Consider the following 57,671-nt stretch of genomic DNA (forward strand, 5'->3'; position numbering starts at 1 on the left):
CTCAAATTCTTCTACTTTGAGTCCAGTCAAGCTTTGAAACACATGAGGTTTATTGTGGATAGCGCCGTAGCTCAACATCGTAAACACCTCGGTCTTCGAGCAACAACCCTTCACTTCTAAACTACTCTATTTCCGATTAAGTCTAATATCACCATTGTTCCTGCGGGGGGAGCACCTCACATACCTTATTTGGTGTATCTGGCTCGTGGACGGGATGTTGTCCAGCCAGCGGTAATTGTTCTGCTGGACAGCGATCAAGGTGGCAATGACGCGAAGAAAAATTTGAATAGAGGTGGTCCAAAGAGGAAGCAGTTACTAAAGGAAAATTTTATCCTTCAGATTGGTGATTTGGCTGGTGAAGCTGAGCTGACTCTTCCTAAAGGCATTGAACCGATAGAAATAGAAGACCTTATCCCATTACCAATTTGTGTGAGGGCGGCTGGCATCTATGCACGAGAAGTGTGCGGAGCCACTGATAGCGACGTTGCTGCAATTACAGAGGATGCCATATTAAAAAAATTGACAGATGGTAAGACTGTTTTTGAAGCGATAGAAGCTTGCTTTGAAGAGCTTTCTAAGGATGGACTTCATATTGAAAAAGTTGGATTTGCCAGAAGCGTAATCGGGACAATTACTAAACTGTCTAAAGAGGAAACTTCTCGTAAAACAAATTTTACTAACGGTCTTAATAAATTTGAGGAGAACTTCAAAATTATATTCCGCCGTATCGACAGAATGAAGCGGGATGCCGAGCGGGAGCGTACAGACGAACGTGTTTCCCAGAAGATTGATCGTCTTAAAGAGAACTTTCTTAAGGATCACCCAGTATGTGCAAACCGTGAAGATGCAATAGTTCTTCTTGAAGACATAGAATCGATGTTAGATGACAGTTTTGAGTGTGATGCCATTAAGTTAAAAATTCAAAATCTTCGCCGCGATTATAAACTTGAGGCTGATATGGTCAAACCGGTTGACAACTATGAGAAGTTCAAAGAAGGTCTAGAACAAATTAAGTACGCAGGACGAATTGCTAGCCAGGAAAGTCAAGAAGAAGAATGAATTAGTCCGCTTTAAAGTCTACAAAAGCTGAGCGGGTTTGCTTGTGTCCAATGCCAATTTATTTTCATATGCCAATTTATTTTCATACTATTGGCACAATATTGTCCTCGGTGTGTTGGTATCTTGAAAAGAAGAGGAGTGCGATCGCTCTCCCGGATTACTTGGCATCAATAGCGATTTGGGGAATACTTCATCTAGATTCTCGTTGACGATAGTGGATTTCCAGACGCGATCGCTACCGTTGCTGGTTACGGCTTGATTTTTACCTTTAGTATGAGTCACTGACTTAAGCCTGAAGCTCGTAGGCTGGATTTCCTTCGACGAACCCAGCCAAACCCTTTGAAATGTTGGGTAACGCTTAGTCGCACGGAACAAACTTACGAATTCTCGCATTTCTCCTTATGTCAGTGCCATTTCTCTATAAACGCTCACCGCTACAAATAGCTTAATACTCAGCATAACTGGTTGTTTTTATCTATAAATATTTAGTAAAGATTGTCTATAAAAAAATAAAGATTTAGTAAAGGTACGCCTCTAATTGAAAGTTGTTTCCCTTTACTAAGCTTGCTCTATATCTATCAGCTTTCGCTAATAGCTTATAGCAGTTATTGAAACAGTCAGTCCTTTGATAGAAGTAAGAATACGCTCTTGAGATAGAGCCATTCGTGCGTTTGCAAAAGTTATTCTGAAAACAATTCAAGCAGAAGTAGCGAATCAAACTACAACAAAGCTAAGAATTCTTTTTTGAAAGAAAGTGCGTCACGCCGACAGACTTTCAAGGTTCTATTTTATCTACATTTTTTTGGAGTTTATCAACAGCTATGACTAATCCAAAGGATTACCAAACTTATAACCGTGAAGTTCGTCAGGATTCTTACAATGACGCTAACGGTCATACTCACACCAACGTAACGCGAACAGAAGAAACAGTTAATAATGGCGTTGTTAAGCCTAACGCTGACTCCTACCGGGATGGTTACGTTAGCGGTCGAGTCTCTGAGCGCAGCTACCAAGAAGAGAATTTAGCTGTTCGGGATAATAACAATGCGGCGAGTGGCTTAGTAATTGGCTTGCTCCTGACTTCGCTGGTAGGCTTGGCCGCTGGTACTTGGTTCTTTTTAAACCAACGGAATGAGGCACCCGCTCCGGTTATCCCAAATATTGTGGTTCCTAGACAACCAGATGCCAAGCCAGCTCCTGAAGCGAAGCCAGCTCCTGAAGCAAAGCAAGCTCCTAGAAAAGAAACCACGATCATTGAAAGAACTAGGGATGTTTTGGTTCCAGTTCCTCAACAGCAAGCTCCGGCACCTCAACAGCAGGCTCCGGCACCTCAACAGCAAGCTCCGGCACCTAACATCAACATTACTGTGCCCAATGCTGAGCCAAAGCAGCCTGAGGCTCAACAAGCACCTTCGACACAAACTGCTCCCACACAGTCCGAAAGTGAGAGCGATCGCACTCCAGCTCAAGACGAATCGAGTGCAACAGATTCAACATCCAGCAGTCAACAAAACCCTGCTGCCGATAGTCCGGATGGTTCGGCTCAGTAACAGCCATAAAAAAGCCGCGATCGTCCCACTTCAAGCGTTAATATTTTGAAGAAGAATAGCCTCAAAGCCATTCACTTTGAGGCTATATTTTATGTTTGGTAAAATACCCACCTAAAGAATGACAATCAGCTTTACTACCCACCCCTCACATAGTTGATGAAGCAGGGGGAGAGTTTTCATGGTGGGTTATTTCTGCCGAGCTGGTCTAGTTGCGACGTGAAGTAAGCTGCTGTTGAGTACAAGCACTTTTATAGAAAGCTTGAAACCAAGACTTCTACCTGATTGCGTGACAATTCATTGCGACCATCAACAATTTGACAATTGGGCAAATAAATATGTATTTAACACACCCAAGCCGGGAAAAACAGCTAAAATTTTAATCTAATTTTTTTAACAGATGTCTATGAATAACTCCTCTAACTTCGTAATGCTAAAGAGTGCGGAATGGAAGTTTTGGTTAGGCTGGATTGCTTTATCTACTATAGGTAGTTTGCTTGGGATTGTTGCTGGCTTTTTTGTAACACTTTTGACTGGAGGTTTTGGCAGCAACGGATTTCCCTTTGGCTGGACTGTTGTATGGGCTATTTTGGGTTGCTTCCAATGGTTGTTGCTGAAGCGGCGAATTAAGAGATCGAGTTTGTGGATTGCAGCGTCTGCTATAGGCGGGGCGGTAGCTTTACCAGTATGTGTGCTAGCGAGTTACTCTATATCTACAAACGCACTATCTGATTTTTTTAGTGACTTTATATCATTGGATCTAAGTAATTCGTATGAGCTTTTTAGCCTATCTAAGATAGGTGCAATAAATGAAGCAATTGTTGGAACTGCACAATGGTTGTTGCTGAAGCGGCAGATTTCGAGAGCGGGTTGGTGGATTCCAGTTTCTGCTTTAGGCGGGGCAATGATTCTACCTCCGATTAGTGCTGCGATTAAAGGTTTAGCTTTGGTTTTGATGTTTCGGCAGACAACATCAAAACCAGATAGCTATATTCAAGAATGACCAATAATTCGCTAACGCACAGTCTTCGTTACGCTACTCCAACTAACTTAGCACTGAGATCCCACAGCTTTTGAGCTTTGTTATCATCGCTGGCTTCGTCAGAAACCTCTTGCACAAAAGACTGACGACCGGGTTTCTGGCGATTTCCCCAACTCCAATACATCCCGGATTCCTTGTATTCAGGATCGGCAACAATCGCTGCAACCCTTTCCCCTGCCAACTCCTGAGACACGTATCCCCCAGTGATGTTCTTTTGAAACAGCGGGAAGATTTTCCGAAACAGAGGATAGTGGTTGCGGAACAGAGGTGTATCTGCAACGCATCCCGGATAGAAGGAGTTAAAGGTGATGCCTGTTGAAGAGTGATAGCGCCGATGCAGTTCCCGCATAGTCAAAACATTGCAAAGCTTGCTATCTTTGTACGCTTTGCCTGGTTTAAACTTCTTGCCGTTAATCATCGCAATCGGTTCTTTGAAACCAGCTTCAAAGCCTTGGAGATTGCCTAAATCTGGAGGTGCTGGAATCGGAATCTTACCTCCCAACTCCTTCGGATTCGCCGTCACAGTTCCCAAAATCACAAGTCTGCGATCTGGATAAGAGGACTTTTTCAGATCCTCCAGCATCAAGTTGCACAGCAGGAAATGACCGAGGTGATTCGTCGCCACACTCAGTTCATAACCTTCTGCGCTCCGCATAGGTTCTTTTAATAAAGGTAGATAAACTGCGGCATTGCACACCAAAGCGTCCAAGGACTTGCCGCTGGCTCTGAAGTTATTCACGAACTGGCGAACGCTCTCCAAAGAAGCTAGGTCAATTTGCATGAGGGTGTAGCTGTCTTGGGGAATTTCCACCGTTTCGGCAGCTTTTTTCCCCTTCTCCAAATCCCGACAAGCCATCACTACGTGCCATCCCTTTTTGGCAAGCGCTTTTGCACCGTACAAACCAACCCCTGACGAGGCACCCGTGATTACAACTGTTGGCTTCCGATGTGATTCCATTGTGTTTAGACTCCGTTGACCGCCGTTAACTGTCTCTAGGATCTAGGATTTTACACCACTGGGTCATCAGCTCTTATTTTTCGAGGTGTGCTGTTATGAGTATCTTGGGGAAAGTTTTCTATCCATACTGGTTTTGCAATCGTTCATCAACAACACCAATTCAGTAGCGATCGTACCAACAATTTTGTAACTACCTGGCGATCGCGTACTTAACTTGCTAATACCATTTAGCAAGTCAAGCGACGCGAACTTCGCCAAATTTAGCTTTATCTAATAGCTCTGTTTTACTTAGAGCGTTCAGCGTAGCGATTACCGTTTAACAGACTTTGAAGAATAAGCCCTGAGTTGATGAAAAGTACCCCAACCATTCCATTGTCCGTCCGGTGGTTCCCAATATTTGACATATCTCGCAGCAGTCGGTTTGATTGCAACATCAATATCAAGTTTATTGAAAACAGTTGTTGGAGAGTAAGGATGAACAAGGTTGGAAACTAACTGCCAAGACTTGTTATCTGTTGATACTTCGACTCGAAATGTCAAGGAATTCTTAAACGCACCATCCCAATCGATGTTGTAGCCGACTCCATTAAGTTGATAAACGGAACCTAAATCCACGATTTGAAAGGTGCCTTTACCATTATTCGTTTCATTTCCCCATCGACCTAGCTGTGGATAATTTGTTGTTGTTTTGTAATCCACACTATCATTGGCATTGGCCCAACTTGGGTAAGTAATTCCTCCAGCTCTTGCAATCACCTGTTTGTTCGCAGCAACGTTAACCCCTGGAAAGTTAAGTTTTTTTGCAGCAACTTTAGCTTCTCGATCGGGTTGAGCTTTTGATGGAACTGGGGAGGAGTTTTTTAAGTCTTGTGTAGATTTAGAACAACCAATTAGCGTGAAAGCGACAAGAAAAGCAAAGGCAGATATTTTAACACTTTGTATTCTCATTTTATGTCTCAATTAGCTTTTCGCAAAATCTAATTCGCATTTACCTGCATAGATACTTTCTATCTATTTCGTAGGAAAATGTAAATAAAATCTTATTGGTTCTTATTAGGTTGGAGTAATCAAAAGCTCGGTTGGGCCAAAGCAGCCGCGTGGTGAGCGAAATGATCGCCGATAAATGAGGCAATGAAATAGTAACTGTGATCGTAACCAGGTTGTTTGCGGAGAGTCAGGGGATGATTTACCTCTGCACAAGCTTGTGCAAAAACGTCGGGTTGCAATTGTTCGCCTAGAAATTGATCGGCATCTCCCTGATCTATCAAAATGGGCAATCTTTCGGCAGCAGATTTAATTAAATGCATCGGATCGTAAGCTAGCCAGTCAGATTTATTGCCGCCCAAATAATTCTGAAACGCTTTTTGTCCCCAGGGAACCAGGCTGGGGGTAACAATCGGAGAAAAGGCGGAGACACTTTTAAACATTCCGGGATTTTTCAGGGCGATCGCTAAGGCACCATATCCGCCCATTGAATGTCCGAAAATGCCCCGAATTGCCATGACGGGGAAATTTGCAGCGATCGCTTCCGGCAGTTCTGAAACTACATAGTCATACATCCGATAATGCTTTGCCCAAGGCATTTGCGTTGCATTGACATAGAATCCCGCACCTGTTCCCAAGTCCCAGCTATCTTCTTCTCCAGGGACATTACAGCCGCGTGGACTGGTATCGGGAGCAACCACAATTACACCGTATTGCGCTGCAAATTGCTGTGCGCCTGCTTTACTGATGAAATTTTGTTCTGTGCAAGTTAGTCCACTCAGCCAATAGAGTACCGGACACGATTGGCTTTCAGCTTGGGGTGGAAGATAAACTCCAAAATTCATCTCGCAGTCGAGTACCGCAGAGTGATGGCGGTAGACAGATTGCCAACCCCCAAAACTCCGGTTGCGGCTGACTAAGGTGAGGTTTTTCGGGACGGGTTGGTTCATAACTGATAATGCTGAATCATACTAAGTTCTGCGCGATCGAGAAGAACCCCACCCCCAGCCCCTCCCCGCCTGCGGGGAGGGGAGACATAGCCGCAGGCTATGGCGGGGTGGGGTTCTCTTAATTATGGGCAAGCCGGACATGATATTACGAATATAGAATCACAGAACGAATGCTCTTACCCGCGTGCATCAAATCGAATGCCGTGTTAATTTGCTCTAGTGGCATCGTCTGAGTAATGAATTCATCAAGTTTAATTTCGCCTGCAAGATATCGTTCTACATAACCGGGAAGTTGCGATCGCCCTTTGACTCCGCCAAAGGCAGAACCCCGCCACACGCGCCCCGTAACCAGTTGGAACGGACGAGTGCTAATTTCTTCTCCTGCACCCGCGACCCCAATAATCGTGGATTCTCCCCAACCTTTATGACAAGCTTCCAGGGCAGCTCGCATCAAATTGACATTGCCGATGCACTCAAAGGTATAGTCAGCACCGCCATCCGTGAGTTCGACAATCACTTGCTGAATTGGCTGCTCGTAGTCTTTGGGATTGATGCATTCTGTCGCGCCTAACTGCATTGCCAATTCAAACTTACTGGGGTTGATATCTATGCCAATAATCCTCCCTGCTTGAGCCATTACGGCTCCCTGAACGACGCTTAACCCAATTCCCCCCAAACCAAACACCGCAACCGTTGAGCCTGGTTCTACTTTCGCTGTGTTCAATACAGCACCAATGCCTGTAGTAACGCCACATCCTAAGAGACAGACTTTTTCTAACGGTGCGGCTTTGTTAATCTTGGCGATCGCAATTTCGGGCAATACGGTGTATTCGCTGAACGTACTGGTGCCCATATAGTGATAGATAGTTTCACCGTTCTTGCTGAAACGGCTAGTTCCATCGGGCATCAATCCTTTGCCTTGCGTGGCGCGAATTGCCTGACACAGATTGGTTTTTCCAGACAGACAAAACTTGCATTCCTGACACTCTGGGGTATACAGCGGAATTACATGGTCGCCTGGTTGCACGCTGGTGACGCCAGCACCCACTTCCTCCACAATCCCGCCGCCTTCATGCCCCAAAATCGTTGGGAAAATGCCCTCTGGATCTTTACCAGACAGCGTAAATGCATCCGTGTGGCAAACGCCTGTGGCAACAATCCGAACCAGAACCTCTCCAGCTTTTGGCCCTTCTAGGTCAATTTCTTCAATTTCTAAGGGCTTTCCAGTTTCCCAAGCGATCGCCGCGCGTGTTTTCATCGTGACTTCCTGCCAATTTTGCCTAGCACCCTATCATCCGGAATTTTGCCAGAGATAGCCAGAGCTGTAATTCTTACTTTAGCGATCGCGGTTCGTTTCGCGGGTATAAAGTGACCCAGAAGCTATAAAAATACGTTTGTAAACGCCCCCTCAATCCAAACGTTGGTTGAATAAGCCGACTTTCTCACTTGTGGCTTAGGATAGGCTTGCAAAATTCCTACTTCGGGTAATTAAGGATGCGGCACAAAAAAAGTTTGTGGTGGATCTTGGGAGGATTGGGAGGAAGTGCGATCGCTATCTTTGCCTTACTCAATTTCTCCCACTGGCATCGTCTGCGTAGCTATGAGAAGATTCCTGACTTGAGGGCTGTGCAATGGAATGGTAAAAACTTAGCCGGTGCCGATTTCTCCCGCCAAGTTTTCCGAGAGGCAGATTTATCGGAGGCAAATCTGCGACGGGCAAACCTCCAAGGGGCAGACTTCTCTGGTGCCGCTACTCGCCTGATTGACACTGACCTGCGCCAAGCCAACTTAACCAATGCTTTACTCTCCGGTACTCAGGCTACCAGAGCCAATTTCTCTGGGGCAATCTTGCGTGAGGCAGACTTAAGCAACGCTAGCCTGAATGGTGCCCGTTTTAGAGATGCTGATTTGCAGGGAGCGAATTTGATTGGGGCAAAACTGGTAGGGGCTGACTTCAGCGAAGTGAAGCACGATCCGGCTTATCTCGATCGAGCGGATTTGACCGATACGGGTATTACAGGATTTCGCGATACACGGCTTTGCAACGCCACTATGACAAATGGTGCAATTTCTAAACAGGGTTGCTTTTGGCCTTCCTACGATTTGAAAAAAGCAGCGCAAGCTCAAGATTGGCGCTGGATGGATTCGGCAACTAGTTATCTATTTAAAGAGGCAGTGATTCCTGGGGATGCCAAGGCACTTGAGCAGACTGTAGACGAGATTACACCCGAACAAATCCGGGCAATGCCCTGTAAACATCTCAAAACCCTAGATCAACTTTGGCGTCAAGCAAGTGGCGATCGCTTTGGGTTCGCCATTCAGCGGCGAATTTGGGAAAGTTCTCCAGTGAATCGAGATTACACCAAGTTCGGAGAAGCTGTGGGATGGAAGCAAAACGGAACTTGGCTCAAATTTAATGATTTAAAGGCTAAAGAGTCCGCTTCCAATGGCAGTGTTCTCCCAATCGGTCATTTTCCCTGGCACTCTTGGCAAGTTCTGGAACCTACTAAGACCGAGCCTACTCGCTTTCGCCGTGTGGGATTTGGGGAATGGATGGCACGAGTTAAAGCCTGTGGAATTTGAGCGGCTCCCAGTCGTTAATCTCAAACGCCTTCAAGTGATGTTCCGACGAGTCCCTAATGGTTCCGAAATTGCCAAAACTTGCTCTTGTCAATTCGGAGTCGTTATGAGCGTGGTTAATTTAACGAAGTCATTAAGAGTTTGACTTAAACAAGGTTAAGTAAGGATATCTATGAGCGATCGCGAAAAGTTGACCACAGCCACAGGTTGCCCAATTGCTGATAACTAGAATTCCCTAACGGCTGACCCGCGTGGTTTTCTGTTGATGCAGGATGTGCAGCTTCTAGAACAGATGCAGCAGTTCTATATCGATATTGTTACTCATCACAGCACTCTCTCGGCTTTATTTTGTCATCGCAGTCGCGACCCTCTTACTGAGGATGACTTAAACGTATAGCAGTTTATAATCTATCCAACTAAACCACCGCATTGAGATTAAGCGCTGATTGATTCACCATTTGCATCCCAATTTTAGTTTGCTCTAAACCACTTGCTGTTTCTACCGATCCTTGTTTCAAATTATTCATCACTTCTACCACTTGCTCAATCGCCAGAGCTTGCTGCTTAGCAGTGAGAGAAATTTGCTGACTGCGTAACACAACATCATTAATTGCTGCTATTGAGTCCTGTTGATTGTTTAAAACAACTTCCTCAATCGCTTGAATTACGCTACCATACGCTTCCAACACAATATCATTAATTGCTTGGGTAACATTTGTAGAAGACTCTAAGACAACATCATTAATTGCTTGAGCCACTTTAGCAAAAGCATCGGCTGTTTCTCTAGACATTTCAATAGTTTCATCGGCATTCTTCTTCCCTCGTTCCGTCACTACCACTGTTAAATTTATTGCCTTTTGAATATCGGAAATCAGCGTATTAATCTTTTCTGCTGATTTTTTGCTTTGGTCGGCTAATTTGCGAATTTCGCTAGCAATGACTGTAAAACCTTTACTGTTCTCCCCTGCACGTACAGCTTCTACTGCGGCATTTAATGCCAGCATATTTGTCTGATTAGATATTCCTGTAACTAAGGCGCTAATATTGCCAATCTGATTAGCTTGTTCGCTCAAACTCACAATATGGTCTGCGATCGCGACAACTTTTTCTTTCAATTCTGACATTCCATTTACAGTTTTTATGACAGATTGATTGCCCGATGCAGCTAAGGATAGTACCTGCCGCGAACCTGTGGCTGATGATTCTGCTAAAGCTAATACTTGATTTGCACCTTTGGTTGATGATTCTGCTAAAGCTAATACTTGATTTGCACCTTTGGTTGATGATTCTGCTAAGACTAATAGTTGTCTTGCACTTTCTAGCGATGCCTCTGCTTGTTCTGATGCTTGCCGAGCTGATGCATTTAATTCATTCATCGTTGCACAGGCTTGATTAACGGCAACAGCTTGGTTGGTTGCTATACGTTCTTGTTCTTCTACAGCAGTAGAAATTTCTGTAGAAGAACTAGCCAGCGCACTAGTCACGTCATTAATCGGTCGGACAACCTTTTTAGAAATAAACCATAAAGTAAAACAAGCTAAACCTATTGCAGCAGCAGTGCCGCCTAAAGAAATAAAATTTGATATTTCTTCGGCTCGTTTAGCTTCTTCTTTCCTTTTATCCAGTAGTTCATTTTCTATGGCAATCATTTCGCCAATCTCTTCGCGAAGATGATCCATAACTTGCTTCCCTTTACCAGAAAGCACTAAAGCTCTTAATTCTGTTTCTTTACCTGCTTTTTTTAAAGAAATAGTTTCCGCTAATTCTGAAATTTTTTCTTGAGACAAATCTTCAACATTAGCCAAATTTTCTAATTGTTTGGGGTTGTCTTGTATAAGTTTTTGTATTTCCTTGAAATCTTTATTTATTATTTCAAGAGCTTTATTATAAGGTTCCAAAAAAGTGTCTTTCCCCGTAATAATGAAACCTCTTTGCCCTGTTTCTGCATCAACTAGATTTTTTTCCAATCCCCCCAGTTTATCTTTAACTTCATAAGTGTGTGTTACCCAATCTACTGCTTCTACCAAAGTATTTGTACTGATTTTAGAAGTAATACCTATACCAACCATCAGTGCCATAATTGTCCCAAAGCCGACTTGGGTAACTTGACCGAGCTTAATTTTATTTTCCATATCTAGCTATCTCAATTAATTGCTTACTGATATATTAACAATCAGCAAGTTATTGACAACAACCGCAAAACTACGGTATTCCCTTGTTAATCTAAATTAGTCCTTAATAATTTTTAATGAGCAATATTTTTTTATAAACAGATTCAGGTTTGAGCGAGTCGAGATTAGTTTGTTTAAATTTGAGAGAACAAGTCATAGCATTTTTTTTTGATTTACAGTAAAGTTAGTAAAAAAATTAACAATTAGTAAGCAAACACGCGAATCAGCAAAGTATTTCTGTAGTTAATTGATGGGCTGAAAACTTGAGATGTAAGAGACAGTTGGTAAATAGATATGAAGCGAGTATATAGCAGGAGATCAAATAATCGATACAAGATGTAACAAATGAGTCAACCCTTTTACGAAAGTGACTTTAACGATGAGGAACCGCAACAGATTGAACCTTTGTTACTCCGTGCCAAGCCTTTTTGTAAACACTGATTTGTAAACACTGAGAGGTTAAGTTACGAGAGATTTTGAATGCTATTGTCTACCGAGCAGATAATGGAATTAAATGGCGCAATTTGCCCCGCGATTTTCCAGGGTGCCAAACAGCCTATGGCTACTATCGTTTATGTAAAATTGGACATCTGGGAGCTTTCTCAATCCAGCCTTGGTGCAGCAAGTACGAGTTAGCAAGGGACGGCAGGCTCAAGCCAGTTTAGCCATAATTATCCATTTAAGAAGAGCCTCTGTCATACTCCGACGCAGGCAAGAGCCTTTTCGGCGGTAGGCATAGGCTGTTATTGACATGATACCGAGTATCACCATACCGTAAAAGATGTATTTGACTGGCTTGAATTGACCGAATAATCATCCTGCAAACATTGGCGATCGCGCTCAAGCCGCGAGAGGATCAAAGTTGCGATCGCCTATTTCTGCTTTAGACTAACTGCCATCTAACTGGTTTGTGCGAATAAAATATCACCTAGCGATCGCTAGTCCTTCCGTTGATGGACTAATCCCCGCTAATCTCCACTAACATCTCGCCTGAGCGCAAAAGCTCCAAAGCGTCTGGCAATGTTGCACTCAAAATCTCTCGCAATCGCGTATTGGATGTATTGCCACACGTCAACCAGATAATTTGTGGCGGTACCCCGTAGCGATCGACCAAATCAACAAAATCTCTGTCCTTAGTCATAACGATCGCTCCTTGTGCTTTTGCTGCCTCGAAAATCTCAAAATCTTCAGCGTCTCTCAGACCAATATCGCGCAAGGCTACTGCTGTCACCCCAAATGTATTCGCAATCCAGGGTGCGATCGCAGGCGACAGTTGTGCATCTACCCAGATTGTCATGCCACTAGAACTGGATGATCGAGTTTACGCGCAGCGTAGGTGAGTGCTGCCTTCAAATCCTCCATTTCAAGGTCAGGCATTTCCTCCAAAATTTCTTTGGCACTTAAACCAGCCGCAAACAAGTCCAGCACATCTGATACCCGAATTCTCATGCCTCGAATGCAGGGACGACCACCACACTGTTTCGGATTAACTGTAATTCTGTCAAGCAAATTTGGCATTCGATTTCACTTCCAGATGAATCATAATTTCAGTGTGGATTGCGTTTGTTCAACTTGCAAGTTAAGAAACTCTCAATATGCGATCGCAATCGGTTTCGTGCCTTTAGCTATCTTAATGTGGAGATAGCAATTTCACTTTGGCAATAATATTGGGCTTAGCGAATATCTTTCCAGCACTTAACTTTCACAATTCAAGAAAAAACTTTACTACAGACGCTTTTATATCTAGATCAGGATGTTCTTCACCAGTGGTAATGACTTTTAGTTTATTGTCATATAAGTCTACAAACTCAAAGCTACAGAAACCGTAACCAGTACCTGATGAAGAATCAATCTCCCAATAGCCTCTCTCCCAAAAGACAGAACCGTTTCCATCCTGAATATTAGGATTTTCGCCATAACTCCAATGTTTCATATAAGGCTGCCATCCAGCCTCTATTAAGCGTTTTCTTGCGGTGTCATAGGTGAGTCCATAAAGGTTAGGAATGGGAGTATGAGCTGTAGGAGACTTTATGGAATCCCACTTCCTAGTCACATCACCCTCTAGTTCACGAACTGCTGTTTCTTCAGCTATCCGCTTCCACTCGTGCAGCACCTCCAAGGTATACCGTGCTGAATCATTATCTACAAGCTTGGCGCATTTCTGACAAAGCCAGATTCCGTTTTCTGTTGACTTCCTCTGTTCAGCGGAAAGAGATGTATTGTAGCGTGGTCCTCTAGGCGAGGCAGCTGTGATGTGTGCAGCGACACCAACGTTTACTGTTTTCGTTGAGTCTTGATGAGGACCACTTGTTGACTGTCGGCAGGAAGGATTGGAACAACGGTAGCCTACACGCTTTGCCAGTAGCTCTTTCGTTGCCGCAGGAAAGTCATCGCGCATAGTTAACTAAGCCTAATCTTTAGATGATTTTACTGTGGTTAGACAACTACCAACTCAAGCACAGCTTTATTCATAATTTGTAATTTGATAAATTTTCTCCGCTTCCGTTTGTTTCGCGGGTGAAAGTGACCCAGAAGCTTTGAAACTCCCTTTGCGATAACGCTTGGCTGTTGCCTATATCTTCCTGTTAGTCAATGCCCTCGATGGTAGGCTGATTTGCAAGCGATCGCTATCCTGCTATCAGGCGTAAACTACAACCGGAACTCGCTTAAACGCAGGTATTCCAGACTGTTTATCTATACGCGCTTTGAAGATGATGTTGACTTCGGGATAGAACATCATTGCTGCTCCCTGACGCACAGCACCAAAGATAATTTCAACATTCTCTAACTTGCCTGCATCGCCTTGCACCGTCACTCGTTGATGCTCTTGCCATCCTGCTTGTTTTGCATCAGATGGGTTCATTAAAATGCAATTTCGGTGCGGCATTCCGCGATATTTGTCGCCTTGTTTATAAACTACCGTGTTATGTTGCGAGTAGCTGCGTCCCGTCATCAATGCTAATACAATGCTCTGGGTAGATTCTGGCACTCCAAACTCTTTTGCTTCCGGTAAATGCAATTCTGGTAATGGCGTGACAAACATATTCGCTTTACCGGACGGTGTAGCAAATTTAGGCTCTTTGAAAATGCGTCCGGTGATGGTGAATTCTTCCTTGGTTTCATCAATTGTCGCCATCTGCTCAAAGCCAGGAATCGTTTTGGCAATCAGTTGGCGGACATATTTGGTATCTTGCAGTTTGCGCCAATCAACAGGATCGCTGCCAAGAATGCGATGGGCTAATTGCGTGAGAAATTCTACCTCGGAAATCAAATCTGCATCCTTGAGATGGGTTTTACCAACATCATTGAGCCGCACAAAGTTGTTGCCGGATTCCGTAGTAGTTTGGTGCGGATTTTCAAAGCGGTTAAATACGGGAATGATGATGGTATTTTTCTGCGCTAAACCGTGAAAGTGTCCTAGATTCGGTTTAGTGGCGAGGTAAATGATGGTTTCAATATTGCCTAAAGCACGCTTTGCTTGATTTAAGTCGGGGTTCGCCGCATACAGATTTCCACCCAGGCAAATCAACGTGTCTACTTTGCCTGCATCAGCCGCATCAATTAAGTCGCGGGCGCGATATCCAGGGTTGCGGTTGAGCGATCGCCCTAGCAATTTCTCTAACGCTTCTTGAATCTCTTTTTTGAGTTGGACTGTCACTCCCATCGAGCCAAAACCCTGGACGTTGGAGTGTCCCCGGATCGGCATCGTACCGCCGCCGTCTTTGCCCGCATTCCCCGTCAGCAGCGCGGTGTTAGCGATCGCATAGATGTTATCCACGCCGTTTTCTTGCTGCGTTGCACCCATCGCCCAGGCAAACACCACACCCTTAGAAGAGGCGATTATTTCTGCGGCGACTTCGATCTCCTGTTGGGAAACACCGCAAGTTTGCGCGATCGCATCCCAGGAAATAGAGCCAGCATAATCGACAACCGCTTCCCAACCCTCAGCATGGGCGCAAAGATAATCTGTTTGAATTAAGTTGCGTTCAATTAGCGCTTTTTGGATGCCGATAAATAGCGCCACATCGCTACCAGGAATCGGTTGCAGATAAAGTGAGGAAATCTCCGATCCGGTAAATAGCGACTTGAGGGGAAATGCTGGGGATGCGAACTTAACCAACCCCACTTCCACTACTGGATTAACGACAATAACTTTGCCACCGCGATCGCGCAACTCGATCAGTTCGTTCATCAAGCGCGGATGGTTAGCAGGCGCATTCGACCCGATTAGCACCACGCAGTCTGCCTTTTTCAGGCTATCCAGACTCACCATTGAGGTGCCAGAACCAAACATCTGCTTCAGTCCCACCGTCGAGGGGACGTGGCACAAATCGGAGCAATCTGCCAAATGATTCGACCCCAGCGATCGCATCATCAGTTGCAACAGATAAGCCGCTTCATTCGACGATCTCCCAGAACTATAAGAGGCGATTCGTTCCGGCGACTTGCGAAAACCAGCTTCGCTAATCTCGTAAATCTCATCCCAGGAAATCCGCTCGTAATGAGATTTCCCCTCGCGCAGAATGACGGGAAAGCTGAGACGACCGAGGCGATCCGCTTCTAAGGAAGTTAACTCTTGAAGTTCGGTGATACTGTGGCTGTCGAAGAAATGATTTGAGACGGCTGGTTGCAACTCGGCGGAAATTGCCTCTACGCTTTTGGCGCAGCGTTGCATCGTTTCCCCCAACTCGTTCGCGAAGCCGCCTTTTTGTCCCCCCGTTCCCCAAGCACAGGACAAGCAAGCACTTTTATGCAACAACGTTTGCCAGAGTTTTGGCCCTTCGGGTGATAGGGTATGCTCTGCCCAATATTGCACGACGGGCAAACCGCCGCCCATTTCTGGAGCATTGCTGGTTGCTTTGGTTGCGTCTTCTGGTTTAATTTCTGCGTCCATACAGCTTCCTCTTGAATGCAGCGCCACTCATCCGTCAGCCTGGAATGCGTTCTATCCCTCGGAATTTATCTTGAGCCAAATACTATCTAGAGGGACTTGAAATCAGCGTAACTCATCAAAACTTATCTCGCACGATTGTATGGATGTGCGATCGCTGAGAGCTTTTTCCTAGAAAACTAGGTTCTCAAACATCCTCTAATCTTTTCAATCGTAGTGGGATCTCAGCCCTTAAGTAGATTTTCAGATGCCTTCCTCTAGCCTGCAACTGCTCTGTGAAATAATGGGGACACAACTGTTCCCAAAATTTTTATGACCATTTCTCACAGCCAGGGCTATCTCGTCACGATCATTTGCGAAACGGTATTGCAAGATCGCCTAGTTAAGCTGCTCAGCGGATTGGGTGCTTCTGGCTACACTATTATTCCAGCCAAGGGCGCTGGTAGTCACGGTAAACGTATGGGAGATATCGCTGGCTATAACACCAACATTGAAGTCAAAACCATTGTGTCAAAAGAGATATCAGACCAATTGTTAGAAGACCTAAAGGAGTTTTCGAGCAATCATGCCTTGATTGCCTTTCGTCAAAAGGTAGATGGCTTGTTTGATTAAGTAGTTGAATCTAAACTCTGACTGGGGCCAGAGATTTCAATTTGTCAAGCTATTTATTGATTAGTTATAGCAAAAGTGGCTCAATTTTTGCTTGTACTTCCTCAATCAGACTTTCTGGCACAGACTCGACAAATTGAACACCACGAGCTTTCCAGTCTAAACACTTAATCTGATCTGCAAGAATAACCCCCTGAATCTTCAATCCAGATGGCAAGAGAACTTCAAAAGGATATCCTTTTTGTTGTTTTGTGATAGGCATGAACAAAGCCAGGGAGCTTTTCTCGTTATAAACAAGAGGCGAGATTACAAAAGCTGGTCTATGACCCCTCTGTTCGTGCCCCTTTGTCGGATCGAAGTCCAAGTAAACGATATCTCCTCGGCTTGGAATATACAGATTTGCTTGTGCTACCAAACTTCATTCCCTACAGCGATTCCACTATCAATTTCAGTGTGAAGATTCTCCGGTGTAATTCCCTCAATAAGCTCATCAAGCGAGTAACGCTTTCGATTTCTGGGCTTGATAACTAGAGTTCCATCTACCACACTAATATCTATCTCAGCCCCTTCAGCTAACTGGATCTCCTTGGCTAAATTCTGTGGAATCCGAACAGCAAGACTGTTTCCCCACTTTGCAACAGTCGCAGCCATAGTCTGAATCTCCATCTAGCGAAACCGCTCTCTATACTCTGCCCTTATTCAAGTACGTATCTACAGAGTATCTACAGTATAGCGACGAAGCAAATGCTCGACAAGCATTCTGCCCCACAGCCACTTGCAGCACTTCCAGCCAAAAATCATTGCAGTATTGTCTTATAAATATATCTTCTGAAATCTTCAATTCGGATAGAGAACGTTCGGGATTTAGCTTTACCAATTGAAGAAATTGCTCATTGGTCACTGTTAAGTGAGAAGGAATTCTGATAGCAGGTGAACCAACCATTGTTGTAACTCTGTCAGAAGCATAAATCAGTAGTTTTGAGCATAATCTTTGCTTGTTATTTGTCGCTAGTCCTTGCATCTATGTTGAGGTGAGACAAGACATATACCCCTACGAATCCTAAACCTTGAGTGCCGTTTTGCTCTTTTTGATCTATAACTTCTTAGTCGCGATATTCTTCGCTTGCTCGATTAATGTTTTGAATAAGCTGTTGTGTAGCAGGACTATTGGATAAATGTGCTGTTTGACCTCTTTCGATTACATCACGCAAAAAGGCATTAAAATTTCCCCAAACCTGCAAAGTTTTAGGATCGTTATGACCTAGACAATCAATTAGTATTTGTAAAGCATAACTGTAGTAATTTTCGGCCTCAGCATATAACTCTACCTGTCCATAAAGTTCAGCACCCCTTCCATAAAGTCCAGCTAAATTATTGAGGATAATTGCTGCATCAGATGTATAGCTACTCCCTAACTGGCGCAAAATCTCGAAACTTCTTAGGTAGCAATCTTGAGCATCCTCATATCTTTCTAGATGCTGGTAGATAGATGCTAAATTGTTTAAACAGACCGCTACATCATCGTGATTGTCTCCTAGTTCTTGCTGTCTGATTTCTAGTGCCTGTTTGTAGAGGGGTTCAGCTTTACTATATTCCTTCTGTTGTTCCCAATAAAATCTAGCTAAATAAAATAGATAAGTTGCTATATCTAAACGTTCTTTTCTAGAGGCACCGATTGAAGCTCTGATAGAGTAGGAGCTTGCTTCATCATATTTTTGTTGTTTAGCATAAAGCCTAGCCAAATTTCTTAGAGTTGTGGCTACAGAAGGATGTCCTTCTGGCAGACTTATTTTTTTTATATCTAATGATTCTAAGTATAGCTTCTCAGCTTCAACATCTTTTCCTTGTTTTTCAAGAGCTGAAGCCAAATTATTAAGACTGAATGCTATACATGAGTGTCCAGTTACAAGTATCTCTGTTCTTATTTTTAAAACTTCTCTATGCAAGCTTTCAGCCTCTTCATAGCGATCATCATCATAGAGAATAAGCCCTAGCACCTCAAGACAATCAGGTTTATATGGATGAATTTTTCCTGTAATGTTTTCAATCATTTCCAAAATTCTTTTACTTTCTAAACAAGATTCTATTGCTTTCTCATTATTGCCTATCAAATTCAAAATTTTAGCAAATCCAGCTAAACCTGATGCGTAATCAGCTAATATTGTTATATCTCCATTAAATAATTTACTATTGTCTACGTTTGAACACACTAATTTAAACTTTAAATCTAGGGATTTTTTACAATAAAGTTCAGCTTCATCGAGATTTCCAATCTTTTCATATACCCCTGATAAGCCATCAAGACAATTAGCAAAATCATGGACATTTTGGTTTGATTGATGTTCATGAATTTCTAGAGCTTTTTTAAATAGTTTCTCAGCTTGGTAATACTCCCCTCTGTCAATAAAAAGTAGCCCCAAATTAGAATAGTAAGCAGCGGTAGACGGATGTTCAGAACCAAGCCGATTTTCACAAATCTCTACTCGTTGCGTAAGCCAAGGTACTGCTGAATCATATTGCCCTTGATCTCTGTAGTAACGTCCTAAAGCAGTTAAAGGCTTACAACAGTGTTGATCGCTCAGATAACCAATGAAGTTATTCGCTACTTCCTTCAAGTGCGGGACATTTGGTTCAAAAGCAATAATTGCATCTCGATGTGCTTTGTATGGTAGCTGCCCCGATATTGTTGCTAATGTTGTTGCAAAAACTCGTTTGAATTGATCTGGCTGTTCTGACTGTTCAAGCTTTGCCCGGAAAAACTCTCGAATCAGCGAATGCAATTGATAGGTTCCCTCACTCACTCCTTGGAGTAAGTGCAATCCTAGCAACTGCTCATACTGCACGTTTTCCAGGTCTTCTTCATCCCAGTCTGACAAACAGTTCTGCACCAAATTCCACGGAATTGGTGCGGAGGCAAACAATCCTAGCAAGCCTGCCACTTGTTTTGCCCTCGTATCTAACATCTGCCAACTGAGTTCAAACGCGGCTGCTATGCCTAGTTGTGCTGTCATTCCTGACACTACTTTAATCAGTGCCTGTGCTTCTAGACGCTTCGCTTGTAATCTTTCCCATAACTTTGTTAGAGATAAATCTTTTCTACAAGCTAGATATTGTCCTGCTAGTTCTAATCCTAGAGGTAAATAGCCAAGCCATTCGCAGATGTCTTTTGCTACCTTTAATTCGCGATCTATTCGCCCATCTGTGACAATGGAGCGTAACAGCTCTAAAGATGCTTTTTCTGTTAACACCTCTAGCGTCAATTTTTGCACTGGAGATGGTAAATCTAAGCGTGTTGTCAGCAACACTTTGAAGCGTCGATCTACAGGAGGAAGATAGGGCTGAATATCTTCATATTTCTGCACATCGTCATAAACTATCAGCACCAAGCCTTCTCGCCAGTGCTGCCAACACCAAGTCACCTGCTGTGGTAGCTTCAACTCCTCCGGTATTTTCAGTCCCAAATTGGTAATCGCAAAATCTACAATCTGTGTCCCTACATCTTGCTGCGCTCGTAACCAACATACTCCACCCAAATAAGTGTTTTCATTTAAGTGCTTCAGTGCATACTGCAACGCTAGTTCGGTTTTTCCAATTCCACCCATCCCAGCGATCGCATAAATTGCCACACGCTGATTCTGCTGTAATTGTTCGTGCAGCATTGTCAGCGCCTCTTGCCGCCCAACAAACTCAGTTACACCACTATATGGAAGATTCTGCGGAGTGTTTACTTTTGTAGCTTCCCCTCGACCTGTTTGGAGATCGAGGGCTACGACTTTTTTACTAATGCTTTAGACCACTTTGTAAACGTCGGGAAATGCTTTTGCAAAAAGTCTGCATCCAACTCTTTCTCGTACTCGTAGGATAGACTGACAAACGGCGGTAATAGGGACAGCGCCCCCTTTAACTTAGCCGCCGCAGTTGTTCCAGGTTTGCTAACTTCGGCATAAATTTTCTGTAGCCATTCCAGTACCTCATCGGGATACTGCTGGCTAGTTTGCAATTGTCCCGCCCGTTCAATAATCTCGGCAACTACTACTTCTGGTGCTGGCTCTGCGATTGCGATTGTCTCTGACTCATTTGCCAAAATCTGCCAATATTCCGTTTCAAACTGAATGAGCTTAGGCTTGATATCTAATCGCAATCGCTGTTCTGCCTGGATTTTATGTATACCTGTTGTTAGTAAGGATTCCCGTTCCACAGACCCTTGTTGCTCCCGCAGGAGTTGCAAATTTTCCTCAACTTGGCGCAGGCGATCGCTTGACATCCCTAAACTCCAGAACTTTAAAAATCACTATCTCGGTTTTACCCTATCGAGTCTGTAATATCCGTAAGGTTTTTATGGAACTCATGAAAGTTTTGTACAGGAAGACTTGGGATAAGGGTTGACTAAAAAAATTTTAGCCATCCAACCGCTAAATGAGCGATCGCCCCTCACAGACAACTTCAAACTTGCGCCCTCACTGAGGACTAAGCAGCATAACGGTCTAGCTCAATCGCATCTGTGATACGGCGCGTGAAAGACATCGACTTTGAAAGCAAAAGGATGATAATTCGCGATCGCAGTTAGGTGTAAAATTGCATCACCATGCTACCTGAACAGTTACTAGAACTGTTAAAACAGTATTTAGAATATGCGCGATTGCTTCATTTTCCCATTAACCGATGAAGCAACCGTCAATAATATGCTGATTCGCACTTGAGCGATCGCATCATTAAAGACAGCATCAAAAAACGTCTTCCAGAAACAGAAAAAAATGCGATCGCGTCTTTAACTGTTGCTCAAAGCCATTGTCAATTGCAGGCTAGATTTTGCGCTATGTCTGCGTTCAAGTGACAGTAAACCTTCTTTAAGACGGACTCCACCTCTAAAACCTGTAAGTGTACCGTTGCTGCCGATAACACGGTGGCAAGGCACAATAATACACAGAGGATTTTTACCGTTGGCTGCTCCGACAGCACGCGCTGCTGTTGGCAATCCTATTTTTCTCGCCAGTTCTCCATAAGATAAAGTTTGACCATAAGGTATGGCTTGGAGTGCTTTCCAAACCTGTTGTTGAAACACTGTACCTTTGGGGGCAAGTGGTAGCGTAAATTGATACAATTCGCCATTGAAATATGCCCGAAGTTGCTCAACGGCGTCACCGTCTAGCTTCTTTTGGAAATGCCAAGTGGCTTCTGGAGACTTTGCAGCCAGTCCTTCTTGAAAGTCTATTGCCACTAGCCCAACTGAGTTTTGCGCGATTAAGATACGTCCCAGAGGGCTATCCATGTAGGTATAGAAAATTGGCTCGGAAATCATATAAATTCCTTTTTGCTGAAATTTCCCAGAACGCGATCGCCTGCAATTCTAGATAGAATTTTGGCATGGATTCACATCTGTGCATCATGGGAATGCGTTGGCGAAGCCCACCGAAAGTATCGCTTATCAGCAACCCATACCATCGGTCAACCCAACAAATATTTATAAGAGTTGGATTGGTTTCCTTAAACGCCACATCGCAAGAGCAGGGGAACTCCCGCTTGTGACTCCCCAACCTCTGTGGATTTTAAAGTTTTAGCTCTAATTGCTACATCTCGCCAGCAATTTTTTTGAGCAGAAACGAGCGGTTGCAAAAAAATCCCCTGGCAGAAATGCCAGGGGATGAAAATGCTAAATCTTAGCTAATGAATTGCGTAACTTATGCCCTTAGGCGACAGGAAGTAACTCACGCTGTTCGGCTTTGACTACCTGAATCTGACCGTCATCGTCAACATCAATGATGGCAATGTCTCCATCTTGAATGGTGCCGGATAGCATGGCTTCAGCCAAGTTGTCTTCTAAGAGTCGCATAATCGCCCGACGCAACGGTCTTGCACCGTAAGCGGGACTGTAGCCTTCGGTTACGATACGCTCTTTGAAGCGATCGCTGACTTCCAAAGTAATTCCCTGTTCGGTTAAGCGTTCGGCAATTTCGCGCAGCATGATTACAGAAATTTGCTTCACTTCGTCCTTCGTCAACTGACGGAAGACAATGATCTCGTCGAGACGATTGAGAAACTCAGGACGGAAGTATTGCTTGAGTTCTTCATTCACCAAAGCGCGAACGTGGTTGTATTGCGCCTCAGCTTGATTGTCAGTGACCTCGAAACCTAAACCGCCGCCGCCTTTTTCAATGACTTTAGAACCGACGTTGGAAGTCATGATTATCAGGGTGTTCTTGAAGTCTACTGTGCGACCTTGAGCATCGGTCAGGCGACCGTCATCCAAGAGTTGCAGCATCATATTGAACACATCGGGGTGGGCTTTTTCGATTTCGTCGAACAGCACCACCGTGTAAGGCTTGCGACGCACCGCTTCTGTTAACTGACCGCCTTCGTCGTATCCCACGTATCCAGGAGGCGAACCAATCAGCTTGGAAACCGTGTGGCTTTCCATGAATTCCGACATATCCAGGCGGATCATGGCTTCTTCGGAACCGAAGAAGTAAGCAGCCAAGGACTTCGCAAGTTCCGTCTTACCAACTCCGGTGGGGCCAGAGAAGATAAAGCTGGCGATGGGACGGTTGGGGTCTTTTAGACCAACACGAGCGCGGCGAATCGCCTTAGAGGCGGCAGTGACGGCTTCCTCTTGACCGATGAGACGCTGGTGCAAGGTATCTTCTAAGTGCAGCAGTAACTCTGATTCGGATTCGGTGAGTTTGCTGACGGGTACTCCAGTCCAAGAAGCAACGATTTGAGCGATGTCTTCTTCGTTAACCACTGGGGAATCTTCGGGGTTAATGACTTCTGCCTTTTTATTGTCAGAAATCGCCTTCAATTGTGCCTCAAGTTCCAACTCGCGATCGCGCAGTTGTCCCGCTTTATCAAAGTCTTGAGCCTTCACAACCGCTTCTTTCTCTTTGGTCACTTCACGCAGTTCGCGCTTCAGTTGCCCAGTCCCAGAAGACTTGCTGTTTCTCAGATGGACGCGAGAACCCGCTTCATCAATCAGGTCAATTGCTTTATCCGGCAAGTAACGGTCTGAGATGTAGCGATCGCTCAAGCTGGCGGCTGCAACCAGAGCAACATCAGAGATTTTAACTTTATGGTGCTGCTCGTAGCGATCGCGCAGACCAAATAAAATTTCGATGGTTTCACTGACGCTGGGTGCGCCTACCATAATCGGCTGGAAGCGACGTTCTAAGGCAGCATCTCGCTCAATATGCTTGCGGTATTCGTCCAGGGTGGTCATTCCCATGCACTGCAACTCGCCTCGCGCTAATGCTGGCTTGAGGATATTCGCGGCATCCATGCCACCTTCGGTTGACCCCGTACCAATCAGGGTATGCACTTCGTCAATGACCAGAATGACGTTCCCCGATGTCCGAACTTCATCCACAATTTTCTTGAGGCGTTCTTCAAATTCGCCCCGGAATTTAGTACCCGCGATCAGCGAACCCATATCCAGACCGATCACTTGCTTATCTTCCAAGAAGCCAGGAACGTCTTTATTCACAATCCGCTGAGCTAAACCTTCTGCGATCGCAGTTTTACCAACCCCTGGCTCTCCAATCAACACCGGGTTGCTCTTGGTGCGGCGAGCTAAAATCTGGATGGCGCGTTCGATTTCTTTGGCGCGACCGACGACCGGATCGAGCTTGCCTTGTGCGGCGAGTGCGGTCAGATTCGTGCCGAACTCATCTAACGTTGCGGTTTTGCGATCGCCACGTCCGGATGTCGAACGCTCTTCTCCACTGCCAGCAGAGACGGCTGTGACATCTCCCAGCATCCGAATCACGGCGGTACGGAGGTTATCGGGGTTAGCGTTCAGGTTTTGCAGCACTTTGGCGGCAACCCCTTCCCCTTCTTGAATTAACCCCAGCAGCAGGTGTTCCGGGCCTACATAGTTATGTCCGAAAGCCTTTGCTTCCAGAAAGGCTTGCTCGAAAACACGCTTCACCTTAGGGGTGAAGGGAATTTCAGAGGGTACAAAGCGAGACCCCCGACCAATAATTTTTTCTACCTCAATCCGGCATGCTTGGAGGGTGATGCCTTGATCGATCAGAACTTTAGCCGCCACACCCGTGCCTTCTGCAATTAATCCTAAAAGGAGTTGCTCGGTGCCCACGAGGTTGTGTCCCAGGCGACGTGCTTCTTCCTGGGATAGCATAATTACCCTAACGGCTTTGTCTGTGAAATGTTGAAACATAGCAACTTTCCTCTACCGAGCTGTTTAGGCGATGGGTGAAGTGGCATTTCCCCATGCATAAACTTTTATGTACTTGCTTAATTAACAATGTATCTCCACCCTGATAGCGATCGCAGTGGGCACAACCGTATGAAATCAGGTGTAGTTGCCGCCTATGCATGGGAATAGAAGCGCGATGCATATATGGCGGAAAAAAATATACCTCGGTAGTTATAAATTTAGGTATATAAATGGAGGGATAATTTTAAAATTCTTCCCTACCGTCGCCAACATTCAACCAGAAGCAGCTTCATCAATTCTTATAAACTTAATAATCCTTATTATTAAGTCCCCATACATCGCTCCCTGTATTCGTAGCTTAAGATACCAATCAGAGTTTCATCCACTAAAAATGTCGGAAAACCTTATATTTCTACCTGGCGGTATATTTATATCTCCTGCATGAATCATGAGGTCTAATGATTCTGGCGTGTGCAACGGCAGGACTAGACATGAGATCGTAAAGCTATCATGTAATCGACAGCCGTTCTCATTGGGATCTCCCTCCTTTAGTTTTGAAGCCCAGTGAGCGATAAAGACATTGCCCTAGTATTTCACTATCGCTCCGGCTTGATATCCTTCAGGCTTTTCCACTCAGCCAGGAACGAGTGAATCATCTTGAGAAAATCCCCTGATTGAACTCTTTCGGTAGATGTAAATGGGGTGTAAAGTATGGACGAAGCAAGTGCATCCCAAGGTAAGCAAAAATACCGGAATCCGACTGCCAACTTCTGATTTTCAGATGAAAAACGGCTGAATCATTCGCTCATAGTGTTCGCAATTCGAGCATTAGAGAATAACACCCTCTCTTAGGATTCAACTTTTCCTACAAGCTCGCTGCATCAAGATCCGGTTGTTTTTATACACCTCTAAAGTTCCAGCCTGCGGATTATCTAACGTACCATCCCACACCCAATATTCATAGTTTCTATTCCGAAACTTATACACTCAAACGCCTTCTGTCCTTTGGCTAGTTCCTCTGCCCAAACTTAAATTCCCGTTGGGATTAGTTGCACGATAGAGTAGTTCACCAGAAGTATGTTTCTGCCAAATATTGATGTTATAACCACCCTGGCAGTTCATGCTTAGGATGATGCCAGCAGTAGAATCAGCAGAGGCTCTTAAGGAAAAATTAGCTAAGCTACTGATTGGCAGTAAACAATCTGTTGAAGTAGCACTGTCAAGCTAGTTAACTTAGCAGGGTTTGTTGATGGGACAAGGATTGTAGATAACAATCCTTGTCCCATCAACATTGTTTCCGAGGCGACATTATTTCCTGCTGAGGGCTAGTCCTGAGTTTTTTACTTGGCAAACAATTCTTTGCCTGCTAAGGCAGCAGCCACTCGTGTTACATTCGCACCATGATACTTGGCAGCTTCCAGCCTCTCTTCAGTAAACCATCACTGGCGATTACATCATCTTCAGTAACATCCTCAACAAACTTTACCGCCACTTCAGTACCTGGAACTGATGTCACACCAGATGCTACCGCTTCTGCCATCTTCTGGGTATTGCCGTAATCAGTTGCGTAAACGATTAAAACTTTTGTCATCTTTTACCTCACACTTGTTGAAGTTGATAGCTGTTTGTGCGCCAAATCTCAATCGCTTTGCGTTTAAGTCCCGCTACCCTAAATGCTGTTTTAAAAACGCCAACGTGCGATCGCGTGCTAATTCTGCGGCTTCTTGGCGATAAGCGGAACTATTCATGCGGCTAAACCCGTGACTCACTCCTTCATAGCGATAGATTGTGACCAGAGGGTTGTCTTTCAGTCCTTGCTGAATGGTTGTTTGAGCGCTTGGAGACACATACTCATCATTTCCACCTATATGCAATATCAGCGGTTTCTGAATCTTTGTCGCCTCGGCTAAATTCTTGTCAATCTCAACACCGTAGTAACTGACGTTGGCATCCGCATCGGTGCGTGTTGCCATGAAATATGCCAGTTTGCCGCCCAAACAAAAGCCCACACTGCCGACCTTGCCTGTGCTGCTGGGATACTGCCGCAGAAAAGATAGACTGGCCTTGAGGTCTTCTACGCCGCTATCCACATCAAATGCTCGAAGTAGCTCAAAGGCTTTAGCCCAATGCTCCTCCTTGCCAGGATCGAGTTGCACATCGGGTTCCAGTCGCCAATACAGATCCGGCACCAGTACCAAATAGCCTGCCTTAGCATAATCATCGGCAGTCTGTCGCATATTCGGATTGACCCCAAGAATTTCTTGAATCAGCACAATCCCTGCACGAGGCTGAGTATCGGGTGCTGATAGATAGGCGTTAAAACTGCCGCCTGAAAAGGCTGGAATGGTTACATTTTGAGTTGTCATGATGCCTTCATTCTTCCTGATTACGATAGCCATCTGGATGCTAGAACGTTAACTGGCATCAGCCACGGCGCTGTCAACGATCCACTCCAACGATCGCGGCTGAAAATCCAGTTCGCGTTTTGCCTTGGCATTCGATACGCCTCGCATCTGAGTCTGGTAGTAAACAATATCCGCACCACCATCCCTTTTCAGAGCATCCTCAACTGATACCTGTGGCGGTGGTGGAGCATTCAGCGATCGAGCAAACGCTGGGAGCCATTCGCGCACCGCTAAAGGGCGATCGTTCGCAATCAGATAAACACCAGGATTGCCCTGCTCTGCGGCTGCAACTGTGGCAATCGCTGCATCCTCAATGTGTAACCACGACCAAACACCTTCGCCATTGCCCACAATGGGGAACTGTTGCTGTCGTACCTGTTGTGCTACATCGCCATCGGGGTTGAACCAGGTGCCGGGTCCGTAGAAGAAACCATAGCGTAAAGCAATTCCTTCGAGATTGGATGTTTCCAATAAACAGTGTTCAATCTCAGTTACGAGGCGAGCCTCGGCGGCAACGGCGGGGGAGGCATCAAGCGATAACGGTGTTTCCTCATCTGCCAATCCAGTACCGGGAATTCCCCAGAAGGCGACCGACTGTCTCAGGTAGCGGCGCACCCCTGCTGCCTGTGCAGCCGCCAGCACGTTGGCACCCCCTTCTAACCGAATGCGCGTATTCAGAGGCGCTGCTGCACTCATGGATTCACGACTGTAAGTCCTGGGTAGGGCGGTGAGTTGTTCAATCACCACTTCCGGTTGAGCGCGGGCGATCGCCGCTTTAACTGAATCAGCGTCGAATACATCCGCAACCGCAGGCTCTATTCCCTCTGCCACTAATGACTGTGCCCTTTCCGGGGAGCGGGTTAGAGCTATAACATCGTGACCTCTGGCAAGTAATTGGTTGAGTAGCGGACGACCGATTGCTCCTGTTGCTCCGGCAACAAAAATCTTCATCTGTAAACCCTCTAAAACTTTGTTGACGTTGAGTATCTTTCTCGTTCAATCGTTTTCATTGCTTACTTCATAGCCTAAGAGAATCAACAAAAATCAAAGTAGTGTTTCTTTGTTTTCATTAGGCAGGGATGGGTTGAAGCCGTGACGCGAGAAATTGACGGATGTAGTTTGCGATCGCATCCCCATCTTCTTCCAGCGCAAAGTGCCCGGTGTCGCGCTCTGGAGCTTTAGCCGCAATCCGATAACCAATCGGAACACCATAATCCATTAAGTAAAGGCTATATTTCTTGAGAGCGATCGCAGCGATAAATTTCTCGACGATCTGTGCGAGATGATCGAACGTGTAATCAAACTCATCCACAGTTGGCATCGAACTGTTACTAAAACCCGGATAATCGGGAGCAACGAGATGGAAGCGATCGCTAAGCGCGGGCATCAGATTGCGGAACATATGAGATGAGGTTGGGAAGCCGTGCAACAGCAGAATCGTTGGATTATCGCGAGAACCAGCTTCTCGATAAAAGATATCTAAACCATCGATCGAAACGGTGCGATATGTAATCATCGGATTACTCCTTGTAAGTTTACTGGAGTCGTTTTACGGCAATTACTTTGGCATGGGTTGCCACATCGAGAAGTTAGCAAGATGTGCCCAGTAGGAACTCAATCCAATAAACGCAAAAATGAGGGCTGCCACAATTAACACAATGGCTCCAACAGTTCGTAAGAGCCGGTTTTCTTTGAAATAGAGAGTTGGTACAGCAAAAATTCCTCCTAAACCAACTAAGATAAACCCAGTTCCTGCTGGCACAGCGATTGGTATGAGTCCCAGGTTGATGAAGCGCAAGCCAATGAGCAGCGATACAAGTCCTGCAAAAAATCCATAAATGCCATTTTCGGACAATGGGTAATGGATAAAAAGTCATTAGTTGTTACCTGAGGACTCATAACTAAGAAGGAATAACTAATGACCAAGATGTTGCCAATTGCCCTAATTTATACGCCTGATTTTGCTATACACGATCCTGGTCAAATTAGGGTCGAAGGAAATAATTTATATCACCGGGTAGCGGGGCAAGATTTGCTCGACCCAGTTTACACGTTAGACCAAATTCAGTTTCCTTACCCAGTCGTTAGTCCGGTTCCCCACCCGGAATCCAGTAGTCGCCTGACAGCAGCAATGGCAGCGCTAAGAGATTTTGGGTTAAGCCAGCAAATGACTCTTCTTGAGCCTGAACCAGCAACGGAAGAGGATTTACAGGCGGTACACACATCGGAATACATTGCTCAAGTCCGGGCAATCAGTGCGGCTGGCGGGTATTTGGCTGAGTCTACCTATGTAAGCCCCGGCTCTTACAAAACCGCCTTGATTTCCGCTGGGGCAGGAATTAGCGCCCTCAAGGGCATTTTGTCCGGGCAGATTCAAAGCGCTGTGTGCTTAAACCGTCCGCCTGGACACCACGCCGGACGCAAACAAGCGGGTGGTTTCTGCTTATTTAATAATGCAGCGATCGCAGCCAAGTATTGCTTAAAAAAAGAGGGTGTAGAGCGTGTTTTAATCTTGGATTGGGACTTGCATCACGGAGATGGCACCCAAGATATCGTACAGGACGACCCGCGTATCATTTTTTGCTCCCTCCACCAGTTTGGTAAAGAGCTTTACCCGCAAACCGGCAATCTGGAGGATATTGGCGCACAAGGTAACATTATTAACCTGCCGCTACCCGCGAAGCTAGCAGATGATCAGTATTGGGCGTTGTTCCAAACTATCATTCCGGCTCTAATTGCCCAGGCTAAACCCGACATCGTGATTGTGTCGGCGGGGTTTGATGGACATTTGGATGATATCAATCATCTTTACCTGTACGATCCTGGTGCAGGCTTGTGCCTGAGTGCCCAACTTTACTACAACCTAACCCGTTTAGTCGCAGAAGCGATCGCTTCTGTGGGTGGGCATTACCTGCTGTTGTTAGAAGGTGGCTACGATGCCACGAATTTGGGCAACTGTCTAGTGAATACGTCTGCGGCGATGTTGGGTTTGCCGCTTGTCATTGAAGAAACCCTCCCCCAAAGAGAAACGGAGTCTTCTTTTAACTTGGAGGAATATATTGCCACACTCAACGCAGTACAGCGAGGTCGTTGGCAATTCTCTCGATAGTCACTTCTCACCCCTGACTGCTCACCCCTGACATCTCTACCCCTCAGCCCTCAGTCCTCAGTCCTCAGTCCTTACCCCTCAGTCCTTTTTTTCAGAAGCGCTTTTCATACTCCACCACTCCCCTGGTTTCCCCAGACAAATCGGTGCCACCTCGCAGCAGAATCTCATTATTGACTCGATAAGTGACACCAAACTCAGGAGGCTCATCAGCCGTCAAAATCTTCGATACAGAGGCAGAAAGCTTAGGAGTGACGGAAACCCCAACTTCTGCCGCCAAGCCCAACGTTGAAGTGCGGGACTTTTCATCCCTCACTACTGTGGGGAACAAGCGAAACTCGCTCAATCCCAACGCATCTCCCACCACATTTTGGAAAGGTGTCAACAGTGCCGAACCTGCCAAGTTTGCGAGTCCTAGCGTGGTATCTCCTCGACCCAGCGTTTCCACAAAGCCGCCACCCAAAAGGGCGACAATTTCGCTCTCGCTGCGAGGCGGATTACTAGTTAGCTCCAGATTATCTGCCAATTGACTTGCCGAACCTGTGGCTCTGGCTTGAATGCGAACCGTTCGCAATGCCCCCAAATTGGTAGCGGGAACATCGCTAATTTCACTACTCACAATACCCGTGGCGGTTGTGTCAGCAATCCGGCTGCGGGTTACTTCGGAAACAGACGCGACCAGCCGAATATCCAGAACCGGGTCAAGTCCCTCACTGGGGGTAAACTCAGCCGTGTGTTCGTAGCCGCGTGCCAAGCGGAACTGAGTCGTAAATAGATTCACCTGACCCCTGGTTAGCCGAATCGTCCCCTTTGGCTGAGGTTCATCCAAAGTGCCATTGAGAGTAAAGCCACCAGTCGCCTGGAAACTCAGCAGCGGTGGGCGGGAGATTTCGACGCCTTTGTCTAAAGCCAGTTGCAGGTTATTAAATGCGGGAGTGAAGGGTTGCTCGTTAGAGGTTGGCGATGATGGGGTAGCGGTACCACCACCGGGTGAAGCCGTTCCGTTTGTGCCATCCCCTGCCGTCTCTCCTATCAGCACCCGACCATCGGCAAGTCGCACTTCACCCCCAATTTGCGGATTGAGAGCCGAGCCAGTAATCTCCACGTTGCCGTTGACGCCGCCTGAGTATAACCCTTTCAAATTTACAGCGAGTTTTTCAAGGCTAACCGTGAGTTTATCCCCCGACTCTTGCCCCGTGCCTGAGATGGGGATGGCTCCGGAGGCGACCACTTCACCACCACTAAAGTCACCCCGGAAGTTTTCTACTTGGATGCGGTCAAAGTTAAATAAGACCCTACCGTTGACATCGGTAAGCGGTTCGGGCAAAGCTTGCGCTTTGATAGTGGCATCGTCAACAGTCGCAATCCCGTTAGCGACAAGCTGGTTTAATTTGCCCGTATTTGGATTCACCGTACCCTGAACGTTGAGTTGCACTTGTCCGGTACCATCCACCCAAGTGACAGCAGAACGCGAAAGCAGGTTTAACAGGGAAAGTCCCTCATTTTGAACGTTTAAATCCAGGCTGAGTTGGTTGTTATCGGGTGCAACGGAGGCAAAGGGCAACTGATAAAAGGGAATGCTGCCAGTGATTTGAGTCGTCGAGGGGATACTGGCGATTGGAGATGGGGTACGAGGAGTTGTTGCAGGTTGAGTATCGAGCCGAGTCTCCCCAGCTTCCGGGCTTGCCTGCTCTCCAGATTCGGCAGTGGCGATGGTGCTGCTGAAGGTCAGACGAGCATTGGTGTATCGGAAACTGCCCCGCGCCGCTTGGACGGCGGTTTGGTTCAGGGTGGCATCGGTGAGAGCCAGTTCGCCGATGGCTTGGGGATTGTTGATGCTGCCTGCTAGGGTTGCGGTTCCATTGAGATTCCCGGTGATATCGACTGGTAAATTGGCGAACTGTTGGAATGGGGCGACAGGGACATTTCTCAGGCGCAGCTGACCGCTTTGTTCGGTTCCGCCAAGGGTGCCAGTGAAGGCAAGCAGCGTTTCTTCAGATTCAATTCGTAAGGGCAGAAGGGTGAGGACGCCGTTTTGGAAGCTGCCTTTGACAATCACATTATCAGCGGTGTAGAGACGATTGGGCTGGTCGTCTCTGCCCCACTTCCAGTTATTGCCGCCAAAGTCAAAGTCGAGGTTAATGCCTTGTCTAGGGGAAGCTGCTACTTTGATTCCGCCGGAGAAATTGCCGGTGAGGTCTTTGAGTTCGGGAATGGGCGAAGCTTCCCGTTCCTCTTTCTGGGCGGCAAGGATGGCTTCTATTTCCGACAAGCGGCGCAGTTGAGCTTCCAGGGTCGCATTGGGTAGACCAACGGGTTGGGGTTTAACCTCAGCGGCGCTGGCATAGGTAGGAGGTTGTCCGCCTCTGGCGAGGTCTTGTAAATCAAAGATTTGCAGGAGGGGGAGGACGTTTTGGATTTTTCCTTGAGCCACTTTCAGCGAACCTTGCAGTTCTGGGCCGCTGGAGGTTTGAGTGACGCTACCGGCGAGGGCGTATAGACTTTCGCCTTGGCGGAACTCTCCCCCATCCAAGGTGGCGGTACCATCGGCATAGCGGAAACTGCCGATGGTCAGCAAATCGCCTTTAATGGTACCAAGCACGGGTTGAGCGATCGCTACATCATTCCCGGCAACATTAAAATTGGCGAGATTCAGGATAAAATCACCAGAAAGTTTACCTTCGATGGGTTGGGATGCGATCGCTGGCGGTAGACTTGCTAAGGCATTCTGGGGAGCTAAATCTTTCAACAATTTGAGCGGAACGTTTTGCACATCCACCACCAACAAATCGCCCTCGCGGTTGCCTTGTGCCAGCACCTCGTCACGTTTCACTAAAAAAGAGACGGGTTGATAGCTAGGCGACAACACCAGCGAAATCCGGTCTTGTTGATTGCCTGCTAGCTCAACGCTACTCGGCTGTCCGGGGACTAAATTGATTTGCCCGGTGAGAATGGGGTCGAACACTAAGTCATTGGCGGCAAAATCCTCGACGCGCAACTGTCCGGTGGCTCGGATAGCCGCCGGATTGACAGCAGTCAGCGACCCGGAAGCATCCACGCTACCACTCACCCGTCCTCGCAGCGCCGGAACCGGCACGGAATCTGGTAATGCTGCGACAAGCTGTTCCAGGTCAACATTATTAGCAGAAATTGAACCCGCAAAGCGCCCGTCTTGGAGTTGAACATTTGAGGCGGTGAGGGTGCCATCCCCCACATTTAAACTTCCAGAAATCGTCCCGTTCAGGGTTGCCGGGGTGAAGGCAGCCAAACTGCCGGATAGGTTGAAGGAACTATTATTCAGCCGACCTTGGAATTGCGGGGGCAGTTGGGGAAATACTTTTGCCAACTGGACGCCATTCGCCTCGCCAGATGCTTGCCAGCGCCCGTTGCCGAACTGTAGGTTGGTGGCACTGACGCTTCCCTCACCCAAGTTCAAATTTCCAGAAGCCGTGCCAGTAATCGTTTCGGGGCTGAAAGCGGCTAAGCTTCCGGATAGGTTAAAAGAACCATTATTTAGCTGACCTTGGAATTGGGGCGATTGGGGAAACACCCTAGCAAGTTGGATATTGGACGCCTCACCAGACGCTTGCCAGCGACCGTTGCCAAACTCTACGTTGGCGGCACTGACGCTGCCTCCAGCCAAGTTCAGGCTTCCAGAAGCCGTGCCGCTAAGAGTTTCTGGCGTAAAAGCCGCCAGACTTCCCGATACATTAAAAGAACCATTATTCAACTGACCTTGGAATTGCGGTGGCAGTTCGGGAAATAGCGTTGCTAACTGAACCTCAGACGCTTGTCCGCGAGCTTGCCAGCGACCGTTGCCAAACTCTACATTGGCGGCACTGACGGTTCCCCCACCCACATTCAGGCTTCCAGAAGCTGTTCCGGTAACGGTTTGCGGGCTAAACGCCGCCAGACTCCCCGATACATTAAAAGAACTATTATTCAGCCGACCTTGGAATTGCGGCGGCAGTTCGGGAAACACCCTTGCTAGTTGTACCCTAGATGCTTGTCCGCGAGCTTGCCAGCGACCGTTCTGAAACTGGACAGTCGAGGCAGTAACCGTGCCACCGCCAAGATTCAGACGCCCTGAAGCTGTGCCGCTAATCGTTTCGGCGCTGACATTTTCCAGACTCCCGGAAACGTTAAAAGAAGCATTATTCAGCTGACCTCGAAATTGCGGGGGAATTTGGGGCAACACCGTTGCCAACTGGATGCCAGAAGCTTGCCCAGAAGCTTGCCAGCGACCATTGCCAAATTCCACGTTGGTGGCACTGACGCGACCACCGCCCACCTGAAGATTTCCTTGGGCAGTCCCGCTAATCGTTTCCGGGGTGAAAGCCGCCAAACTTCCTGACAGGTTGAAGGAACCATTATTGAGTCGCCCTTGGACGGGTGATTGGGGCAAAACGGTTGCTAATTGAATGGCAGACGCTTGTCCAGAAGCTTGCCAACGACCGTTGTTCAGCCGAACGTTTGAGGCATTGACGCTGCCCCCGCCAATATTCAGTTGAACCGAGGCGGTGCCACTAATAGTTTCCGGTTTAAAGGCAGCTAGACTTCCAGATAAGCTAAAAGAACCATTTGCGGTTTGATTTTGGAATTGCGGTGGCAGTTGCGGGGCTAGCTGCCTCAACTGGACAGCAGAGGCCTGCCCAGAAGCTTGCCAGCGCCCTGCATTCAGCGCAATTTTTGATGCCTTGACGGTGCCACCAGCAACCCGGACATTCGCTTGTGCGGTGCCGCGAATCGTTTCCGCTTGGAAAGAATTGACACTTCCCGCTAGATTAAACGCCCCATCTGCCTGGGCTGACTGCAACTGTGGCGGGAGTTCTGCCAAACGTGCTAGTTGAACATCATCGGCAACGCCTGCCACTTCCCAGCGACCCTCTGCCACCTGACCTTTGAGGTTGACGGTGCCTGCCCCAACCCTCAGAGTCGTGTTGCGAAAGTAGGTTTTGTCCTGAGTAACGATGACTTCTCCACTGCCTGGGTAGGTGGCTTGGGGTGCCTGAACTTGCACGACGGTCTGGAGGTTGCCGGTGGTGCCAAAAAGCTGTGCTTTGGCGGCTACGGTGCCGATTTGGATATTGCTCGGCTTGGCGTTGTAAATCTGGGCAACGGCATCCCCTGGAATGTCTTGACCGATGACATCGAATACCAATCCTCCTTTGTCGCCCATCTGAATGCGACCATTACCAGCCAGTCTGCCGCCAACGCTAGGCAAGGCACGGATGTTGGTAATGGTGAGGAGGGTATCGATCATCTGAAATTGACCGCTGATGCCGCGAAAGTTTACCTTATCTACGATTAGGGGCACTTTTTCGGTGGGCTGGAGGGTGGCGACGGTTCCTGAGAGGATCGGTTTTTCCAGCGCTCCTTTGAGCTGCACGTCAACACGGACTTGTCCAGTTACGGGGAAGGGTGACTCTACTTTGAGAGTATTGAGGGCAGTCGCGATCGCGACCGATTTCACTTGGGCGGCAATGTTGTACCCACCCTTTTCTTCTTGGGTATCAATAACCCCATTGGCAACTGCGGGAACCTGACCGTAAAGAGCGCTGACATTCTCCAGCGCGATCGCATATCCGTTGAATCGCAAGAGTCCGTTGGCATTGTTAAACGGTTGCGGCACCTCTGCAACCTGCGCTTTCACATTTTTGAGGATAGCTGTTCCCAGAAATGTGGCTCGCTCTTCATTTTGGAATCGGACTTCCAAGTTGCCATCCAACAGCCCTGCATACAAGTCTATTGGCAGCTTCGCTAAACGATCGACATCGACTGCACTCAGGTTCTGCCCTTGAACTTGCAGGTTGGTTTGTCCGGTTGGGGCGCGGTATTCACCAGAAAGTTTGAGGCTGCTTTGGATGGGCGCAGGTGTTGGATTGGCCTGCTGTTTTTGAGGGACACTTTTTGTCGGTGCCCCTAATTCGACCTGAGATTGAGCGCTGACATCAAAGCGAATCCGCTGGTTGTTATCGAAAAAGCGAGCCGTACCGCCTACCTGACGAAAAGCGACTGGTACCCCCCTCCTCTCTGCTCTAGGAAGCAGAGATTCCAGTCGTCTGGAGAGGGTGTCTTGAGTGTTACTGCGCGGGAGATTTTGAGAGGGCAGCGTTGCATCTACATTTCCTCTTGCTTCCTGGCTGCCTTTTTTCCTCTCTACAATTTTGGGCGTTGGTACCAGCACAACGTCTGCATTTTGAACCCGAACGCTTTGGATATCCGTCTTAATCGGCCCGCTCGGTTCTTCTGACTTCAGTTCCGTAGAAACCCAGCGCCCTTCTTTGTCTTGTTCAACGTAAATATCAGGGTTGACCAGGGTAATATCTAGCTCCAAAGTCCGCCTAAAGAGAAGCGCTAGTGGATCAAAAACCACGTCTACACCCTCTACCGAAGCGCGGTCGGGGTCAGTGGGCGTAACTGGTATCGAGGAGGCACCAAAGCGCAGATTGTTGATGGAAAAGCCTTCGACTTTCCCCAGTTGCACGGGTCGTTTCAGCGTTTGACTGAGATTTTCTTCAACAATTGGTGCTAACCGCTGATGGACAAAAATCCACGCCCACCAGACCCCGCCAATTGTGCCAAGCAACAGGATAATTCCCAGGCCAAGGCCGGTGCGGCTTAAGAGTACCCATAGACGCCGGTTGGAACGGGTAGCTGCTGTTTCATTACCCGAATTTGGGGAGTTCTTCATAGAAAACTAGCAACGGCGGTAACGAGGGTGTCTTTAGACATGATTACAGGCTTCTACCGATGAATACTATCGGCTTGTCCTATGTTAAGTGTCAACTCTGCTCCTTACACCTGTTCCTTATATTTGGGAATTTTCCCACACTCGCGTACGCAGAATGAGACTTGCTTTGAAAGGGTCTGCCTGCGATCGCGTAGGTGACACTCTTAACCTACAATCAATGCATAATCCAAAAGACTTGAGTAGCGCTGATATGTTTCACCAATCCGTCCATTTTCTAAAAATCATTCTCTTTTAGAGTTTTGATTTCTGATTTTGGTTCGTAGAAGATTGGCGGCGATCGCGCTCATGCGAAGCGAGGCGTTAGCCTAGCGCTGAAAGAGTCAGTTCGAGTCTATCGCAGTAGCCACTGATAACCCTTTATTTGTGGCGACCTTAAGCTGGAAATGATTTCACTAGTATTTAATCTAGGGTGGCTTTAATCATACATTTGGCTTGCAGTACAACCAGCTCCCCTGTCTCAAAAACCGAACAACGCTGCATCAAACCAGACATGGCTGGAATCATTCCCCGATCTAGCATTCCTAACATCTCTTTCGCTAGCGGCTGCCACTGCCTAAACCAAGGATTGTTGGTAATATATTCAGAAGTAAATGCTGCGCGATCCAGCAAGAAAAAATCCACATCATAGGTTTGAATAAAATTTTGAATTTCTGCCAAATTCTGAGTGTACTGAGTGTGAATTAAATCGGTAGCTCGTTGGCGAATTTGACGCTCGTATATTACATGATAAGGATTTGCATACTCCCACCCGACTAAAATAGCTCTCTGGGAAAAAGTAGGCAGGTTATCCACTTCTTCCGATAAAGAAGCAATCAGAATATTTTTAGGTTGTTCCTGAAAAAATTCATATAGTGCAGGTGCCTTACCAACGACATAGTTACTGTTTGGAAATTTCTCCAATAAGTACGGATAAAAGAGCATTGTAGTTCCTAAGAGAGTAGTGAATCCCAAAGCTATGAACTGCCGTCGAATTAAAAATTTATCTTGCTGCTTTGCCCATTTAAAAACTGCATCAAGCAGTGCGACTAATACGATTGCTGCACTCAAAATCATCACCAACTTGAAGCTATATCGCGTGTAACGAGCCGGAGCAAAAAGCTTGTAGAGCATGGCATGAGCAGCCAAAAATATCCCGAAAGATGCTAGCGCAATCTGAGGCAAAATGGTGATGTTGCTGGCAATTTGCTTAATTAGGGGAAACCTGTCGGGATAGCGCATCAAGATTGGCAAGAATAATCCCAGCAGAGATAGGGGATGTTCAAACACATTAGGCAAAAGACCACTATGTTGCCCAAATAGCCAAAACCACAGGGGATTAGTGTTATCAAAAAAAGGAATTCTTCCCGTTTGAGAAAATGCTGGTAGCGATCTTAGCTCCATCCCAGCGATCGCTGGGCCAACTTCAGAGGATTTCAAAGCATAGGGCAAGATCGCTAGCAGGCAAAATCCCAGCCCAGTAGCGCCGAACAGATAATCAAGCCGATTCTTAGATAGATGGAGTCGCTGTCCGTCCCAGCGCCACAGTCTCAAGATTAAGATTCCGGCTAAAATGAACAACAACGGGGGATAAAACAATCCAGCCAAAGCGATCGCGCCTAGACATAAAAATAAAGAGCGCCGCAGTAGATAGTACAAAAATGCTAGAAAAAATAAATAAATAAAAGATCGGGGAGTGCTAGAAACTAAATCATCTCTCATAGAAAGATTTTGATTGAGTAGCAGCGTACTAATAAATCCTGCTGCTGGTACCGGAAATATTTCCAGGCAGACTGCAAAACAGTAGGTGGTTGTCAGCAGTGTCAAAAAGACTGGTAGTAATTTACTCAAGCCAAGTGGCTCAATCCCCAAAAATGCTATCAATCGATAGAAAGCAGCATATCCCGAGGGGGTTATAGCTTGAAAATAGTCAGCAATAAAATCATTCGGAAACAAGCTTGAGTCTACAAATCGCTGCATCCAAAACACATATACCCGCGCATCATCTTGCACCACATACGAGCTACTGAAAGCCTGCTTGAGTCCCAAAAAACTATAAATGAGGGCGAAAGTTAAGCTTAAAGTGAACCAAAATATCATCTGAGATTTAGAAGTTTTAGCAGTCGAGGTTGTTAAAAATTTGTGCAGGTGAGTGATTACCATAGGTAAGGTGACAGACTTAAGTTGAATGGGCAAAATGAAACGGAATAGACAAACCCCGTAATCCGACGCTAAGCAGAATTAAACTTAAAGCTCTTCATCAGACTAGACACGGCTGGGATAGTTCCTTGTTTCAGGGAAGCAGGAGCGTCTCCTAGGCGGCAGATGCAGGTAAGGGAGTAGCCGCATAAAGCAGCATACGCTACGTGAGGAGCGTATACACGTACCTGCGCTCCTCGCGTAGCGCTTTTCGCTCTCATCAACAAAATGCTCCCAGTTAGCTGCCTGGAGCGTACACAGGACACGCTCCAGGTAGCTTGCATCAGTTTGATGGGGTTGTAAGGGCACATGAACCCTTAGTGTCACCAGGGGTTCATGTGCGGAACTATGGCATTCGACTGAGTAATTGGGCTAGACTTTGGACTTGAACGCCTTTGGATTTGTCGCGCTCATCGCCATTATTTGTCAATGACGCTACATCAATTACCAACCTGCTAACAGCTAGTAGAAACAAAAATATGGGGAAAATTTTAGTTACTGGTGCCGCTGGTTTTGTTGGTTTTTACTTGTGTAAACTGCTGCTAGATAGAGGAGAAGAGGTCATTGGCATCGATAATCTCAATGATTATTATGATGTCAATTTAAAACAAGCTCGTCTGGAGCAACTGAAGGACAAAAATAATTTCCAATTTTACAAACTTGACTTGGCTGACCGTCAAGGAATTGCTGAGTTATTCGCGAATTCCCAGATTGAACAAGTACTACATATGGCTGCCCAAGCCGGTGTACGTTACTCGCTGCAAAATCCCCATGCTTATGTTGATAGCAATTTGGTGGGATTTACGAATATCTTAGAGGGGTGTCGGCATTCGCAAGTTAAACACTTGGTGTTTGCTTCTTCTAGTTCAGTTTATGGGGCAAATAAGAAAATGCCTTTTTCGGTGCATGACAATGTAGATCATCCGGTCAGCTTGTATGCAGCTAGTAAAAAGGCAAATGAACTGATGGCGCATACCTACAGTCATTTGTATGGTTTACCAACGACTGGCTTGCGCTTTTTTACAGTATATGGGCCGTGGGGTCGTCCAGATATGGCAATGTTTTTGTTTACCAAAGCCATTTTAGGAGGGCGTCCGATTGATGTTTTTAATTATGGTAAAATGCGGCGCGATTTTACATACATTGATGACATTGCAGAAGGAGTTTTACGAGTAGCTGATAAAATTCCACAACCAAATCCTGATCTAGCAGGAGCTGACTCCGATCCGGGAGTGAGTGCCGCACCTTATAAAATTTACAATATTGGCAATAATACGCCGGTTGAATTAGGGCGTTTTATCGAGGTTTTGGAAGATTGCCTCGGTACGAAGGCAGTGAAAAATATGCTGCCAATGCAACCGGGAGATGTTCCTGAAACTTATGCCGATATTAGCGATCTACAAAGAGATGTTGGGTTCAAGCCTAGTACACCCATTGAGGTTGGAATTCCGCGTTTTGTTGAGTGGTATCGCTCTTTTTATGGAGCTTAGCGGTTAGTTATCAGTCATTAGTTCTATCCATGATTTAAAAAAATGACTAGAAACTAATGACTAATTCTTAACAATTAATCGCCAAGAGCTAGCGCAATCCAAGTTTCTTTTGCAAGAGTTTCTTGGCATTCTCTACTTCTGATTCTTGATTAGAGGTGTAGTAGCGATCGTAGTAATAGTACGATCCACCGGCGTTTCTTCTCACACCGTTGGCAACCATACCCAAGACGGGGGCACTAGAGATTTTTAATGCATCTATCGCTTGTAGCAGGATGGAGCGATCGGTTTTGCCCAGTCTCGCTACCATGATCACGCCATTGGTATGGACAGCCAGGAGTCTGCCATCTGCCAGACCTAGTATCGGTGGCGTGTCATAAATCACTAGATCAAAAACAGCGTTCAACTGCTCCATCAAATACTGCATTCGCTTGGAGGAAAGCAGTCTGGTTGGGTCTGGTGGGATTTGTCCAGCGGTTAGCACGTAGAGATTGTCCCAGGAGGGCAAGCGCTGGATGGCTTCTCTGGGAGTTAGACCTGTGGCAATGACGTTGCTCAGCCCCTGGTGATTTTCTAAACCGAGGACATTATGAACCTGAGGACGCCGCAAATCTGCATCTACCAACAAAACTCGCTGTCCCATTGCCGCAGCCGCCTGTGCTAGGTGTACGGATACAGTGGATTTACCATCACCTGGGGACGCTGAGCTAACCACTAGCGAGTGGATGGGGGTATCAGAACCGAGAAAACGAATATTGGTATGGAGAGAACGGAAGGATTCTAAGAAGGGAGAAGCATTGTACCAACTAGCTTTGCGAGTGGTGGCACGCTCTTTGGATGGGGTCTCTCCGTTTTGGTTTTTGGCTGAGGCTCCGTTTCCATTTGGCTGGGCGAAGTTGGCGAGTTCTGCGATGGGTTTGAATAGTTTGAGTTCTTTGTGGTGGGGAATCAAGCCAAGAATGGGTAGTCGGGTGCTGTCTTTGAGTTCTTCGGGGGAGTGGAAAACATTGTCGAGTCGCTCTGCTAATAAGGCAGATGCCAGCCCTAACATTACCCCAGCGATCGCGCCTAATATCAGATTCCGCTTGGGCTTGGGAAAGATAGGATCTTCTGGCTTTTGGGGTTTGGCGATTAGCTGCCAGGGGAGAGCTTTCTGTGCTGCTTCAATTTGCAGGGTTTCCCGAACGGCTAGAAAGCGGTTTAAACTCTCGGTTGCGACGTTGAGTTCCCGCTGTAAATCTGTGTACTGACGGGCAATCAGGGGCAGTAGTCTAACTTGTTGATTTAAGCGCTTTTCGGCTTGGGCGATCGCATTGCCACGAACTTCCAAAACCTGAACTTGGTTTGCTGCATCTACAAATTGCTGAATCAGCTCTAGGCGCACCGTGCTAGGGGAAGACAAATATTGCCGTTCGTTGATACCAGACAGGTTATTTCCCAGTACCGCCGCCGCTTCTTGTTGCAACAAGGGCAGCAAATTTTGCTTCTGCTCTTTGAGTGATTGAATAGTAGGGCTTTCTTCCAGAAACCGGGCTGACTCGGTAGCAAGCTTGGTTTCGACTTCCTTGAGTTTGTTGAGTAACTGTTGGTAGCGGGGTGCTTCCGAAAGAGATGCGGCTGCGATCGCTTGATTGGGGGGTAATCCTAACTGCTTTTGTAACGTTGCATACAACGAACGGACTTCATTATGTTTTAGTTGGTTATCGAGTTTTTGTTCCTCAACATTTGAGGCTAGCACGGCAAGTTGTTTGGCTTGTTCTTCCGGATCGAGGATGTTGTAACGCTGCCGGAACGTTTGCAGTTGTCCCTGGAGTTTGTCCACCCGTTGTTGAAGTCCAGGAAGTTGACCGTCTACAAACTTAATTCCCTGGTTGAGGTTAGTTTGCCGCTCCTGAAGAGAGTACCTCAAATAAACTTTAGCCAACTCGAATAATACATACTTGATTTTGTCGGGATCGGTATCGCGGTAACGTACTTCTAAAATTTTTGTTTTATCTATTTGGGTAATTGTTAGGTTGTTTTCAAGAATGAGTGATTCATAGTCGATATCGGGATAGCGCTTTTGGATCTGAGCGATGAATGCCGCCATCCGTTCAGAACTAAGTAAAACTTTAATTTGGGTTTCGTAATCCAGACTAGAGTCGTTGAGAGCTGGCTCGATTGCCTGCAATTGAGTAAGTTTAGTCAGCTTATTTTCAGCCGTGACGGGTTCCACCAGGAGTTGGAACTTTCCTTCATACTTGGGTGTCTGGCTGAATGTCCATAAGCCGATTCCAGTCGTGACAACGATCGCCACCCCCGCAATCACCAAAGCACGGCGACGCACCACATTCAAGAGCTGACGAACATTCAAGTCGTCCTGGCTGTTTTCCAGAAACTGAGTTTCGTCGGTTAGCGGCAATGGCTGAAATTGCTTGCCATTCCCTTTCGGCGATGACGGTTGAGAAAATTGGCCCGCTTCCATCTAAACCCCTGCACCTTGTTGGCTTGGTTGACGCGATCGCCAGGGAGATTCCTGGTTCTAGCCTCATTTTGTACCATGAATGTGCAGGATGCTACATCCAAACGATCGAATTTTTTACTCAGCTCTTGATTGTGGCTCTCCAGACCTAGGCAGCCACGTTTTTACTCGAAGATTCTAAAGAAGTTGAATAAGCTGAAAACCCCTCCCAGCGGACTCAACACCGTCCCCAGCGTGTCTGAGAAATTAGCGAGGTTAGAGCGGTTCACCACCACCACGTCGTTATTGCGTAGAATCGGATTGTTTTGATCGTTGATGCCCTGAGCAAAATTGACCGGGACGTTCCGCTTTGATATGGTGCCATTGGCGTTGAGACGAATTAGCTCTACCGAACTCCTCCGGGCACGATTGTTAAATCCTCCGGCTGCCAGCACCGCTTGATTCAAGGTCGTATTGGGTGGCAGTTCAATCGTCCCTGCTTTGGCAACTTCCCCGACCACATTGACCCGAATGGTATTGGGAGAGAAGCTAGCCGATGCGACTTGGGGTACCTCAGAGGGATCGATATTGCTAGCAGTAGGCACCACCACGGTATCTCCCTCTTGCAAGATGACATCTTGGGTGACATCCCCGGACTGTAAAAGTTGCCAGAGGTTGATATTGAGGACTTTTTCGGGTCCTGAACGGGCGGAACGGCGGACTTGAACCTGGCGAATATCTGCTAAGGAGGTAATTCCCCCTGCGACTTGAATGGCTTGGGTTACGGTGGCAGGAGTGCTGCTAGAAGCCGCAGTCGCATTCGCCTCAGGGGGAGTATTCGCAGTGGCAATGGTCGTTGGTGACACGATATAAGGCCCTGGACGGGATACTTCTCCGACTACGACAATCTTGATCGGCCCGGTGTTCTGGGGCGCAAAGCTGGCATCCGCTAAGGTACGGGATTCATCGGCGTTGATTTGGGGGCTGGTGGGGATAAACAGCGAGTCTCCATCTCGCAAGGTAAGGTCTTGACTCAAATCACCGTTGTTGAGTAATTCCCAGAGATTGACAGCGATGACTCCCGATGAACCGGGCGAAAGGCGGCGCAGTTCTACTTGGCGGATATTGGCGGCTTGAGTAATGCCCCCAGCCAATTGTAGTGCTTGCGTGACGGTGGGAAATTGAGTGCCTTCGGTTAAGTTAACCGTGTAGGAACCCGGACGATTGACTTCCCCAGCCACGGCGATTTTGACCGGACGGGGTGCCAGCAGAGTAATGGTCAGCAAGGGGCGTCGGATGTAGCGACCGTATCTGCTAGAAATTTCATCGGTTGCTCTTTCGAGGCTCAATCCCTGAACGGCTACGCTGCCAATGATTGGCAGGTTGAGCGTACCATCGATTAGCACCTGGTACTCTCCGCTGTATTCAGGAACCTCAAAAATATCCAGCCGGACGCGATCGCCTGCGCCTAAAGTATATGGGGCCTCCGATCCACGTCTGGTAGATGTTCCCGCTGGGGCAGCAGAAGGGCGCAATCCGGGGAGTTGCGCGATCGCTGGTGATGAAACCGTCATTGCCGCCACAAATAGGAGCGCCAAGCCCACAACGGTTCGGGTAGCCAGTTTCGGAAAACTAGCACCGCTATTACAAAAATCAGAACTTGTTTCACGATGCCTTTTGGCGCTCAAGTTAGCACTCTTCATTCCAAATCTGTTAAACCTCGTTACACAAAGTCACGCCATTGACGGATACAATCCGTAAAAAGTTGCAGTATAAAGTTTAATCACCAACGTAATTTTCCCAAACTCGTGTACCTTTGAGGTGGCAAGGAATTTTTGGGTATGAGGAGGATAAGGTTATGACGCCAGCAACAGGTAGGAGCCGTGTCAGTGCAAGTAAAAAGAAATTGTGGTACCGGGTACACATCCTACTAAGTTCCATGTTTTTGGGCAGTACGATCCTCTATGCATCTGCCAGTCTGGCTACCACCAAGGCAAGTTCTACCAACGGGAATGCTTCAGCACCAGCCAAGGGTAGCGGTTCAATGGGTGATGCACTCTTAAAAACGATGCTGGGAGCTGACGCGCTGCGTTCTAACCCGCCTGCTCCTTCAACCACCACCCGTTCTAGCTCTTCGCTGCCAGCGATTAGCAATCCAGCCGCCCCAGGAAGAAGTTTACAGCAACCCGGAGCCGTCTCGACGCCCACTCAATTGGCTCAAGCCAGCTCCTTCCCGGATGTACAAGGTAGCTGGGCGCAGACCTTTATTGAAGCACTCGCACAGCGAGAAGTGATCGTAGGCTTTCCAGATGGCTCTTTCCGTCCTGACGAGCCGGTGACACGCGCTCAGTTTGCCGCCATGATCCGGAAGGCTTTTCAAAGACCTGCAATTCGCCAAGCGGTGGATTTTGTGGATGTACCTGCCAATTACTGGGGTTACACGGCGATTCAGGAAGCTTATCGGACGGGATTTCTAGAAGGATACCCCAACCAGGTTTTCCAGCCGAATCAAAACATCCCCCGCGTCCAAGTCTTGGTGTCTTTGGTCAGCGGACTTAACCTGAATCCAACCGCAGATACCGCCTCGATTTTAAATGGTTTATTTCAGGATGCTGGCAGCATTCCTGCCTATGCCCGCACTAGTGTTGCTGCTGCTGCACAAAATCAACTGGTTGTCAACTATCCAGATGTGGCGCTGTTAAATCCCAATCAGTTAGCCACCCGTGCTGACGTGGCAGCGTTTATTTACCAGGCTTTAGTGAATGCTGGGCAAGCGCCGCAGATTCCTCCAACGGATGTTGCCGCTCGTTACGTGGTTGGCTACGAACCAGTGGCAACAACACCGCCTCCCCTGACAGCAGAACAAGTTGCAGCCTTGCGCCAACAGTATCGGCTTCCTGCACCACCGATAGTAGAACAGCTGCGGCGGTTGATTGGGGGAAATTCTAGTATTACGACACCCACGGCTTTCGGCGCTGACCGAGGGCAGGCATTTATCGGAGCTGGCTTCCAAGAAAGAACCCGCAACAGCAACAAGGCAGATGGGGTAATCGCTGCGGGTATTGGTCTGGGCGATGCTCGCAAAGCCGTGGGTGTAGAAGGCGTTATCTCAATTTATGACCTATTCGGCGATGATAGCTTTGAAGATGGTGGCATCAGCTTCAAGATTCACCGTCAGTTTGCTAATGACCTAGCCGTGGCGGTTGGAGTGGAAAATATAGATACCTTTGGAAATCCCGATCCGGGGTACAGCACCGTTTACGGTGTCGTCAGTAAAGTTTTTCCGCTAGGATCTCGGACAACCGCAGGCTTCTCCCCCTCAGTTACTGCCTCTGTGGGTTTGGGTGGGGGTCGCTTTCGCTCAGTACCTGATATTGAGGCTGGCAGAGATTCTGTCAATCCGTTTGGTAGTATCGGCGTGCGCGTAGCTCAACCAATATCGGTCATTGCCGAATGGAGTGGTCAAGATTTGAATGTGGGTGCTTCGATCGCTCCATTCGAGAATATACCGCTGATCATCACTCCAGCGCTTGCTGATGTAACCGGAAATGCTGGTGATGGGGCACGTTTTATCCTAGGCGTCGGTTACGGCATTACTTTCTAAGTTCTTTGCTCACAAAACAAAAGCCATGAACATCAAACGTCTTTCTTTAAATCTCAGTCTAGGTTTAGTTTTAGGTTCTTCTCTACTGTTTTCGGAAACAGCATTTGCCCAAACTCCCGGCTTCAGTTCAGATGTCACCGGCCCGATTATGACGACTAGCGACGTTGTCAATGGAGCCTTCATACCCGACAGAGGCGGGCGGGGAAGACTCGCATTCAGAACGGAGGCGATCGCATCTGCTGTCAATCAGGCAGCAGCCACAGTCAACTCCCAGACCGCCAATAACAGCTTGGGGAACGTTTTGACAGGGACTGGAAATGTTGCTGCTAGCGCCAGCCAGCTGGAAAGCGGTCTGGTGAATGCTACTGAAGGCATTAATCCGACCCTGGCTCGTGACGTGGTTGCCAACTTGCAAGGGTTAACTGCAAATGGTAGGGTCGATGCGGTTCGGCTGGCGGCGGCAGTTGAAGCCTACAATGCTCTCATAAACTCCAGTAGCGGCGTATTTTTGAGCGAGCCTCCCGATGAGCTGCTAGCGATTCAATCCGTCCTAGCCGCCTTGCTGAATGCGGCTTTTGGAGCAGGTTAATGCTGTCGTTATTGCAGCGTCTATGTACTGAAGTTCGATGGAAGTAGCATTTGGTTGAGATGTCAGGGGTAACATTTAGGTTAACTCAACTCGTATGTTGCCCTGTCTTAATCTTTGGTATTAGCTTTAAGCCAGAAATGCAACAAATATCATAATCATTACAAACTACTTTCTATCCTTAATTGACAAATAGATAGGATAGATTTAAGTAGACATTTATGTTTTTCGTTAAATACATTTCCAGAACGGTACGTTTTCTTAAGCTCCCTGATGGCGACAAAAACCTCAGTAAGCGAGTCTTACATGGAATTTCATGGGCAGTTGTAAGCACCGTCATTAGTAGATCTTTAACTTTCGGAATAGCTCTTATTCAGTCTAATCTTTTAGGTAAGCAGGGATATGGAGAGCTGGGAATGGTCTTAAGCACTTTACTGTTATTTGGAGTGCTGTCTTCAGGATACGGAGCGACTTGCTCCAAGTTTATTTCTGAGCTAAGACTTACCTACCCAGTCCGGGCTGCACGAATATTTGCTCTGTCAACAACATGGGTTGTAATTCTAACCATAATAACTTCTAGTGCTTTAATAATTTTTTCGGATTTTATAGCCAATAATATTTTAAATGAACCCCGTTTAGCACCCCTGCTTAAACTCGCTGCGATCGCACTGGGTATACAATCATTAATTGGTGTTTGTAATGGTGTTCTTTATGGTTTACAGGCATTTAAAATACTTAATCTTGCCACACTTTCTCAGGTGATTGTATGGTTTCCTGCAACAGCTATGCTTACATATCAATGGGGTTTGTTAGGGGCTATGTTTGCTTACGTAATCTCCTATATTTTAAGCTTCCTAATATATATTTTGGCTGTAGTGAAAGAGTGCAAGAGGCATAACTTTTTGCCTGTTTTTGATAATATGTGGCTAGAATCTTCAGTTTTAGTTAATTACACTTTGCCAATTGTCATCAATAATTTCCTAGTCATTCCCACTAATTGGATAGGTAATGCCATTTTGAGCCAGCAAAGGAATGGCTACTCATCTCTAGGCGGCTACAATGCAGCTAGCCAGTGGCGAATTTTAGTTTTACAGGGACCATTTTTGCTCCAGTCAACTCTCAGCCCAGTCCTGAGCGAAATGTTGGGAAAAGGTGATATATCCGGGTTTTCCAAATTATTTTATATTGCTTATAGAACTGTTTTTGGAATAGTCATACTGACAGGGGTATCAGCTATACTTTTTAGTAAATCACTTTTAACTATCTTTGGTAAAGATTTTACATCTGAATACCTTTTGATGGGATTGATTATGCTTACGGCAACAATTATATCTTTATCGGGTATTGTAGGAATGGCTCTTCAGTTAATTAATCGTAATTGGATAGCTTTACTTGTTAATATAGTCATGGGAGTTGTATCAATCGGACTAATCGTTGTGCTGGTTCCTCAATATAGTTCAGTAGGATTAGCATTTGCCTTTACTATGGCTTATTTACTACAAAGTTTTTTGAGTATTTATTTATTAAATAAATTTATTCCAGAAATAAATTTATTTTTTATGAGTAACCTCCTGCTAAAAGCAGTATTAATCTGTGTAATAGCTGTTTTAGTGACGCAACTATCTGGTTGGATTGGTGCAGCTTGTCAGGGAATTACAATAATACTTGCAATTATGTTCAGTCAGCAGATATTTCATGAAAGTGTTTCAAAAATGAAAAAGTATAATAATAAAATAAATAATAGTGGTTAAAAAATTTGTAATATTTTGAATGAAAAAATATTTTATTATTGTAATATCATAAAGAAATCAATCATCAAGACATTGCCCTATATTAATTATGCATTTTTCGGAGTAGATGAGTTTCGTTTGCCATTTTGAAGGGTATTTTGTAAAGCAAAGCCAAAATTTTAGATATTACTGCTGTTTCAAAAGCCTATACGCAGAGTCTCTTAGATCCTGAATTTAAGGTTTTTGCCAATGGTATGGAATTAAAAATTATTTATTATAAAAGGGCTGAAACAATACTCAATACTGTTAAGTACCGTAAGAATAACCTTAAAAGACTTTATTACTAAACTTGATTATACACCTCTACGTTCAGCTTTGAATGAAATATGTTTATCAGCAATCATCAAGCAGAATGTTAAAATACACTATCGCAACCTTTGTTGGGCTGTTATTCTTTCAATACCAAGCAAGACTAAATTCACTCTGTTGTAACCTATGAAATTTGCAAATGGAGCTATAGGAATCGCTAATTTGAATGCTACCATGCTCAGATGTGGAGTTACATTAAATCCAGAAGAATTTATTAGGATTATCAGCAATACGTATCACGCAATTGAAGCCGAAAGCTATGACGATACACATATTGAGATTACGCAGTTTGCTAAGCCTTTCTTTAAAGAAGTTTTGCTCCAAACGCTAGATATTATCCCACATTCCTTTAGTGTTCTTGATCTTGGATGTGGCACTGGTTATGCTTTACAGACACTCCTTGAGATTTGTCCCAAAAGCCGTTTGCACCAAGTAATGTGTAGCGATCTCAGTTCAGACATGGTGGTGAAAGCGCAGCAGAACTTAACAGCTAAAAATATAACTACTGAAACTTTTGTAGGTACTGTTGCAGATTTAGTAATGTGGACTCAACCTTTTGATATGGTCTTGACTAATTCTGTCCTCCATCATATTGCAGATATAGAAAGTTTCTTAGCAAACATTGCTTCTTTAGTAAAACCAGGAGGAGTCTATGTCATGGGTCATGAGCCATCATCAAGGTTCATGGCTAATCCAGAGTGCCGTGCAGCTTATGAACGCTGGCAGACATTACGAACTTGGAGGCGGCGATTGTGGTTTATAGATCCCTTATTTTATAAACGAGTCCTTAGCAAATGGTCAGGACATAGTCAACCAGACATCCTTCAGAAAACATCTGATAAACTGCTACGTACAGGAGTAATTACTAAGCCGTTAACCCCTCGCGAGGTTCGGATGATGGTTGATATTCATGCTCCTTGTGATCTTCCTGGAGATTTCTGTTTAGGATTACCAGGGTTTGATCCCTTGAAGCTTGGGTCTGAGTATCTGCCTGGCTTTCATACCATATGTTGGCGTTCTTACAATGCCTGGATAGCACCCGCTAAATGGGCAAAGACAGCCAATGCTTTGAACAAAAAATTTTCCTTAGATGGCGGCAGCTTTACAGCTGCTTGGCAACGTGATAGAAAACCTAATTAGTAATCTTTTAACTTGAATCAAAATGCACATAGGTTTTGTCACTACAACATTTCCACCAGATAATGGCTGGGATGGTATAGGCTCCTATGTATTTCATATGTCTCGGGGATTGGTATCTCTAGGACATCAAGTGACAGTTATTTGTGGCTTTGGTAAAGAACCACGAGAATCTTCTGAAAATGGCCTGCGAATCATACGAGGATTAAACACGCAAAGAGCGAATGTTCAAAATTTACAAGCCCAAGCATTTAAGCTTTTAGTTCAGGTAATTCAAGAACATAATTTAGACGTAGTTGAATTTCCAGAGTACAGCGCACTTGGGTTAGAATTTCAAAGGCAATACCCGAATTTTCCAACAGTGGTGAAGCTCCACGGTGATAGTCAACTTTGCCGCCTGGGTGCAGCTCCCTTACTGAAGCGATGGACAATACAGTTAGATTACCAAATTCGCCCCAACTTACTGGCTCAAATGGAAAGAGAAACTATTGCACGTGCTGATGCAGTTGTATCCCCTTCAACTTGGCTTATGCAGCAGTGCTTAAAGCGTCGGTGGTACCTTCCTAAGTCTCGTTACATTATTGCAAATCCATTCGGCGGTTGGGTTTATGAACCAGACTTTTTGTCTGAAAAAGACTATACAATTCCTAGAGTCGTATCATTAGGTCGATTAGATTTCCTCAAGGGTGCCGCTCAAATGCCTTCTATCTTTCGTAGTGTCTGGCAAGAGCTTCCTGAGACTTGTTTTGAAGTTCTGGGGCAATCAATCCCTCGTAAGGATGGAAGCAATTGGGGCGATTGGCTTATAAGTAGAATTTCTAAAGAACACCATTCCCAAGTAGCAATTCGAGGGGGAATTCCTTACCTTGACTTACCCAGTTACTTGAATAAACATTCTGTAGGTTTCTTCGCCTCAACTTGGGAAAGTTTTGGGTACACCCATGTGGAATGTATGTATGCTGGTATTGCCTGTGTCATTGGTTCTAATGGTGGAGCGCAGGAATTAGGGATTAATGGTGTGAGTTGTTTGAACACTTCGCGTACAGGAGAGAATATTGCGAAAGGCTTAGTGAAATTGTTAAAAAATTCAGCTCTAAGAAGAACTATTAGTGAAACAGCTCGTCAACACGTTCTTAATAAATATTCCCCAACTGGCATTGCGAATCAGATGACGGAAGTTTATCAGCGGACGATTCAGAGGGGACAATCACAATGAATACCTGGCAGGCTGCATGGGTGCTTTCTTCGCTTATGGCAGGGGGAATATTTTTCTTTTCCAAGAAAAGCAGGCTTACATTTATAGAGAGCCTTCTACTGGCAATAGCTTGGTTTCCGGCTCCCCTATTTTATGCCGTTAAAGGTTCAAATAGCGTTGTATATCTGTTCGATTTTGCAGTCCCTTTCGCTTTGTATTTTGCTATAGAAAGATGGAAGTTTGTACCTCAAAATATTCGAGTGGTCAGTGGACTTTTGTTCTTTTCGGCAGGATTTATGCCTGTGTTTACAGCCATAGGCTACGCAACGCAGCAAGTTACATTTTTGCTAGCTCTTATCAATATGTACCGGCTTATAGGAGCCATGTCCTTATTAGTCTATTTCAGTGCTATCCGACCAAATCGACCAATCAAACAAACATGGATAATGACTGGATTTGTATGGGGATGTTTAGTTATTATCCTGGCAATGTTTCTTCAAGGGCAAGAATATGTCAACAGTAATGTTTTAGAAGCTATTAGAGCCGTTACCGATCCAAATTACATTCGCTATGAAAATGATCTTAATCAGAAGTTTATTGTTCTTGGAATGTTTAGAGGCTCCTTAGGTATTTTAGGAGGTCTGGCTGTAGCTTTGTCCATAACCAAAAATCCAAAAGCAGAATTCCCCCCTTTTTTACGTTTAATCAGTGGTATTTCTGGCATTTTAATAATTTTTTTAACAGGTTCAAAAACAGCTTTGGTATCTGTTGTATTTATAGTATTATTAGTTATCTTAAGTAGGGGGTCTTTTTCATCTCGCATTACAGCTTTAGTGGTTTCATTAATTACGGCAGGAGCCGTTTTTTTTGTATTTACCTCTTCTGATGCATTTAAATATATTCCAGTAGGTATGCGTGACATAATTACCTCTAAAGGTTCATCAGCAGAAACTCTTGATTCTCGTATTATTAGATATATAGAATCTTTTAAAACTTTAAATGAACATCCTGAAATATTAACAGGTTTTATTTCCGAACTCCCTTTTTATTCAGGAACTAGAGAATTAAACTTAAGTTACTTTCATAATGAATATCTATCAATACTTATGCTAGGAGGAATTTGGAGCATTACTACATATGTAGTAGGTTTATGGAAAATGGGTCAGTTATTCTTCTTCCAAAAAAACCAGTATTTAGGGTTTCAAAATTTTGCTGGTCTATTATTTATTGAATCTATTGTACAGGGCTTATCTGTTGCCCATTTACAGCCAGCTCTTCTGTTTGTCACCCCTGTAGCTATTAGTTGCTGTATATATGGTTTTGGTAGTATCCCCGAGTATAAGCAGGTAAAAATTGCCGATGATCGAGCTTTAGTAAATACCAGAGAAAAAAGCAAGTTTAAATTTAATTAATTTATAAGGTGGAATAAACGAAGAAATGAATCTAGCTGATTCAGTAACCATTGGAATAACTACAAAAAATCGAAGTTGCGAACTTGATGAAACTCTTAATAGGTTAGTGGCGTTTAAGTTAAATGATTTACCCATAATTATTTTTGATGATGCTTCTGATGAGCCTGTTGATACATTAGCAAAAACTTTAAGTCAATTTAAAAAGTTGACACTTATTAGGAATAAGCAAAGTAAGGGATTGGTTGTTAACCGAAATCGGATAATTGAAATGGCTAAAACTGCATACTTAATCAGCCTTGATGACGACTCTTGTTTTGCAGATGAGCCACCTTTAGAAAATTCTATTAAGTATCTAGAACGGTATCCACTTGTAGTAGCGTTAGAGTTTGCAAATATTGAAATTAATCAACTAAAGGCTCAAAATATAAAACCAGAAATTCATATAGTAAAAACCTATACAGGATGCGGACATATCCTACGCTGCTCTACCTTCCTTGAGCTAGGTGGTTATCGCGAGTATTTCTTCCAAATGGCCGAAGAAAGTGATTTTTGCCAACGAGCTTGGCGAAAAGGGTATGAAATCCATACATTTCCTAGTATAGTTGTGCATCATCGCCGCACTTCTACATCTCGATTGCCTGATAAAATAGCTTTTTACCAAGTTAGAAATATTGTTTTATACAATCTTTTAAACAAGCCGTTTCTAGTTGGGGTTATGAATGCAATTGCCATCTATCCACTTTTAGTAACGAAAAATTTACGGTATCCAAAGTTGATTTTGCACACTACTCTAGGTTGGATAAATGGAATAATTTCTGTAGCAATCTATTGGAAAGACCGCACACCGATGTCTTGGACTCAATATTCTACTTATAAGAGTTTGCCTGTTCCAGTTGAACCTCAAAATAGTTTAAAAAGCTAAATATATATAGATATAATCGAAGTTGTTGATAGGGAAAATCAATGAACATAAATACAGTTGTCAATGCAAATAATAATGTTTATGCTGATGAAAAACTATCTTTCTCGGATATGCCAAAACGTTTTCCTCGACATAGAAATGAGGCACTGGTAAGTTTAGCCGGTTCCGGTCATCGAGTTTTAGAAATAGGATGTGGTGGAGGAAATGTTCTTTATAATCTTAAAAATCGTTTTGATGAACTTTATGGATTAGAAATTTCGCCAATTCGGGCTGAAAAAGTCAAAAAAGAATTGATGAGAAATGGCTTAAAAGACAATATACTTGTTGGCAACATTGAGGATAAATTAGAATTCTCAGAAGGTTTCTTCGATGTTATAGTATGGGCAGATGTCATAGAGCATGTTGTAGATTTATGGTCAGCAATGGCTGAAATAAAAAGATTACTGGCTACTAATGGAAGGCTAGTAACCTGTACTCCCAATATTGCGGAACTACGTCGCCGATTACTCTTGTTAATAGGTCGATTTCCATCCACTGGAGGCACTGATGAAGGTTTGAATGTAAAGCCTAAAGACCTTTTTGATGGAGGTCATTTGCACTATTTCACGTTTTCGTCTTTGGCTAAGTTGTATCGACGATACGATATAGAGCCAACTGAATCTTTGGGTTTTGGAAGACTAGGGCGTTTTCATAATATATACCCACCTTTATTTTCTAGTGCTATCTGCCTGGTTGGGAGAAAACATAGCGAAGAAGGAAAATAAAATGCCTACTTTAGCTATACTTTTCACTAACTATGGCCCCTACCATGTAGCTCGCCTGGAAGGCTGTCAACAAGTCTATAGGCAATCAAACTGGAATGTAGTTGGCTTAGAATTAGCGTGTTCCCAGGCTGCTTATGCTTGGAGACCTGAAAATAAAACTAATGTTGTCTCTATATTTCCAGACCAACAACTTGAGCAAATTAAGTTTGTTCGGCTTATACAACGGTTTTTTACTGTTCTATCAGAGGTTTCTCCTGATGCTTTAGCAATCGCAGGGTACGCCAGACCTACTATGCTTTTAGCTTTACTGTGGTGCCTCTGGCATGGAAAAATCGCTATCTTGCTATCTGACTCTAAGGAAGATGATGCACCTCGTAGTTGGTGGCGGGAAACACTTAAAAGCTGGATACTTAAAGGGTATAAAGCGGCATTAGTAGCTGGACAAACACACAAGAGTTACTTAGTTAAATTAGGCATGGCTCCCAATACTATTTTCTTGGGGTATGACGTAGTAGCTAATGAAATATTTTCTCCTCAAAAGATTAAATGTCTTCCGAGACCTGTTGAAAAACCTTATTTTCTGGCCGTCAATCGTTTTATACCTGAGAAAAATATTTTTGGATTGATCTCATCTTATGCAGCCTATTACCAGAAAGCCGATTCTCGTGCCTGGGATTTAGTCCTGTGTGGGGACGGTCAACTTCGCTGCCAAATTGAACAGTATATTGCTGAATTAGCTTTACAAAACGTTGTCCATTTACCAGGCTTTCTTCAGCAGAATGAATTGCTTCCTTACTTAGCCCATGCCAGCTGCTTTGTTCATGCCAGTATTAAGGATACTTGGGGACTTGTCGTAAACGAAGCAATGGCAGCAGGGTTGCCGGTCTTAGTTTCCAAGCGCTGCGGTTGTTTTGAGGATTTAGTTATTGAGGGTAAGAACGGTTTTGGGTTTGCCCCTGAAAAGCCGGAGCAACTGGCTGAGCTAATGAGAAAAATAAGTTCAAAAACAGTAGATTTAAAAGTAATGGGAGCAGCATCGTTTGAACATATTCAAAACTTTTCTCCAATCTATTTTGCAGAAAGTTTGATGCAAGCTGTTGAATCTGCGCTAGTGCATAATTAGCTTCCACGTACTAAATTGTATGTAGTATAATATTCCACTTTAAAAGCTTTTGCCTGGAGTTGAGAAAAGTGAAAGTTCTCCATATCATTCCCTCAATCGCTCCAGTGCGAGGTGGAGCTAGTCTGGTAGTTTTGGAACTGGTTAAGGCATTGCGAGAGCATGGAGTAGAGACTGAGATTGTTACGACAAATGACAACGGCTGTGCGTTATTAGATGTCCCATTAGGGGAGTCCGTTGAGTACGAACAAGTTCCGGTTTGGTTTTTCCCTAGGTTTTCTCCACCTATTAATGCTGTAAGGGAATTTGCGTTTTCCAGTCAACTAACTGCTTGGCTTTGGCGGCATATTGCTTCATACGATATTTTGCACATCCGTGGCACTTTTTCATATCCATCTACGGTGGCAATGGTGATAGCTCGCATTAAAGGCATTCCCTACATTTTTCAACCTCAGGGTCAACTTTGTGAATGGCCTTTGCAACAGGGTGCCTTCAAAAAACAAATTTTCCTTACCTTGATACAGTGGGCTAACCTTAATGACAGCAAAACCCTTCATTTTACTTCCCAGCAGGAGGAGCAAGAAACCTCTAAACTGAGTCTGAAGGCACCCAGTTTTGTTCTGCACAATGGCTTGTTCACAGCAGATCCCATTCCAGAAGCTCACTATCGACTGCGGCAATTGCTTCAGGTTCCGGAGGATGAACCAGTCATCTTGTTCTTGTCTCGTCTCCACGCCAAGAAGGGTTTAGACTATCTTATTCCCGCCTTGGGGCAACTGGCAGATCAACGCTTTACCTTCGTATTGGCAGGAAGCGGTTCTCCTGAGTACGAGCATACTATTGATGATCTCTTAGCCACGGCTGGCATTTGCGATCGCACTTATCGCGCTGGCTTCGTCTCTGGTGAAATAAAAGACTTGTTGCTGCAAGGCGCGGATTTATTTGCGCTGACTTCCTACTCGGAAAATTTTGGCATTGCGGTTTTAGAAGCAATGGCAGCCGGGAAGCCAGTTCTCGCCACCTCTGGCGTTGCTCTCGCTTCTGTAGTAGAACAGTATCAACTTGGTTATGTAGCAGAACTGGATGTGGAAGCGATCGCGTCTGCTATTGAACACTGCCTGCACCATCCACAAGAAGCTCAACAAATGGGTCAATGTGCCCGAAAACTGGTTCTTGAGCAGTACACGTGGAGTCCTGTAGCGACCAAGATGATTGAAATTTACACCTCTATTCTTAAGTAAGCAGCCAATCTCTTTCCTTCAATGAGTAGTTCTAATAAATTTATGGCAACAATTTTACAACGCTATCAATATCCTTATCAAGATAGTAATTTAACTAATGCCCATGGCTTTTTGATGCCTCCACTGCTATCAATAATTCAAAATAATAAGAATACTGATGATAAAAAAAAGCTTCGGATTCTGGATTTAGGTGCAGGAAATGGAAGTCTCAGTCATGCGATCGCCCAGAAAGGGTATGAAGTTGTGGGGGTCGAGGAATCCGAGCA

Annotated in this window: 43 protein-coding genes and 1 pseudogene (1 of these 44 running past the window's edge); 19 read left to right on the forward strand and 25 right to left on the reverse strand. The window is 45.4% G+C overall.

Annotated elements, in window-relative coordinates:
- Window positions 1-192: 192 nt before the first annotated feature.
- A complete protein-coding gene (locus tag NC996_RS21045) occupies window positions 193-1,059 on the forward strand; it encodes a hypothetical protein (RefSeq protein ID WP_190684180.1) in 867 nt (288 codons plus the stop codon).
- Between the two features lie 87 nt (window positions 1,060-1,146).
- Here the strand turns inward: NC996_RS21045 and NC996_RS21050 are convergent, their stop codons facing one another.
- Window positions 1,147-1,452, reverse strand: a complete 306-nt coding sequence (locus NC996_RS21050; protein WP_348260017.1) for a hypothetical protein — start codon at window positions 1,450-1,452, stop codon at window positions 1,147-1,149.
- 428 nt (window positions 1,453-1,880) lie between these two features.
- Between NC996_RS21050 and NC996_RS21055 the strand changes: the two genes are divergently transcribed.
- Both NC996_RS21055 and NC996_RS21060 read left to right on the forward strand, forming a co-directional pair.
- A complete protein-coding gene (locus NC996_RS21055; protein ID WP_190684186.1) occupies window positions 1,881-2,609 on the forward strand; it encodes a hypothetical protein in 729 nt (242 codons plus the stop codon).
- A gap of 403 nt (window positions 2,610-3,012) precedes the next feature.
- A complete protein-coding gene (locus NC996_RS21060; protein ID WP_190684189.1) occupies window positions 3,013-3,609 on the forward strand; it encodes a hypothetical protein in 597 nt (198 codons plus the stop codon).
- A 28-nt stretch (window positions 3,610-3,637) separates the two neighbouring features.
- On the opposite strand, the gene NC996_RS21065 is transcribed toward NC996_RS21060, so the two are convergent.
- The 4 genes from NC996_RS21065 to NC996_RS21080 all read right to left on the reverse strand — a co-directional run bounded on the left by NC996_RS21065 (window position 3,638) and on the right by NC996_RS21080 (window position 7,798).
- Window positions 3,638-4,606: a protochlorophyllide reductase gene (locus NC996_RS21065; protein ID WP_190536673.1), complete on the reverse strand. Its 969-nt coding sequence runs from the start codon at window positions 4,604-4,606 to the stop codon at window positions 3,638-3,640.
- A 309-nt stretch (window positions 4,607-4,915) separates the two neighbouring features.
- A complete protein-coding gene (locus NC996_RS21070) occupies window positions 4,916-5,554 on the reverse strand; it encodes a discoidin domain-containing protein (protein ID WP_190684192.1) in 639 nt (212 codons plus the stop codon).
- A 119-nt stretch (window positions 5,555-5,673) separates the two neighbouring features.
- The gene (gene fghA, locus NC996_RS21075) at window positions 5,674-6,540 is read right to left on the reverse strand and encodes an S-formylglutathione hydrolase (protein ID WP_190684195.1); all 867 of its coding nucleotides are present in this window, start codon (window positions 6,538-6,540) and stop codon (window positions 5,674-5,676) included.
- A 145-nt stretch (window positions 6,541-6,685) separates the two neighbouring features.
- Entirely contained in the window at window positions 6,686-7,798 is a 1,113-nt protein-coding gene (locus NC996_RS21080; RefSeq protein WP_190525457.1) for an S-(hydroxymethyl)glutathione dehydrogenase/class III alcohol dehydrogenase, read from the reverse strand.
- A gap of 236 nt (window positions 7,799-8,034) precedes the next feature.
- Between NC996_RS21080 and NC996_RS21085 the strand changes: the two genes are divergently transcribed.
- The gene (locus NC996_RS21085; protein ID WP_190684198.1) at window positions 8,035-9,123 is read left to right on the forward strand and encodes a pentapeptide repeat-containing protein; all 1,089 of its coding nucleotides are present in this window, start codon (window positions 8,035-8,037) and stop codon (window positions 9,121-9,123) included.
- A 413-nt stretch (window positions 9,124-9,536) separates the two neighbouring features.
- Here the strand turns inward: NC996_RS21085 and NC996_RS21090 are convergent, their stop codons facing one another.
- The 5 genes from NC996_RS21090 to NC996_RS21110 all read right to left on the reverse strand — a co-directional run bounded on the left by NC996_RS21090 (window position 9,537) and on the right by NC996_RS21110 (window position 16,185).
- Entirely contained in the window at window positions 9,537-11,252 is a 1,716-nt protein-coding gene (locus NC996_RS21090; RefSeq protein ID WP_190536678.1) for a CHASE3 domain-containing protein, read from the reverse strand.
- Between the two features lie 997 nt (window positions 11,253-12,249).
- Entirely contained in the window at window positions 12,250-12,588 is a 339-nt protein-coding gene (locus NC996_RS21095; protein WP_190684201.1) for a DUF5615 family PIN-like protein, read from the reverse strand.
- The gene (locus NC996_RS21100; protein WP_190684203.1) at window positions 12,585-12,809 is read right to left on the reverse strand and encodes a DUF433 domain-containing protein; all 225 of its coding nucleotides are present in this window, start codon (window positions 12,807-12,809) and stop codon (window positions 12,585-12,587) included. The genes NC996_RS21095 and NC996_RS21100 overlap by 4 nt, the downstream gene beginning before the upstream one ends.
- A 184-nt stretch (window positions 12,810-12,993) precedes the next feature.
- The gene (locus NC996_RS21105) at window positions 12,994-13,689 is read right to left on the reverse strand and encodes a PASTA domain-containing protein (RefSeq protein WP_190684206.1); all 696 of its coding nucleotides are present in this window, start codon (window positions 13,687-13,689) and stop codon (window positions 12,994-12,996) included.
- A gap of 240 nt (window positions 13,690-13,929) precedes the next feature.
- Window positions 13,930-16,185 carry an FdhF/YdeP family oxidoreductase gene (locus NC996_RS21110; protein ID WP_190684209.1) on the reverse strand — a complete coding sequence of 752 codons (2,256 nt, stop codon included), beginning with the start codon at window positions 16,183-16,185 and terminating at the stop codon, window positions 13,930-13,932.
- Between the two features lie 309 nt (window positions 16,186-16,494).
- Here NC996_RS21110 and NC996_RS21115 point away from each other — a divergent pair, with 309 nt between their 5' ends.
- The gene (locus NC996_RS21115) at window positions 16,495-16,794 is read left to right on the forward strand and encodes a hypothetical protein (RefSeq protein ID WP_190416119.1); all 300 of its coding nucleotides are present in this window, start codon (window positions 16,495-16,497) and stop codon (window positions 16,792-16,794) included.
- 64 nt (window positions 16,795-16,858) lie between these two features.
- Here the strand turns inward: NC996_RS21115 and mazF are convergent, their stop codons facing one another.
- From mazF to NC996_RS21140, 5 genes are all read right to left on the reverse strand, one after another.
- Window positions 16,859-17,206 carry an endoribonuclease MazF gene (mazF, locus tag NC996_RS21120; protein ID WP_190439508.1) on the reverse strand — a complete coding sequence of 116 codons (348 nt, stop codon included), beginning with the start codon at window positions 17,204-17,206 and terminating at the stop codon, window positions 16,859-16,861.
- Window positions 17,200-17,442 (reverse strand): AbrB/MazE/SpoVT family DNA-binding domain-containing protein, encoded by a 243-nt coding sequence (locus NC996_RS21125; protein ID WP_190439501.1) that lies wholly within the window; start codon window positions 17,440-17,442, stop codon window positions 17,200-17,202. The genes mazF and NC996_RS21125 overlap by 7 nt, the downstream gene beginning before the upstream one ends.
- A gap of 452 nt (window positions 17,443-17,894) precedes the next feature.
- Window positions 17,895-20,450, reverse strand: a complete 2,556-nt coding sequence (locus NC996_RS21130; protein ID WP_190684211.1) for a tetratricopeptide repeat protein — start codon at window positions 20,448-20,450, stop codon at window positions 17,895-17,897.
- Between the two features lie 107 nt (window positions 20,451-20,557).
- Entirely contained in the window at window positions 20,558-21,055 is a 498-nt protein-coding gene (locus tag NC996_RS21135; RefSeq protein WP_190684214.1) for a hypothetical protein, read from the reverse strand.
- A 504-nt stretch (window positions 21,056-21,559) separates the two neighbouring features.
- A complete protein-coding gene (locus NC996_RS21140) occupies window positions 21,560-22,090 on the reverse strand; it encodes a methylated-DNA--[protein]-cysteine S-methyltransferase (protein ID WP_277879730.1) in 531 nt (176 codons plus the stop codon).
- Window positions 22,091-22,102: 12 nt separating this feature from the next.
- Here NC996_RS21140 and NC996_RS21145 point away from each other — a divergent pair, with 12 nt between their 5' ends.
- Window positions 22,103-22,258 (forward strand): hypothetical protein, encoded by a 156-nt coding sequence (locus tag NC996_RS21145; protein WP_190684217.1) that lies wholly within the window; start codon window positions 22,103-22,105, stop codon window positions 22,256-22,258.
- Window positions 22,259-22,477: 219 nt separating this feature from the next.
- Here the strand turns inward: NC996_RS21145 and NC996_RS21150 are convergent, their stop codons facing one another.
- From NC996_RS21150 to NC996_RS21175, 6 genes and pseudogenes are all read right to left on the reverse strand, one after another.
- Entirely contained in the window at window positions 22,478-24,958 is a 2,481-nt protein-coding gene (locus NC996_RS21150) for an ATP-dependent Clp protease ATP-binding subunit (RefSeq protein WP_190684220.1), read from the reverse strand.
- Window positions 24,959-26,345: 1,387 nt separating this feature from the next.
- A complete protein-coding gene (locus NC996_RS21155) occupies window positions 26,346-26,549 on the reverse strand; it encodes a flavodoxin domain-containing protein (protein ID WP_190416112.1) in 204 nt (67 codons plus the stop codon).
- Between the two features lie 73 nt (window positions 26,550-26,622).
- Window positions 26,623-27,324 (reverse strand): dienelactone hydrolase family protein, encoded by a 702-nt coding sequence (locus NC996_RS21160; RefSeq protein ID WP_190416111.1) that lies wholly within the window; start codon window positions 27,322-27,324, stop codon window positions 26,623-26,625.
- Between the two features lie 48 nt (window positions 27,325-27,372).
- Window positions 27,373-28,314 carry an NAD(P)-dependent oxidoreductase gene (locus tag NC996_RS21165; RefSeq protein WP_190684223.1) on the reverse strand — a complete coding sequence of 314 codons (942 nt, stop codon included), beginning with the start codon at window positions 28,312-28,314 and terminating at the stop codon, window positions 27,373-27,375.
- 214 nt (window positions 28,315-28,528) lie between these two features.
- Window positions 28,529-28,879: pseudogene (locus tag NC996_RS21170) on the reverse strand (alpha/beta fold hydrolase); the annotation flags it as partial.
- 42 nt (window positions 28,880-28,921) lie between these two features.
- Window positions 28,922-29,218, reverse strand: coding sequence for a DUF981 family protein (locus NC996_RS21175; RefSeq protein ID WP_199300670.1), 297 nt, complete (start codon window positions 29,216-29,218; stop codon window positions 28,922-28,924).
- Window positions 29,219-29,281: 63 nt separating this feature from the next.
- Here NC996_RS21175 and NC996_RS21180 point away from each other — a divergent pair, with 63 nt between their 5' ends.
- The gene (locus NC996_RS21180) at window positions 29,282-30,472 is read left to right on the forward strand and encodes a histone deacetylase (RefSeq protein ID WP_190684228.1); all 1,191 of its coding nucleotides are present in this window, start codon (window positions 29,282-29,284) and stop codon (window positions 30,470-30,472) included.
- A 91-nt stretch (window positions 30,473-30,563) separates the two neighbouring features.
- Here NC996_RS21180 and NC996_RS21185 read toward each other — a convergent pair whose 3' ends face one another.
- Together NC996_RS21185 and NC996_RS21190 are read right to left on the reverse strand one after the other, a co-directional pair.
- Complete coding sequence (locus tag NC996_RS21185) at window positions 30,564-37,163, reverse strand: translocation/assembly module TamB (RefSeq protein ID WP_190684230.1); 6,600 nt, start codon at window positions 37,161-37,163, stop codon at window positions 30,564-30,566.
- 459 nt (window positions 37,164-37,622) lie between these two features.
- Window positions 37,623-39,362, reverse strand: a complete 1,740-nt coding sequence (locus NC996_RS21190; protein WP_190684233.1) for a hypothetical protein — start codon at window positions 39,360-39,362, stop codon at window positions 37,623-37,625.
- A gap of 515 nt (window positions 39,363-39,877) precedes the next feature.
- Between NC996_RS21190 and NC996_RS21195 the strand changes: the two genes are divergently transcribed.
- On the forward strand, window positions 39,878-40,888 hold the full coding sequence (locus tag NC996_RS21195; RefSeq protein WP_190684236.1) for an NAD-dependent epimerase: 1,011 nt from the start codon (window positions 39,878-39,880) through the stop codon (window positions 40,886-40,888).
- Between the two features lie 88 nt (window positions 40,889-40,976).
- Here NC996_RS21195 and NC996_RS21200 read toward each other — a convergent pair whose 3' ends face one another.
- Window positions 40,977-43,349, reverse strand: a complete 2,373-nt coding sequence (locus NC996_RS21200; protein ID WP_190684239.1) for a polysaccharide biosynthesis tyrosine autokinase — start codon at window positions 43,347-43,349, stop codon at window positions 40,977-40,979.
- A 161-nt stretch (window positions 43,350-43,510) separates the two neighbouring features.
- Window positions 43,511-45,028 (reverse strand): SLBB domain-containing protein, encoded by a 1,518-nt coding sequence (locus NC996_RS21205; RefSeq protein WP_190684241.1) that lies wholly within the window; start codon window positions 45,026-45,028, stop codon window positions 43,511-43,513.
- A gap of 155 nt (window positions 45,029-45,183) precedes the next feature.
- Between NC996_RS21205 and NC996_RS21210 the strand changes: the two genes are divergently transcribed.
- From NC996_RS21210 to NC996_RS21260, 11 genes are all read left to right on the forward strand, one after another.
- Window positions 45,184-46,929 carry an S-layer homology domain-containing protein gene (locus NC996_RS21210; protein WP_190434874.1) on the forward strand — a complete coding sequence of 582 codons (1,746 nt, stop codon included), beginning with the start codon at window positions 45,184-45,186 and terminating at the stop codon, window positions 46,927-46,929.
- Window positions 46,930-46,954: 25 nt separating this feature from the next.
- A complete protein-coding gene (locus NC996_RS21215; RefSeq protein WP_190684243.1) occupies window positions 46,955-47,518 on the forward strand; it encodes a hypothetical protein in 564 nt (187 codons plus the stop codon).
- A gap of 218 nt (window positions 47,519-47,736) precedes the next feature.
- Window positions 47,737-49,266 (forward strand): oligosaccharide flippase family protein, encoded by a 1,530-nt coding sequence (locus tag NC996_RS21220; protein WP_190684247.1) that lies wholly within the window; start codon window positions 47,737-47,739, stop codon window positions 49,264-49,266.
- Window positions 49,267-49,740: 474 nt separating this feature from the next.
- The gene (locus NC996_RS21225; protein ID WP_190434865.1) at window positions 49,741-50,754 is read left to right on the forward strand and encodes a class I SAM-dependent methyltransferase; all 1,014 of its coding nucleotides are present in this window, start codon (window positions 49,741-49,743) and stop codon (window positions 50,752-50,754) included.
- Between the two features lie 22 nt (window positions 50,755-50,776).
- The gene (locus NC996_RS21230) at window positions 50,777-51,967 is read left to right on the forward strand and encodes a glycosyltransferase family 4 protein (protein WP_190684250.1); all 1,191 of its coding nucleotides are present in this window, start codon (window positions 50,777-50,779) and stop codon (window positions 51,965-51,967) included.
- Complete coding sequence (locus tag NC996_RS21235) at window positions 51,964-53,358, forward strand: O-antigen ligase family protein (protein WP_190434860.1); 1,395 nt, start codon at window positions 51,964-51,966, stop codon at window positions 53,356-53,358. Before NC996_RS21230 ends, NC996_RS21235 begins: the two co-directional genes overlap by 4 nt.
- Before the next feature lie 25 nt (window positions 53,359-53,383).
- On the forward strand, window positions 53,384-54,280 hold the full coding sequence (locus NC996_RS21240) for a glycosyltransferase (protein ID WP_190684253.1): 897 nt from the start codon (window positions 53,384-53,386) through the stop codon (window positions 54,278-54,280).
- Window positions 54,281-54,321: 41 nt separating this feature from the next.
- Window positions 54,322-55,044, forward strand: coding sequence for a class I SAM-dependent methyltransferase (locus tag NC996_RS21245; RefSeq protein WP_190684256.1), 723 nt, complete (start codon window positions 54,322-54,324; stop codon window positions 55,042-55,044).
- A gap of 1 nt (window position 55,045) precedes the next feature.
- Window positions 55,046-56,167, forward strand: a complete 1,122-nt coding sequence (locus NC996_RS21250) for a glycosyltransferase (protein ID WP_190684259.1) — start codon at window positions 55,046-55,048, stop codon at window positions 56,165-56,167.
- A gap of 68 nt (window positions 56,168-56,235) precedes the next feature.
- Window positions 56,236-57,405, forward strand: coding sequence for a glycosyltransferase (locus NC996_RS21255; RefSeq protein ID WP_190684261.1), 1,170 nt, complete (start codon window positions 56,236-56,238; stop codon window positions 57,403-57,405).
- A gap of 42 nt (window positions 57,406-57,447) precedes the next feature.
- Window positions 57,448-57,671, forward strand: the start of a protein-coding gene (locus NC996_RS21260) for a class I SAM-dependent methyltransferase (protein WP_190434843.1). 433 nt of this gene lie beyond the right edge of the window; the window shows 224 of its 657 coding nt (coding positions 1-224); its start codon is at window positions 57,448-57,450; the stop codon falls past the right edge of the window.

This window comes from Trichocoleus sp. ST-U2, assembly GCF_039961875.1.
GTDB lineage: Bacteria > Cyanobacteriota > Cyanobacteriia > Cyanobacteriales > FACHB-T130 > FACHB-T130.

Coding starts and splice junctions, on each gene's coding strand:
- NC996_RS21050 (WP_348260017.1), bottom strand. CDS start 1,452: ATGCGAGAATTCGTAAGTTTGTTCCGTGCGACTAAGCGTTACCCAACA.
- NC996_RS21055 (WP_190684186.1), top strand. CDS start 1,881: ATGACTAATCCAAAGGATTACCAAACTTATAACCGTGAAGTTCGTCAG.
- NC996_RS21060 (WP_190684189.1), top strand. CDS start 3,013: ATGAATAACTCCTCTAACTTCGTAATGCTAAAGAGTGCGGAATGGAAG.
- NC996_RS21065 (WP_190536673.1), bottom strand. CDS start 4,606: ATGGAATCACATCGGAAGCCAACAGTTGTAATCACGGGTGCCTCGTCA.
- NC996_RS21070 (WP_190684192.1), bottom strand. CDS start 5,554: ATGAGAATACAAAGTGTTAAAATATCTGCCTTTGCTTTTCTTGTCGCT.
- fghA (WP_190684195.1), bottom strand. CDS start 6,540: ATGAACCAACCCGTCCCGAAAAACCTCACCTTAGTCAGCCGCAACCGG.
- NC996_RS21080 (WP_190525457.1), bottom strand. CDS start 7,798: ATGAAAACACGCGCGGCGATCGCTTGGGAAACTGGAAAGCCCTTAGAA.
- NC996_RS21085 (WP_190684198.1), top strand. CDS start 8,035: ATGCGGCACAAAAAAAGTTTGTGGTGGATCTTGGGAGGATTGGGAGGA.
- NC996_RS21090 (WP_190536678.1), bottom strand. CDS start 11,252: ATGGAAAATAAAATTAAGCTCGGTCAAGTTACCCAAGTCGGCTTTGGG.
- NC996_RS21095 (WP_190684201.1), bottom strand. CDS start 12,588: ATGACAATCTGGGTAGATGCACAACTGTCGCCTGCGATCGCACCCTGG.
- NC996_RS21100 (WP_190684203.1), bottom strand. CDS start 12,809: ATGCCAAATTTGCTTGACAGAATTACAGTTAATCCGAAACAGTGTGGT.
- NC996_RS21105 (WP_190684206.1), bottom strand. CDS start 13,689: ATGCGCGATGACTTTCCTGCGGCAACGAAAGAGCTACTGGCAAAGCGT.
- NC996_RS21110 (WP_190684209.1), bottom strand. CDS start 16,185: ATGGACGCAGAAATTAAACCAGAAGACGCAACCAAAGCAACCAGCAAT.
- NC996_RS21115 (WP_190416119.1), top strand. CDS start 16,495: ATGACCATTTCTCACAGCCAGGGCTATCTCGTCACGATCATTTGCGAA.
- NC996_RS21125 (WP_190439501.1), bottom strand. CDS start 17,442: ATGGCTGCGACTGTTGCAAAGTGGGGAAACAGTCTTGCTGTTCGGATT.
- NC996_RS21130 (WP_190684211.1), bottom strand. CDS start 20,450: ATGCTGCACGAACAATTACAGCAGAATCAGCGTGTGGCAATTTATGCG.
- NC996_RS21135 (WP_190684214.1), bottom strand. CDS start 21,055: ATGTCAAGCGATCGCCTGCGCCAAGTTGAGGAAAATTTGCAACTCCTG.
- NC996_RS21140 (WP_277879730.1), bottom strand. CDS start 22,090: ATGATTTCCGAGCCAATTTTCTATACCTACATGGATAGCCCTCTGGGA.
- NC996_RS21150 (WP_190684220.1), bottom strand. CDS start 24,958: ATGTTTCAACATTTCACAGACAAAGCCGTTAGGGTAATTATGCTATCC.
- NC996_RS21155 (WP_190416112.1), bottom strand. CDS start 26,549: ATGACAAAAGTTTTAATCGTTTACGCAACTGATTACGGCAATACCCAG.
- NC996_RS21160 (WP_190416111.1), bottom strand. CDS start 27,324: ATGACAACTCAAAATGTAACCATTCCAGCCTTTTCAGGCGGCAGTTTT.
- NC996_RS21165 (WP_190684223.1), bottom strand. CDS start 28,314: ATGAAGATTTTTGTTGCCGGAGCAACAGGAGCAATCGGTCGTCCGCTA.
- NC996_RS21180 (WP_190684228.1), top strand. CDS start 29,282: ATGACCAAGATGTTGCCAATTGCCCTAATTTATACGCCTGATTTTGCT.
- NC996_RS21185 (WP_190684230.1), bottom strand. CDS start 37,163: ATGAAGAACTCCCCAAATTCGGGTAATGAAACAGCAGCTACCCGTTCC.
- NC996_RS21190 (WP_190684233.1), bottom strand. CDS start 39,362: ATGGTAATCACTCACCTGCACAAATTTTTAACAACCTCGACTGCTAAA.
- NC996_RS21195 (WP_190684236.1), top strand. CDS start 39,878: ATGGGGAAAATTTTAGTTACTGGTGCCGCTGGTTTTGTTGGTTTTTAC.
- NC996_RS21200 (WP_190684239.1), bottom strand. CDS start 43,349: ATGGAAGCGGGCCAATTTTCTCAACCGTCATCGCCGAAAGGGAATGGC.
- NC996_RS21205 (WP_190684241.1), bottom strand. CDS start 45,028: ATGAAGAGTGCTAACTTGAGCGCCAAAAGGCATCGTGAAACAAGTTCT.
- NC996_RS21210 (WP_190434874.1), top strand. CDS start 45,184: ATGACGCCAGCAACAGGTAGGAGCCGTGTCAGTGCAAGTAAAAAGAAA.
- NC996_RS21215 (WP_190684243.1), top strand. CDS start 46,955: ATGAACATCAAACGTCTTTCTTTAAATCTCAGTCTAGGTTTAGTTTTA.
- NC996_RS21220 (WP_190684247.1), top strand. CDS start 47,737: ATGTTTTTCGTTAAATACATTTCCAGAACGGTACGTTTTCTTAAGCTC.
- NC996_RS21225 (WP_190434865.1), top strand. CDS start 49,741: ATGAAATTTGCAAATGGAGCTATAGGAATCGCTAATTTGAATGCTACC.
- NC996_RS21230 (WP_190684250.1), top strand. CDS start 50,777: ATGCACATAGGTTTTGTCACTACAACATTTCCACCAGATAATGGCTGG.
- NC996_RS21235 (WP_190434860.1), top strand. CDS start 51,964: ATGAATACCTGGCAGGCTGCATGGGTGCTTTCTTCGCTTATGGCAGGG.
- NC996_RS21240 (WP_190684253.1), top strand. CDS start 53,384: ATGAATCTAGCTGATTCAGTAACCATTGGAATAACTACAAAAAATCGA.
- NC996_RS21245 (WP_190684256.1), top strand. CDS start 54,322: ATGAACATAAATACAGTTGTCAATGCAAATAATAATGTTTATGCTGAT.
- NC996_RS21250 (WP_190684259.1), top strand. CDS start 55,046: ATGCCTACTTTAGCTATACTTTTCACTAACTATGGCCCCTACCATGTA.